The 57,671-nt window shown below is 35.8% G+C and carries 50 protein-coding genes and 2 tRNA genes (2 of these 52 cut by a window edge); 24 read left to right on the top strand and 28 right to left on the bottom strand.

Translation table 11 applies throughout. The annotated features are described in order from the left end of the window. The 5 genes from WCQ00_02415 to WCQ00_02395 all read left to right on the top strand — a co-directional run. On the top strand, positions 1 to 3,944 hold the 3' portion of the coding sequence (locus WCQ00_02415) for a hypothetical protein (protein MEI6042398.1). 88 nt of this gene lie to the left of the window's left edge; the window shows 3,944 of its 4,032 coding nt (coding positions 89-4,032); the start codon falls outside the window, past its left edge; it ends in the stop codon at positions 3,942 to 3,944. Between the two features lie 110 nt (positions 3,945 to 4,054). Then, on the top strand, positions 4,055 to 5,119 hold the full coding sequence (locus WCQ00_02410; protein ID MEI6042397.1) for an ATP-grasp domain-containing protein: 1,065 nt from the start codon (positions 4,055 to 4,057) through the stop codon (positions 5,117 to 5,119). A gap of 28 nt (positions 5,120 to 5,147) precedes the next feature. Then, a tRNA-Ala gene (locus tag WCQ00_02405) sits at positions 5,148 to 5,223 on the top strand. 97 nt (positions 5,224 to 5,320) lie between these two features. After that, complete coding sequence (locus tag WCQ00_02400; protein MEI6042396.1) at positions 5,321 to 6,115, top strand: hypothetical protein; 795 nt, start codon at positions 5,321 to 5,323, stop codon at positions 6,113 to 6,115. A 250-nt stretch (positions 6,116 to 6,365) separates the two neighbouring features. After that, entirely contained in the window at positions 6,366 to 9,536 is a 3,171-nt protein-coding gene (locus WCQ00_02395) for a tetratricopeptide repeat protein (protein MEI6042395.1), read from the top strand. Between the two features lie 103 nt (positions 9,537 to 9,639). On the opposite strand, the gene WCQ00_02390 is transcribed toward WCQ00_02395, so the two are convergent. Further along, positions 9,640 to 10,185, bottom strand: a complete 546-nt coding sequence (locus WCQ00_02390) for a hypothetical protein (GenBank protein MEI6042394.1) — start codon at positions 10,183 to 10,185, stop codon at positions 9,640 to 9,642. 204 nt (positions 10,186 to 10,389) lie between these two features. Between WCQ00_02390 and WCQ00_02385 the strand changes: the two genes are divergently transcribed. Then, the gene (locus WCQ00_02385) at positions 10,390 to 10,542 is read left to right on the top strand and encodes a hypothetical protein (GenBank protein ID MEI6042393.1); all 153 of its coding nucleotides are present in this window, start codon (positions 10,390 to 10,392) and stop codon (positions 10,540 to 10,542) included. 152 nt (positions 10,543 to 10,694) lie between these two features. Next, on the top strand, positions 10,695 to 11,114 hold the full coding sequence (locus tag WCQ00_02380; protein ID MEI6042392.1) for a hypothetical protein: 420 nt from the start codon (positions 10,695 to 10,697) through the stop codon (positions 11,112 to 11,114). A gap of 187 nt (positions 11,115 to 11,301) precedes the next feature. Here WCQ00_02380 and WCQ00_02375 read toward each other — a convergent pair whose 3' ends face one another. Both WCQ00_02375 and WCQ00_02370 read right to left on the bottom strand, forming a co-directional pair. Further along, positions 11,302 to 12,153, bottom strand: coding sequence for a TPM domain-containing protein (locus tag WCQ00_02375; GenBank protein MEI6042391.1), 852 nt, complete (start codon positions 12,151 to 12,153; stop codon positions 11,302 to 11,304). A gap of 65 nt (positions 12,154 to 12,218) precedes the next feature. Continuing rightward, complete coding sequence (locus tag WCQ00_02370; GenBank protein MEI6042390.1) at positions 12,219 to 12,824, bottom strand: LemA family protein; 606 nt, start codon at positions 12,822 to 12,824, stop codon at positions 12,219 to 12,221. Between the two features lie 402 nt (positions 12,825 to 13,226). On the opposite strand from WCQ00_02370, the gene WCQ00_02365 reads away from it, so the two are divergent. From WCQ00_02365 to WCQ00_02340, 6 genes are all read left to right on the top strand, one after another. Then, positions 13,227 to 14,342, top strand: coding sequence for a hypothetical protein (locus WCQ00_02365; protein ID MEI6042389.1), 1,116 nt, complete (start codon positions 13,227 to 13,229; stop codon positions 14,340 to 14,342). A 241-nt stretch (positions 14,343 to 14,583) separates the two neighbouring features. Further along, positions 14,584 to 14,907, top strand: a complete 324-nt coding sequence (locus WCQ00_02360) for a hypothetical protein (GenBank protein ID MEI6042388.1) — start codon at positions 14,584 to 14,586, stop codon at positions 14,905 to 14,907. Between the two features lie 66 nt (positions 14,908 to 14,973). Next, complete coding sequence (locus WCQ00_02355; GenBank protein MEI6042387.1) at positions 14,974 to 15,306, top strand: hypothetical protein; 333 nt, start codon at positions 14,974 to 14,976, stop codon at positions 15,304 to 15,306. An 89-nt stretch (positions 15,307 to 15,395) separates the two neighbouring features. Beyond that, positions 15,396 to 16,913 carry an AAA family ATPase gene (locus tag WCQ00_02350; GenBank protein MEI6042386.1) on the top strand — a complete coding sequence of 506 codons (1,518 nt, stop codon included), beginning with the start codon at positions 15,396 to 15,398 and terminating at the stop codon, positions 16,911 to 16,913. A gap of 151 nt (positions 16,914 to 17,064) precedes the next feature. Beyond that, complete coding sequence (locus tag WCQ00_02345) at positions 17,065 to 17,562, top strand: hypothetical protein (GenBank protein ID MEI6042385.1); 498 nt, start codon at positions 17,065 to 17,067, stop codon at positions 17,560 to 17,562. Positions 17,563 to 17,725: 163 nt separating this feature from the next. Continuing rightward, a complete protein-coding gene (locus WCQ00_02340) occupies positions 17,726 to 18,205 on the top strand; it encodes a hypothetical protein (GenBank protein ID MEI6042384.1) in 480 nt (159 codons plus the stop codon). A gap of 89 nt (positions 18,206 to 18,294) precedes the next feature. Here WCQ00_02340 and WCQ00_02335 read toward each other — a convergent pair whose 3' ends face one another. Then, positions 18,295 to 18,891: a transposase gene (locus tag WCQ00_02335; GenBank protein ID MEI6042383.1), complete on the bottom strand. Its 597-nt coding sequence runs from the start codon at positions 18,889 to 18,891 to the stop codon at positions 18,295 to 18,297. 117 nt (positions 18,892 to 19,008) lie between these two features. Here WCQ00_02335 and WCQ00_02330 point away from each other — a divergent pair, with 117 nt between their 5' ends. Continuing rightward, positions 19,009 to 19,356, top strand: a complete 348-nt coding sequence (locus WCQ00_02330) for a hypothetical protein (protein MEI6042382.1) — start codon at positions 19,009 to 19,011, stop codon at positions 19,354 to 19,356. 46 nt (positions 19,357 to 19,402) lie between these two features. On the opposite strand, the gene WCQ00_02325 is transcribed toward WCQ00_02330, so the two are convergent. Continuing rightward, the gene (locus WCQ00_02325; protein MEI6042381.1) at positions 19,403 to 20,257 is read right to left on the bottom strand and encodes an N-acetylmuramoyl-L-alanine amidase; all 855 of its coding nucleotides are present in this window, start codon (positions 20,255 to 20,257) and stop codon (positions 19,403 to 19,405) included. A gap of 61 nt (positions 20,258 to 20,318) precedes the next feature. Here WCQ00_02325 and WCQ00_02320 point away from each other — a divergent pair, with 61 nt between their 5' ends. The 3 genes from WCQ00_02320 (at position 20,319) to WCQ00_02310 (ending at position 25,491) form a co-directional block, all read left to right on the top strand. Beyond that, on the top strand, positions 20,319 to 23,891 hold the full coding sequence (locus tag WCQ00_02320) for a hypothetical protein (GenBank protein MEI6042380.1): 3,573 nt from the start codon (positions 20,319 to 20,321) through the stop codon (positions 23,889 to 23,891). 186 nt (positions 23,892 to 24,077) lie between these two features. Then, the gene (locus WCQ00_02315; protein ID MEI6042379.1) at positions 24,078 to 24,776 is read left to right on the top strand and encodes a hypothetical protein; all 699 of its coding nucleotides are present in this window, start codon (positions 24,078 to 24,080) and stop codon (positions 24,774 to 24,776) included. A gap of 298 nt (positions 24,777 to 25,074) precedes the next feature. Beyond that, positions 25,075 to 25,491 (top strand): hypothetical protein, encoded by a 417-nt coding sequence (locus tag WCQ00_02310; protein MEI6042378.1) that lies wholly within the window; start codon positions 25,075 to 25,077, stop codon positions 25,489 to 25,491. A gap of 260 nt (positions 25,492 to 25,751) precedes the next feature. On the opposite strand, the gene WCQ00_02305 is transcribed toward WCQ00_02310, so the two are convergent. Continuing rightward, a complete protein-coding gene (locus WCQ00_02305; protein MEI6042377.1) occupies positions 25,752 to 26,963 on the bottom strand; it encodes a diadenylate cyclase in 1,212 nt (403 codons plus the stop codon). Positions 26,964 to 27,304: 341 nt separating this feature from the next. Between WCQ00_02305 and WCQ00_02300 the strand changes: the two genes are divergently transcribed. The 3 genes from WCQ00_02300 (at position 27,305) to WCQ00_02290 (ending at position 29,443) form a co-directional block, all read left to right on the top strand. Further along, the gene (locus WCQ00_02300) at positions 27,305 to 28,135 is read left to right on the top strand and encodes a KilA-N domain-containing protein (GenBank protein MEI6042376.1); all 831 of its coding nucleotides are present in this window, start codon (positions 27,305 to 27,307) and stop codon (positions 28,133 to 28,135) included. A gap of 126 nt (positions 28,136 to 28,261) precedes the next feature. After that, a complete protein-coding gene (locus WCQ00_02295) occupies positions 28,262 to 29,026 on the top strand; it encodes a slipin family protein (GenBank protein MEI6042375.1) in 765 nt (254 codons plus the stop codon). A gap of 213 nt (positions 29,027 to 29,239) precedes the next feature. Continuing rightward, positions 29,240 to 29,443 (top strand): hypothetical protein, encoded by a 204-nt coding sequence (locus WCQ00_02290; GenBank protein ID MEI6042374.1) that lies wholly within the window; start codon positions 29,240 to 29,242, stop codon positions 29,441 to 29,443. Between the two features lie 137 nt (positions 29,444 to 29,580). Here WCQ00_02290 and rpmA read toward each other — a convergent pair whose 3' ends face one another. Further along, positions 29,581 to 29,907 carry a 50S ribosomal protein L27 gene (gene rpmA, locus WCQ00_02285; GenBank protein ID MEI6042373.1) on the bottom strand — a complete coding sequence of 109 codons (327 nt, stop codon included), beginning with the start codon at positions 29,905 to 29,907 and terminating at the stop codon, positions 29,581 to 29,583. A 757-nt stretch (positions 29,908 to 30,664) separates the two neighbouring features. Here rpmA and WCQ00_02280 point away from each other — a divergent pair. After that, positions 30,665 to 31,282 (top strand): hypothetical protein, encoded by a 618-nt coding sequence (locus WCQ00_02280; GenBank protein ID MEI6042372.1) that lies wholly within the window; start codon positions 30,665 to 30,667, stop codon positions 31,280 to 31,282. A gap of 274 nt (positions 31,283 to 31,556) precedes the next feature. Here WCQ00_02280 and WCQ00_02275 read toward each other — a convergent pair whose 3' ends face one another. Together WCQ00_02275 and WCQ00_02270 are read right to left on the bottom strand one after the other, a co-directional pair. After that, positions 31,557 to 31,748, bottom strand: coding sequence for a hypothetical protein (locus WCQ00_02275; protein MEI6042371.1), 192 nt, complete (start codon positions 31,746 to 31,748; stop codon positions 31,557 to 31,559). A gap of 224 nt (positions 31,749 to 31,972) precedes the next feature. Further along, entirely contained in the window at positions 31,973 to 32,644 is a 672-nt protein-coding gene (locus WCQ00_02270) for a L,D-transpeptidase (protein MEI6042370.1), read from the bottom strand. A gap of 634 nt (positions 32,645 to 33,278) precedes the next feature. Here WCQ00_02270 and WCQ00_02265 point away from each other — a divergent pair. Next, entirely contained in the window at positions 33,279 to 33,596 is a 318-nt protein-coding gene (locus WCQ00_02265) for a hypothetical protein (protein MEI6042369.1), read from the top strand. 86 nt (positions 33,597 to 33,682) lie between these two features. Here WCQ00_02265 and WCQ00_02260 read toward each other — a convergent pair whose 3' ends face one another. From WCQ00_02260 to trpS, 14 genes are all read right to left on the bottom strand, one after another. Beyond that, positions 33,683 to 33,922: a hypothetical protein gene (locus tag WCQ00_02260; protein ID MEI6042368.1), complete on the bottom strand. Its 240-nt coding sequence runs from the start codon at positions 33,920 to 33,922 to the stop codon at positions 33,683 to 33,685. 7 nt (positions 33,923 to 33,929) lie between these two features. Next, the gene (gene asnB, locus WCQ00_02255) at positions 33,930 to 35,867 is read right to left on the bottom strand and encodes an asparagine synthase (glutamine-hydrolyzing) (protein ID MEI6042367.1); all 1,938 of its coding nucleotides are present in this window, start codon (positions 35,865 to 35,867) and stop codon (positions 33,930 to 33,932) included. 37 nt (positions 35,868 to 35,904) lie between these two features. Next, the gene (locus WCQ00_02250) at positions 35,905 to 37,227 is read right to left on the bottom strand and encodes a peptidoglycan DD-metalloendopeptidase family protein (protein ID MEI6042366.1); all 1,323 of its coding nucleotides are present in this window, start codon (positions 37,225 to 37,227) and stop codon (positions 35,905 to 35,907) included. Positions 37,228 to 37,284: 57 nt separating this feature from the next. Further along, positions 37,285 to 38,715 carry a glutamate--tRNA ligase family protein gene (locus WCQ00_02245; protein ID MEI6042365.1) on the bottom strand — a complete coding sequence of 477 codons (1,431 nt, stop codon included), beginning with the start codon at positions 38,713 to 38,715 and terminating at the stop codon, positions 37,285 to 37,287. Between the two features lie 78 nt (positions 38,716 to 38,793). Continuing rightward, on the bottom strand, positions 38,794 to 39,936 hold the full coding sequence (locus WCQ00_02240; protein MEI6042364.1) for a UDP-N-acetylglucosamine--N-acetylmuramyl-(pentapeptide) pyrophosphoryl-undecaprenol N-acetylglucosamine transferase: 1,143 nt from the start codon (positions 39,934 to 39,936) through the stop codon (positions 38,794 to 38,796). Positions 39,937 to 40,011: 75 nt separating this feature from the next. Continuing rightward, entirely contained in the window at positions 40,012 to 41,478 is a 1,467-nt protein-coding gene (lysS, locus tag WCQ00_02235) for a lysine--tRNA ligase (protein MEI6042363.1), read from the bottom strand. 100 nt (positions 41,479 to 41,578) lie between these two features. Continuing rightward, on the bottom strand, positions 41,579 to 42,697 hold the full coding sequence (locus tag WCQ00_02230) for an FtsW/RodA/SpoVE family cell cycle protein (protein MEI6042362.1): 1,119 nt from the start codon (positions 42,695 to 42,697) through the stop codon (positions 41,579 to 41,581). Between the two features lie 28 nt (positions 42,698 to 42,725). Next, complete coding sequence (locus WCQ00_02225; GenBank protein ID MEI6042361.1) at positions 42,726 to 43,781, bottom strand: hypothetical protein; 1,056 nt, start codon at positions 43,779 to 43,781, stop codon at positions 42,726 to 42,728. 20 nt (positions 43,782 to 43,801) lie between these two features. Then, on the bottom strand, positions 43,802 to 44,923 hold the full coding sequence (locus tag WCQ00_02220) for a serine hydrolase (protein ID MEI6042360.1): 1,122 nt from the start codon (positions 44,921 to 44,923) through the stop codon (positions 43,802 to 43,804). Then, the gene (locus tag WCQ00_02215) at positions 44,886 to 45,536 is read right to left on the bottom strand and encodes an SMC-Scp complex subunit ScpB (GenBank protein ID MEI6042359.1); all 651 of its coding nucleotides are present in this window, start codon (positions 45,534 to 45,536) and stop codon (positions 44,886 to 44,888) included. The genes WCQ00_02220 and WCQ00_02215 overlap by 38 nt, the downstream gene beginning before the upstream one ends. Before the next feature lie 32 nt (positions 45,537 to 45,568). Then, complete coding sequence (locus WCQ00_02210; GenBank protein ID MEI6042358.1) at positions 45,569 to 46,315, bottom strand: ScpA family protein; 747 nt, start codon at positions 46,313 to 46,315, stop codon at positions 45,569 to 45,571. Positions 46,316 to 46,396: 81 nt separating this feature from the next. Beyond that, positions 46,397 to 47,803 (bottom strand): aspartate--tRNA ligase, encoded by a 1,407-nt coding sequence (gene aspS, locus WCQ00_02205; GenBank protein MEI6042357.1) that lies wholly within the window; start codon positions 47,801 to 47,803, stop codon positions 46,397 to 46,399. A 352-nt stretch (positions 47,804 to 48,155) separates the two neighbouring features. Beyond that, positions 48,156 to 48,764 carry a hypothetical protein gene (locus tag WCQ00_02200; GenBank protein MEI6042356.1) on the bottom strand — a complete coding sequence of 203 codons (609 nt, stop codon included), beginning with the start codon at positions 48,762 to 48,764 and terminating at the stop codon, positions 48,156 to 48,158. A 143-nt stretch (positions 48,765 to 48,907) separates the two neighbouring features. Further along, positions 48,908 to 49,867, bottom strand: coding sequence for a tryptophan--tRNA ligase (trpS, locus tag WCQ00_02195; GenBank protein ID MEI6042355.1), 960 nt, complete (start codon positions 49,865 to 49,867; stop codon positions 48,908 to 48,910). Positions 49,868 to 49,965: 98 nt separating this feature from the next. Between trpS and hisS the strand changes: the two genes are divergently transcribed. Together hisS and WCQ00_02185 are read left to right on the top strand one after the other, a co-directional pair. Beyond that, entirely contained in the window at positions 49,966 to 51,315 is a 1,350-nt protein-coding gene (gene hisS / locus WCQ00_02190) for a histidine--tRNA ligase (GenBank protein ID MEI6042354.1), read from the top strand. A gap of 28 nt (positions 51,316 to 51,343) precedes the next feature. Beyond that, a tRNA-His gene (locus WCQ00_02185) sits at positions 51,344 to 51,417 on the top strand. A 105-nt stretch (positions 51,418 to 51,522) separates the two neighbouring features. On the opposite strand, the gene WCQ00_02180 is transcribed toward WCQ00_02185, so the two are convergent. From WCQ00_02180 to WCQ00_02160, 5 genes are all read right to left on the bottom strand, one after another. After that, a complete protein-coding gene (locus WCQ00_02180; GenBank protein ID MEI6042353.1) occupies positions 51,523 to 52,809 on the bottom strand; it encodes an ATP-binding protein in 1,287 nt (428 codons plus the stop codon). A 259-nt stretch (positions 52,810 to 53,068) separates the two neighbouring features. Then, on the bottom strand, positions 53,069 to 54,457 hold the full coding sequence (locus WCQ00_02175) for an HAD-IB family hydrolase (GenBank protein MEI6042352.1): 1,389 nt from the start codon (positions 54,455 to 54,457) through the stop codon (positions 53,069 to 53,071). Between the two features lie 38 nt (positions 54,458 to 54,495). Then, on the bottom strand, positions 54,496 to 55,116 hold the full coding sequence (locus tag WCQ00_02170; protein ID MEI6042351.1) for a lysophospholipid acyltransferase family protein: 621 nt from the start codon (positions 55,114 to 55,116) through the stop codon (positions 54,496 to 54,498). 196 nt (positions 55,117 to 55,312) lie between these two features. Beyond that, entirely contained in the window at positions 55,313 to 56,593 is a 1,281-nt protein-coding gene (locus WCQ00_02165; GenBank protein MEI6042350.1) for a pitrilysin family protein, read from the bottom strand. A gap of 23 nt (positions 56,594 to 56,616) precedes the next feature. Next, positions 56,617 to 57,671 carry the 3' portion of an ABC-F family ATP-binding cassette domain-containing protein gene (locus WCQ00_02160; protein ID MEI6042349.1) on the bottom strand. Its footprint extends 568 nt past the window's final position, so the window shows 1,055 of its 1,623 coding nt (coding positions 569-1,623); its start codon lies off the right edge, out of view; it ends in the stop codon at positions 56,617 to 56,619.

Raw genomic sequence — 57,671 nt, 5'->3', positions numbered from 1 at the left:
TTATTGTCGCCCTTGGTACAAACTCAACTCATGCGCAATCTTCGCCAGTTAACCCTGCGTCAGTTAAAACTGAAAATATTGCAGCTGCACAGTTGTATGTTTTTCCAATTAACTTAACTGAAAAAGAGTTTTACGTTGGCAAGAATGTATCTGGTACTTTTACACTTTCAAACATTGGTAATACAGATGTTTCAGATACATTTTATTCAATTAATATTGTAGATAAGCTTGGAAAAGATATTGATGTAGATGCTGCTAAAAAGCCATTGTCTTACATTAAAGCAAATTCAAAGCGAGATGTTTCCTTCAATTATTCACTACCTAATACAATATACGGGGATAGATATTTATCAGTTAAAATTTACTTAAAGGATGGTACATTAATTGCAAGCGCTGTTCAAAAAATATATATACAAGGAGAGCCTGTAGCTGGAATAATTGAACCATCGGATGTTGCTGTGTCTAAAAATGGCGTATCTTACATCAAAGATTATGGGCTTGTAATTGGAGCTAGTGATAAATTAGTTGTTTCATTTGTTTTACCAATGGATTTAAAGACAAATATAATGCTAGATATTTCATCTAATAATGTTGGAAGCCCTATTTCAAAATCTTTTGATCTCAGTCAATTAAAAAATGAAAACGGAAAATACACTGTAGAAATTCCAACTGCAGATTTCAGTCCTGCGGAATATATTGCAAAAATATCTTTTTCCTCGCAGTCTTCAGAAGGTACCCAACAAACTCAAGTTGCGAATTCAATTAAGGTTGATTACAGAATTGATGGATTATTGATTAATTTAAAATCTGTAAATTCTGACGTTTTGTCTCCATCAAAAAATAGTAAATTCAATTTAGTTTTCGATTATGAAATTTTTGAACCAGAAAGTGGTGCTGATATATCTTCTGAACTGAAATCGTCAACAGTACACGTTATTGTTACAGATGAAAGTGACGCTGTTGTTGCCGATGAATCATTGCCTATAGATTTGAGTAATGAAATTGGTAATTTTAATTTACCATTGGTTGCTAAAATAGACGCAGAAAATTTATATATTAGTACAGAAATAAAAGGTGCTTCAGGAAAAATACTAGGTACGTACTCAAATAATTTACCATCAGAAAAAGAGGTCAATGAAATGTATCCAGTTAAGCAGTCATATCCTATGATATATATAATAGGAGAGATTATCGCTCTTATACTACTAATTTTGGGTATTACTCTATTAAAGAAAAGAAAATTCATGGATAAAAAAATAGCGGTAGTTATAGCTTTGATGATGTTTTCTGCTTTATCATATGGTGATACTAAGGCCTACAGTGTTGAGACAGTTGCTTCTGCTGGTGCACAAGTGACTACTACTTCAGCTGGATTTATGTCTCGTAGTAGAACAACCCAGTATATTGTTGATCCCAAGTTGTCATCATTTTTGGGTTTAGATATTATTACAAGTATGTCATCTCCATTACCTGGTGATATTGCAATTTATAGTCCAGGTGGATCCTTCCCTGTAAATTTTAATGCAGATCCAATGACATATATAACCAAAGGGGGATTTGCAATGAACAAAAAGGAGAGCGCTGGAGATCTATATTATTTATTACCACCAGCTGGTGATAATTGGAATAACTGGTCCTTAGCTGATATTTCAATTGGTAAAATGACATTTAGTGCTTCGAAGCAAATTTCTGCTTCCACTATGTATACAGCTCCAACTACGCCAGGCGTGTATAATTTTACATTTTATGTAGCCTTAAAAAATGGTGCAATTGATACATATGTTATTAAAAAAGTAACTCAGCCAATTGTGGTTGCTGTGCCTTGGAATCAGATAGCGGGGGCAGTGATTCCCGTGAGTGATTCTACAGATATTATTCCATCGTGTGATACTTCATTTACAGAGGGAAAAACACAATGTGATAAGGGTAATTTAGGTACTTGGAGTTGTAAGAAAACTCTTGGTGGTTGTACGTTTGATTCAACTCCAGTTAGTGGAGGATCTATAACGTCAATCGGAAAGGCTGTTACAACATCCACATCCAATGCGGGAGGCAGTGTTGCATTAAATATAAAAAATGAAATACCTGACATTGTCAGAGGCGATGCTTTTTATATAGTAACCGACCTTATGAATTCAAATTGGACTGATAAGGAATACGCTTACACTGAATTTGTTTATGGCAGAAAAGATCAGGCTTCATACATTCCATATTCATATAAAACAAATAAGCATGTTGTTACATATGATGGTGGAGATACCATTACTGCGACAAGTCAGTTTTCTGGTCATGATTCAAAATTCACAACTGCTCAAGTAAAAATACAAGAGGTTGGTTACAAGTTAAAGACAAAGGCTGGTGTAACTTCTTGTAGAAATATACCATTGAGTGAAGTTGATGTTATGTTTAAAACTCCAACCGTATTAAGTAGCCTAGTAATGTGTGCAAATCCAAAGCATACGTCTTTTTCAAATAGTGTATCTACATATACAAACGCCGCTTCTGTTGGGTCAAGTGGTAATAATAAAAAAAGTGGAGGTACTGTAAGTCTTTCTGTTAACGTTTGTGAGAAGTCCCCGGATATTCAAGCTGCAAATGCAACAGCTCCTTTTTATGTGGTTGTAGATGCAAATGGTACTGCATGGATAAATACAAGATATAAGCTATTTGATTTTAGAAAGGGTCAAGCAAAACAAAAAATGATTTCAAACTATGGAAGAAAAGCAAATTACATAAATGGTTCATATGATGGTGCTTGTACAGTAACAATTTCAAGTTGGTATAGTGGTAAAAAAACTGACTATTCTGGATCATCAGTAGACATAACTGAACTTGGTCTCATGGACTCAAATCTTTGTTATTATCAGGGGGTAAATTATCCTGGAGATTTTAATGAAAATCAGGTATCTCCTGCAATACCAGCTTGTGCAAGCAACAAGACTACTTGTGCAGCAGCTCAATCAAAATGGACATTTGAACAATTGGGTGATGGTCAAGAAAAATGTACAGATCTATTGAGTTGCGCATTCAAAAATAGCACAGGTGGTGCAATTAGTAATATTCCAGTAAACCAACCTCTTGAGTATGAAGCATCCTATGCAACTTCTGGTGACCCGTCACTTTTGAGTTACTTCTGGGATTTTGGAGATGCATCTGCAGATCCAGTTGTTTCAGATAAAAAATCAGGAACATTAAAATACACAGCCCAGGGAGACAAGGTGGCGACACTACAGGTGCTATTAAATAATGTAATTATTGATGAAGCTAAATGCGATACAATTAGCGTTAACTGTCCAGGCGGCAGCTGCCCAGCTGGTTGTCTTAGACCTGTTATTGGTGAAGGTGGATCACTTGATCAATCTAAGAGCAATCTTCTTTGTCCAGAGGGACAGAATCTTGTTGCTGGATCTTTTGCTATTAATCCAGTAAGTGCTACAAATTCATCAGCAAAACAATGGGGATGGTCATGTTCTGGAGCGTCAAGTACTGTAGCGACCTGTTCAGTTGGATGTGGAGTTGGGCTTAAGTACTGTTCAGACAAAAAGATTTGTGCTAGGTCATGTGATGGTGAAGTAAGCTTGGATAAATGTCCTCATATTGACGGTATACAGCTAGCAGATGACCCATTATTCACAGTTGCTGCATGTAATCCACCAGAGTTGACTATGACTGCTAAGCTATTGAATCCTTATGCAAACGAGGTTACATCAAAATGTTCTGTAGATTTAGTAATCAATTCAAATGCTCCAAAGTACACTGTTTGTACAATGGATAATAAGACAATTCCATCTGTGACTAGTAAAATTAGCGCAATTGTTGGCCAGCACAAGATTACTTGTCAGGCTATAATCAAAGGTAATGGTACTCCTCCAAAAGTTCTTAGATCAGAACCTATAACAAAGTCATTTAGGTGTTCTAGAGTGCCCGTGACAATAGAGAATTAATATTTAAATAGTAGGGAAATATAAAAACAGCGCGCGCATTTAAATGCACGCGCTGTTTTTTTGTGGATAAGGCCACATTCCACTCGCTTTCATCGTGCTATACTTCATATATGACAATTGGATTTAAATCTGGAAAGAAAACTACCGTTGGAGTACTGAGAGGTGGACCTTCACAGGAATATGATATATCTCTAACTACAGGTAAGCATATTTTGAATTTGCTAAAAAAAGAGCCTTTGTGTGAGGAATATAATGCTGTTGATATTTTTGTCGATAGAGATGGGGTATGGCATATTTCAGGAGCTCCTGTGTCGCCTGAGGAGGCAGTTAGCAGGGTAGATGTACTATTTAATGCAATGCATGGAGCGTATGGTGGAGACGGAAGATTGCAAAGTGTTTTGGATTCTTTTGCAAAACCATATACTGGAACAAAAGGTTTGGGGTCTGCAATGGCTTTAAATAAGGCACTCGCAAAAGAGAATTTTAAGAATCTTGGAATTAAATCTCCATTTTATAAAGAGGTAAATATAAAATTAGATGAAGACGTTGAACCAGTTGCTCATGACTTATTCAAAAGTTTTCCAATGCCTGTAATTATTAAACCTAGAAGTTCTGGATCATCTTTGGGGATTTCTATCGCGCATAATTTTACAGAATTAATGAAAGCCCTTGAGCACACAAGAGGCTTTAGTGAGGAAATTGTGGTTGAAGAGTATTTAACTGGAAAAGAAATTATTTCAGGATTCATTGAAGACTTTAGAGGACAAGATTTGTACAATACAGTACCTGTTCAGGTTAGACATGAAAAAACTTCAACATCAGGTGTTTTAAATAATGATGGGGAGTTATCAAATATAGGTACAGGAACTGGGCACTTTGATTGGGCTTCAAAAACTTCAGGAATTTACAATTATGAGGCTCCTGCTATGATAACAGAGGAAGAAAAGGGAATTATTGAGAATGCTATGAGAAGCGTTAAGGAGTCATTTAACCTAAGACATTATGGAACTTTCGATTTTCTAATTCATCCAAAAAGAGGTGTCTATTTGCTCGAGGTTAATACCCAGCCATCACTTCAAGAAGAAGCTACATTATTCAAGTCTCTTGGCTCAGTTGGGGTCAAGGCGCATGAGTTTCTTGGCCATGTTTTGAAGCTTGCAATGGGAAAGAAATAAAGCTATAATACTTTCAACCAAATATTACGGGCCCGTAGCTCATCTGGTAGAGCACCTCACTTGCACTGAGGGGGTGGCAGGTTCGAGTCCTGTCGGGTCCACCAAAGGAGACTTCGTCGATGAGACGAGGTCTTTTACTTTGAAGGTACAAGCTATTCTACGGTTCCAATTATTTTGATATTCCTGCTATACTTTAGTTATATGAACAAACATCAAAAAGGATCTATCGCAATGGCTTTAATTGGAATAGTGATTTTGCTTTTAGTGGTTGGAGGTGCTACCTATTATTACTTACAAAATAGTAAGACAAACAATGTTTCATCAACTGATTATAAAAACAGTCTGTTGGGATATGAATTAACTGTTCCTTTAGGATGGCATGTGTCTGAAGGAATGAGTAAGAGACTTGATGCAGATTTGTTTATGCTGAATTCGTACGCCTCCATAGGGTGTGACACAAATATGTTTATCGAAAAGTACAATGATGAAAAGATTGCTCTTCAAAAACTTCAGGAATGTTTAAAGAAAAGTCCAGATTTAATGAAGTCCGATTCAAAGTATAAGGATTTTGAGAAAAATTGGACAATAGAAAATTCTCAAAATATTTATATTACAAAATTATCATTAACAGAACAACAAAGACTAAGTCTTGTAGACCTTCAATTACCTCAATCTAATTTACCTAAGGGAAGCTTCGTACTAATAAGACCTGCCGATGTAGTTCTTTCATTTGAAAAAGCAACAACTTCCACAAACGGTAAATCAAAGAGAGATTTCTATTATTTAGGAGATAAAACTAAAACATACCTGACCGACTTTAGAAATTCTAAAGTACTTAACGATTTATTTATATCCATACCAATAAGCTCAAAGTTAAGCATGTTGTATAATGGTGGAAAAATACAAAGCTTAACAATCATAAGTACGGCTGATATAAATAGTCAAGAAGAAAAGGACTTCTTCAAAATTATGGATTCACTTAAGTTAACAAATTAATCTATCAAGAATTATTTAAAAAAATTGTATTAATATCAAAAACCTCTAAGCGGAATTCATTACTATGTGCCAATTTTGTAAATCAATAACTATTTCATCCCAATACATTCCGATGAGGTCCACTGAAGATGACAAAGACGCTGAAAAGGCGTCTTTTGTCTTGTATATACAAGCTACTTTGGCGGTTCGGAATAAATAAATTCTGAGTGTAATAAGTTTAATAAAATAAATTCTATGATATAATTTACCGGTGAAAAAGAAAATTATAATATTCAGTCTAATTTTATTATTGCTAGTTTTGGTAGGAGGAGGTGTATATTTTTACAATAAAAATAAAGTACGAACAACCGCTTTTAATGTGATTTCTTTGGATGTTGATACTGCCTTCAAAAATGGCGATCTAGGTAAGGCTATAGATTTGTTAGATCAGTCCTTGAAGAAAAATCCAAATGACACATCTACACTATTAGCTCTTTCTATTTCTTGGGCTCAAAGAGGAAGTCTTGAGTATAAAGAAAATGAGTATGGTCAAAAGGCACTTGATTATGCAAAACAGGTTTTGAAAATGGATTCAAATAATATAAAGGGTTATATTGCTCTTGGGTATGCTGATGAAATCATGGGTGATTTTAAAGGTGCAATAGAATCGTATAATAGAGCTCTCGCCTTAGATGGAAATAATGTAGATGCAATACGTCATAGAGGTCATGCCTATGATCTGTCTGGAGACCTTGCAAAAGCGGAGATAGATTATATTAAGGCTGATAGTTTGGATTCAACAAACTTAGACGTAAAAATGAATCTTGGAAGACTATATATTAGACAGGCAAAAATAAATGATGCTAAAATAAATTTCCTTACAGTGGCTAATTCTGTCGATAACGCAAGGGTAAAAGCAGAAGCATATTATAACCTAAGTCTTATTGAAATCGGTTCAACATCTACGAGTTCTTTAAAAATGGCTTTTGATTATGCATCTAGTTCAATATCTGCAGACCCCACTTATCCCCAAGCCTATGCTGTCATGGGAAATGTGTATATAAAGAAGGGGGATAATACAAAAGCATTAGAATTTTTAGATAAGGCAATTAGTATTTATCCAAATCTTTCATATGCATTAGGATTAATTGCTGATGTTTATGCAAAAGAAGGAAATATAGAAAAAACTATTCAAGCTTATGAGGTTCAGAAAAAGGCAGCTCTAGTTGACATTGGTTTGATGCAAGGAGTTAGGAGTTTGATAATTAGTCATGCAGATTTGAAGGAGGCTATTTTCTATACTAAGAATAATAAAAAGGAGGAAGCTGTGACTAGCTTAAAAATTGCAATGGATGTAAGTAAGGATCCAGTGAATGATTTGAATATATTATTTCTTACTCTTGATAAAAATGCGGGTGGTAAATTTAATAATTTACTAAATTATCAGCCATACAAAGATTTAGTAGAACAGTTTAAAGAAAAAATAAAAGCAGGATTTCTTAAGCCTAGAAATGAAGTTTCTCATACGCCACCGCTGCTTATGCAGAAATTATTAAGTATTTTTAATATTAAAAAGGCAATAGCGTATAAAAATGTTGCTGGAATGTGTGGTAGTGTAGGTGATAAATTTTTCTACGATAATGAGGGGAACTATGACGGTTTTGAATTCACTAGAATTGCTTGTGATATTTTTATTGCTTATTATTCAGGCAATACTTCGTTTAATTATAGTAGTGCGTTTGGGACATTATATTCATATACTGCTAGTTGGGACAATTACTTAGTCGTTAATTATGCTTCTTACATAGGGTGCTCAAATGGTTGGGGTATTGCGGTGGCTATAGCTCCACCAAAACCTGAGTTATATAGTGGAAGTTGTTCAACTAATACTGGTGGGTCTACCGCTAACTTTAGTTGGAAAAACGCAACTGGCTATGACACTGTATATTTTCGAGCGGTTGATATGACCCTTGACCCGACTGGAACAAACCAAAGTTTATATAAGGAATCAATAAAGGGATCATCCTACTCATTTACTGCGGTACTTGGTCATTCCTACAAATGGTGGATTCACACCAGGGAGTACGGTACTGATTTTTGGAGCCCTGCGGTTGGTAGTAGCTTTGTATGTCCCCCTCATCCCGCACCACCAACAAACGCTACCTCCTCCTGTTCAGCAAATGGTGGAACAGCTAATTTTTCTTGGACAAATGCATCTGATTATAGAAATATATATTTCAGAGCTGTTGATACAACCTTACATCCCGGTGCAGTTTACGGAACAAATATTCCAGACTTATTTAATGAATCTGTGCCTGGGTCTAGTTATTCATTTAATACTGTACCCGGACATTCATATGTTTGGTGGATCAATACCAGGTCTTCTACTGATGATAGGAGTACCGAGATTGTAAGTGGTAATTTTAAATGTACACTTACTCCACCAACTCCCTCAGCTCCAACCATCACCGGCCCTACTGATGTAACCCTTGGAGTACCTGCAATATACACAGCTGTATCACATTTAAATCCTGTTGCAAAAAAAGAAAATACTTCATTTCTTGCATCAATAATTTTTTCTTTCAAAAAAGTTTTTGCTCAGGCTGCTGTAGAAACTAAATTAATATATACATTTGACTGGAATAATGATGGTGCCAAAGTGTCTACAAGCACAGCTGTACTTCCGGGTGTTTCAGTTCAGGCATCAAACACATGGAGTACAAAAGGAACTACCACCTTTAGAGTCAAAACTACGGAATCTGCTGGTGGAGCCTCATCAGCTTGGGTACCTGTTACTATAAATGTCTCAGATAAACCTAAGGTCCAAGCATTGTTCTATTGTGTATCTCCAAACCTATCTTGGAATGCTGTTCCAAATGCTATAAGTTATGATTTTGAAGTTAAAAATAAAACTGATTTAACGTCAGTACATAAAACTATAACAGGTACAACTGTAGATATTTCTCAGTATCTAAATAATACAAATATCTCGTTTGGTGTTAGAGCAATATATTCTGGAAATCTTAAGGGAGATCAAACCTGGGTAAATAATATTACGCCAACTTGTCCTAAGTTGGGTGATAGTTTGAACATAAAGAGCGGTATGATATTTGGATCAAATCCGCCATGGGCAAATGAAACAACTAAAAAATGTGCATATTTTGGACAAATAGATCCTACTATTGTTATGTCAGATGAAAAAACCTACACAGGAATTGTTGTAAAAGCATGCTCAATTGATGGAATAAGTGTGTCTTTGTCTAATACAGTAAATGGGGGAAAGGGGTTTGAAGATCTTCCAAAAAATATTGGTACTCATACTTTGTCTTGTAGTGTGGACTTTGATAATGGTGTAGATTCTAATGGTGTAGTAAAAAAATCTAACGCTACCGCCATTCTAACTTCTAAGTGTTCTAGCTTAGGGGATACTCAGGAGAGATAAAAGAATATATGTAATTTATGAATAATTGAAAAACGGCCCGCTCGTAGAGCGGGCCGTTTGAATGATACTGTAATAGGCGAATTATCGAGAGAAGCCGGTCGTCTTACAGGATGACGGAAGATCTTGACGAAAAGGAAGAACCGGCTGGCGAAGGACTTTCTTCTTTGCTCGCTGCCAGCTTCTTTGCATTCATCTTGGGGATTTTCTTCCCGCTACATTGCCGGAGGTCAAAGTCCAGCTTCTTCACGGGCATTTTTGTTTTCTGAAGAATGCCTTTTGGCTGGATATAAACATGGAAGCATCCGTTCACGTGACGGATGAACCCAACAGCCATGCCGGTAAAACCACTAGGCTTGTCGGTGACCAGTGTGCCGAGAATTTCGATGGGCACATCGACTTCCTCGAACATATCGTCAGTGACTACCAAACGTTCAACCTCCATTTTGATGTAAGACAGAGGTTCACCTTCATCATTGAGACCTTTCGGTTGGAAGATGTAGTCAATTCGACGGCCCATGTCACAGAGCCAATGGGTGATTGTCCCTTCCAATTGGGTAGCGCTATCACGACAAACAGTTCCGGGTTTCAGTGTTCTAATTATCATATTTTCTAGGTGATGAGAACCTTGTTCTGGCTTTGAATTAGCCATTGAGTATTGTTGTGGAGAACAAGGAAAAAATTCAATCCAGTGATATATTCACACAATATTATAATACTGTCAATAGCTGTAGGTAATATACATACAAGTACTACTCTTCGGTAATGTTTCTATTAATTAGTGTCCTTGATTTCTATCTATTCGACAAAATTAATTGTGATATAATAGATACATAGTAATTTTAATCAAAATTAAATGTATCCAAACAACAATCAAGGACAAACAGATTCAGCTTTAGCAAACTTTCTAATAAATAAAGGTATAGTAAAGAATAGATCTGGAGCTGACATAATAATGATATTCTTCGTCATTGCCTGCGCTGTTGGATCATATTTCATACTTAGATAATTTGACCAAGGATATATTGTGTGTTAGTCTAAAAATGGTTAAGAACAAAATTCGCTCCGGTGAGCGAAGTGAAATTATAGCTAAACAATAGAAAACACATAGACATGAAACTGGTTAAAGATGGCAGATTTAACATGATGATTGCATCACGTTTGGGCAGGAAGGTTGAGGTAATTAATCTTCTTTACGTCACTGACAAGGAACAAGAAGGGGATTCAAAGGTTGTTGTAGATCCATTCGAGGCGCTCGGCTTGGAAGAAATTCCAATCACTCATGATGAAATCGTGGAAACTCTTAGGGATTCAGGTTATCGCCTGGCATCTCGGGTTGAAGCAGGTCTTATCGTTGGCTTGCTGCGTGAGCGAGGTGAGAAAAGAAAGCTCATTTGCAATGATGAGGATGAAGACAAGTGGTTTGTATTCCATTCCTACGGTTTTGCTCATAACCAATTTGAAGATAAGGAAGATGAACGTCTAATCCGATTTTTCTTTTTTGAGGAACGCACAGCGATGCCTGAGGATGACTACGTACTCATTTGCATCAGGGTTGGTAATCATCAGCCTTACGGCTAAGACTTAATGTCCGGTTTCAGTAACGCATAACTGAAGATAGACCACCTGACTCAGGCATTGTCCTGAGAGGTGGTTTTTTTGTAGTAGCATAATGTGGTGTCTAGCCTAAATGTTCAATAGTAAAATCCCCGGCAGCTCGCGCTGCCGGGGACGTTTGTCACATTGTACATGATGAGAAAGAAGGGGATTAATAGTCTCCACCACCACCTCCACCACCGGAGTCTCCTCCTCCACCACTGAAGGATGAATCACTACCACTTGAGTCTCCAAAGCTGGAACCTCCGCCTCCACCGTAGTATCCACCAGACGAACCATTGGACATTCCTGTTAGAATTGCATTTGATGCAGATCCTGCTAGAAATCCAATGATACCAAGTGCTACAATCCACGTACCTAAAAAGTATGCGATCAAAACAGCTCCAAGAGCTCCAACAATTCCACCAAGTAACCAATGGAATTCTCCGAGAAAAGCTGTAATCAAAAACAAAATGACCGCAAAGAATACACATGTCATAAGCATTCCACCTTTTTTAGAATCCTCGGCTGACTCAATGTCAGATTTATATTCACCCTTGGTGGCACTAATGATGTTTGTTGTTGCTAAATCATAGGCTGTAAAGAAGTCCTGCTTCTTCAAGTTTGGAGACATATCGTTTCTGAAAATACTCAGGCATGTTGCATCAGGTAGGGCTCCTTCGAGACCGTAGCCGACTTCAATACGCGCTTTCTTTTCATCGGTCGCATTCAGGAGTAGAACTCCGTTATTGCGATTTTTTTCGCCAAGCTTCCAAAACTTGAAGACTTTATTTGCATAGCCTTCCTTTGTGTCGCCATTCAAACTTTTGACAGTGAGTATGACGATCTGATTGCCGGTTTCTTTTTCAAAAGCTACAAGCTTTGCTTCCAGCTTTTCTTTTTCCTCCGGCTTCAGTACACCGCTGTAATCATTCACGTGAGAGACTAGCGCGGGGTATTCCTCAGCCAGACTAACAAAAGTGGAGAATAACAGGGTTAGAAAAATCTTATAAATTATTTTCATCAGCTAACCTTTCTATTTTGAATTTTTATTTTCGATTTAGAATTCTGCTTGCTTCCGAGTTGGTATCAGAAGTTGACCTTGGGTGCCACCTTGGCACCAGCATCAGCTTCAAAATATTTGACTGGCTGGAATTTGCTTCCGGCAACCATTGAAGAGAAGAACCCTTTGACGAGTACATTGTATTCATTGGTTGCTTTCTGCGCATTTCCACGTTCAACCGCAATGCGATTCTCGGAACCTTCGATCTGCCCCTGCAGTGTAAGGAAACCTTGATCCGCCTTGAGAGTCGGATAGTTTTCACTCACTGCGAGCAGTTTTGTCAGTGCTCCAGAGAGCTCTTTTTGAGCGGCTAAGAATTTCTGAAGCTGCTCAGGATTGTTGGCCATTTCACCGGCGTCCAATCTGATTGAACCCGCTTTTGCACGGGCTTCAGCAACATTTTCAAAGACGCCCTTTTCATGCGCTGCGTAACCCTTGACTGTAGCAACGAGATTGGGGATGAGATCAGCTCTTCGCTGACACACCACCTCCACTTGTCCCCAGCTTTTACTGAGTGCCTCCTGTTTTGCCACTAGACCGTTGTAGGTTGTAATGAAATAGATGCCTGTGATACCAAGAATCACAAGGACGATTGCTGTTAGTGTAGCGAATACGATACCGAATGCTTTCATAATGCTATATTTGCTTGATGTAGTTTGATTGGTAAGGAACAGATTGGCCCGTGTGGTCAATATACATACCAGTAATGAAATTAATACAAAGGAGCGTTTTTGTCAACAAAGGGTACTGGGTAACCATTGACAAAAAGGGATTTACTGCTATAATTTGTATTGAAAGTTTTTTGAAAAAAGTGTTGTACGAGCACAGCTTCCTGTATATTTTTAACTTGGCAGAATACTCAAGTGTTAGGTGGTGAATGAAAATATCTAGAAAGCTGTGCTCGAATGAGTGCAGTAAGTCAGTCTGTTGGCTTCCTTTTTAGGAAACTGAACGTTCGTACCAACTAAAATGGGGTACTCGTTATTTAAACAGACGGTTTAGTTGTACTCCGAAAAAGTGCACACCAAGTTAGTATGAAAAACAAGAAAACTGTTAGACTTATCAATCCATCGTCAATTCTGATGGCATCATGCAATTGCATTTATGAATCAGGATTTATTCCAACAGATAGCGTAGAAGGCGAGTTTGGATATTTCTGGATAATAATTCCCTTTGACGAAGATTTTATGAAGGATGTTTACATCACAGAACCTATTGACGGCATCCGTCATGGACGCAGTCGTCTGTCGGAAGAAATTTTGGAAATGCGTCACGCTAAAGGGCTTCCTGGCAATGCACCTGAATGGGCTCATACCTTGGAGTCTAGGCGCATTGATATTGATGGTGTTCATCTTCTGGGTGAAGGTATTGATGTGATTGTGCAAGGTGACTTCAAAGTTATCAAACTAATATGTGCAAGGAGTGATGGACCCAATGGGTTATCTCGCTGGCATGAGAAGGAGTTGTTTGCAACCGTCGATGGTGAAAATGATAACACGAAGGAGTATCGCCGGATTCGTTTTGAAAGAGAAATGCAGCTTGAAGCGGAGCATCTCGAAGCCTTTGGATTAGAGTGTCGTGAAGTGGTTCGATTCCAAGAAATCCCCAAGAAGGATTGGCAAATCGGACAGAAGGATGCAATTCTTAGGTATCAAAACGATTTTCGGAATATGACCTCGCAAAATGTGCTGGATTTAGCTACAGCTGTCAGTGCTACAAAGCAGAATCATATTCTTGAAAAAGCTGTACTCATCGATACGCTCTCCCTTATGTCGTGTCCTCAAGTTCAACAGTTGGCTCAAAAGGCCTTGTATGTTTTCTTCGGAAAGAATATTTGCGATTTTGTCCAAAAGGCTGAAAAGCCCAAGGATGATGTTGTAACACCTACGCAGGAACAGGGAACTGATACTGTGACAGGCGGAGATTCTAACGAAGTTGAGAAGAATGACGTTGCACTAAGCAGGTTTGTCCATACTGAGCCACGCAAGGTTCAGTTTGCTGTAAGGGCACCAAAATGTCTAAAGGTGTTACCTGAAGGAAAACCTGTAGAAAAAACCAATCCGGGATCCAAAGTGAAGGCTAATGCTTCATTGTTGGGTGGGGGCGGACGCGGAAAGGAACCTGTCTTGCTCAGGCATTTGATAGTTTGACTTGATTTGATGGACAATTTTGTTGGCTCAGGCTAGCTTGTTGTCCGCCCCGCCGCTCCTTAGGGAGTCGGCGGGGCATTTTTTTTTATTTTCATATTTATTGACACCATCCATTTTAGTCAATATAGTAAGCGAGTTCTTATTCGTTATGGATAAGCCGTTCCTGACGCCGTATGGTGGGGAATAAGATGGTTGTTAGGGTTCCATATCTAACCCTTTGTACAAATAGAAAACAGCCGTTATGGCACAAGAAAAAAATATTGGATTAAATGTTACAGGTGGCCCAAGTGCGGGGCAGATGTGGGATTCTCTTCACAGACCTCACGCTGGCTCTTTTGGGGGAAACATGAGTCAAGAGACGGCCGTGTATTTCACCACCACCGACACTCGGCCTGGCAAAGCATCTTTTTATGCCACTATTGATGGAATGACCCGTGAAGATGGGTCAGGTGAACATTGGAATATTGAAGGTCGGGTGTTTCGTACATCTCCAAATGGTACTGTTCCTTACAAGGCGTATTACTGTAGTCGAGATCGTAGTGGAGTTATCTGTGTCGAGGGTTAAAATACTTGATTCAGTATAATAAATTTTGTTTCTAAACAGCATCAACCAAAAAGTAGAACAAACAAAATGAACAGACAACAGGCAATGACATTCTTGAGTGACAAGAGCCCAACTGGTGCATCAGCTCTAGTTGCGGACAAAGTTGGTTCTTTTCAGGCCGGTAATTATTCTTTGATCGTTGGAAGATATGAAGATCCTGGAGGGGGACAAAGTTCCGCTGGAAAAGACGAGGATGACCTTTGGGTAGTCCTTGCGATTCACTGCGTTGCTGGAGTCTCACTTTACAGGGCATCACTTCTGCCAAAGTCAAAAATCACCAGAATTGTCAGACCTGATTCTGTTGGTCAAGATGGTGATGCATATCTCCATACCGACGGTATTTGGTATGTCAGTTTCTAGGTTAGGCAAGTCTGAGTGTTCACATTTTGTGGCATTCAGCATGGCGCGGGGCGAAAGCCCCGCGCCATTTTTATGATATAATCAAACCCATGCCATTTTCCACATTCTCTTCATATTCCAAATTCAACAAGAAATCCAAAGCCAGCAAAACTGGCCCATCTAAGACAGAAATTTTTAAAAAAACCCTTGCAAAAGTTGCAGCTGAAAAATCGGAAAAACAAAATCCAGGATCTGGAGATAAAGCTCTAGCGGAAAAACTTTCCAAAGAATTTGCAAATATGGAATTGAATGATGAGACGCTCGTTGCACTTAACAAAATGGAAAGTACTTCAACAAATATTTTTCTTACTGGAAAAGCGGGAACTGGAAAAACAACTCTTGTTAGGTATTTCAAAGCTACAACAAAAAAGAAAATTGTCATACTCGCACCAACTGGGGTTTCCGCAGTAAACATTAGTGGACAAACTATTCACTCGTTCTTTAAATTTGGAATAAATGTAAGTCCTATGTCCATAAAGAAAGCAACAGGAAGCACTGCGATTTATAAAAACATAGATACAATAATTATTGATGAAATTTCTATGGTTCGCGCTGATCTTTTTGATTGTGTAGACACGTTTATGCGATTAAATGGAAAAGATAAAAATACTCCATTTGGCGGTACTCAAATAATTGTAGTAGGGGATATGTTTCAGCTTCCACCAGTTGTAACTAGCTATGAGGAAGAAATGTTTTCATCGTACTATAAGAGTCCATACTTTTTTGATTCAAAAGTATTTCTGAAAGCAGATTTTGAACTTATAGAGCTAAGTAAAATCTACAGACAGGACGATGATAAATTCATAGATATACTAGAAGGTGTGAGGTCTGGAAATCTTAAAGATTCACATTTAACACTTTTAAATAAGAGATATCTAAATCCAATGGAGGATAATATTGACCCAATGCAATATAGTGATTATATTTTTCTTGTCACAACAAATGCGATGGCTGATGCACTTAATCTTGGGAAGCTGAATGAACTCGAAACAAATAAAATAATATTTAAGGGTAAAAAATCTGGATCATTTGAAAGAAATTTTCCAACCAATGAATGTCTTGCATTAAAAGAAGGCGCAAGGATTATGATGTTGAATAATGACAAGGAAGCAAGATGGGTAAATGGTGACCTTGGAACCATAACAAGTATAAATGAAAACAAGCAGGAAATTTTTGTTCGATTAGAAAACGGTGAAAATTATTTGGTACCAAAGTACACTTGGGAAATGGTGAAATTTTCTTATGATAAAGATTTTGACTCAGTAGACACCGACGTAGTTGGAACATTTACTCAGTTTCCAATTAGACTCGCTTGGGCAATTACAATTCACAAAGGACAGGGAAAAACTTATAGTAATGTTGTTGTAGACTTTGGTAGAGGAACATTTACCCATGGACAAGCTTATGTTGCTTTAAGTAGGTGTAGAAGTTTAGATGGAATGATTCTAAAAACTCCATTAGTTAGACGTCATATTATGATTGATGAAAGAATTACAAACTTCATGAAAAGAATGTCGGATGATAGTGGAACCATATTCATGGGGGATGAGGATCATCTAGCTTTCTAATATTTGGGGTCAGGCACACGATTCAGGTCTGCGACCAGAATCGCCTGACCCCAAATTGACTGTACAAAGAATAAAATAGATGTAATATTACAATCGGAAGTAGGCGCTCTTGTCTACTCGTTCTATCAAAACAATTCAAATATTCAATAATATGAACAGTTACAGTGGTAGGTTTACACGTGATGGTTATGCTGTGATGCGGCATGCACATTATTTTGAAGGACAAAGTGGAATTGAGCTTTGCCGTAATTCAGTCAAAATCGGCAGAAGAAATATTCAGGTTCTTGTAACTCATGAACTTGAGGACTTCACCGATAATCCCAATGTTGTGGTCAGTATTTTTTACTCTCCGTTGAGGCGGGCTGAGCTCACCGCCCAGATGGTTAGGTCTGAGTTTGCTTGTCATAACATTCCCGTTTCTAATATTCAGCCAGTTCAATGGTTGGGTTGCGAAGACGGAAAAGAGGGGAGTATTAATGCAAATATGAACACAGTTTGTTCAGAGGGAGATCTTCATTTTTCATTCTTTATTACTCATATGCCAAATATGTGCAATTTTATCGGTTCTGCTGCTTGGGAGCCGTGCAGTTGTTCGATTATCACAAGACAACATGTCATCGTGAATGGCAGATTGCTGACTGATTTTTAAATTGCCTTGCACACCATGCAGTTTTAAAAAGGGTTAGGCTTTCATAGCCTGACCCTTTTCTTATATTTACAAGGTTAAAAATCTATGGTAGTGTTTGGCCAGAGCTTTGATAGAAAAGCCGCTCATTTCAAGAAAGAGAATAGAACCCCAACCCCAATAAAACATGAGAAGTAGTAAGAGTTACGTGAATCGTTTTTTGAATTCCAGATACGCTGTTATGCGCCATGCTGCTCAATACGTCACAGCGGACGGCGCTAGGCTTAAGTGGAATTCTGTGGAGATCTGCCAAAGGAACGTTCAGGTCCTTGGTAATCTGATCAAACCGCACAAGAATGACATTAGGATTTTTCATTCGCCAACCCCAAGGGCTTTGATGACGGCTGGAGTTGTCTATGATTCATTATTTAATTTACTTAGGGTCAGACCTAAGGAGCTTGAAGAAGTTGATTGGCTGGATTGTAGTAAGCATAGTTTGAATAATAATAATGTGACTACGTTAATTACACCAGCACCTACCGCATTCTTTATATTCATCAGTCACATGTTGGAGATTGAACAATTTCTTGGCGACAAACATGAGCCAAAGAACTGTGATATTATTTCAAAACATTTTTCAATTTCAGGGGGTCGACAGACTCGTTAGACTGTAAAATGTATTACACCCCTTCCGCAACCGCGGAGGGGTTTTTGATTGTTTTTTAGGGTCAGGCACCACGGTGCCTGACCCTAAAATTACTCCATTTCTGACTCAAGAGCTTTCTCTATTTCCTTATTTGTGTATGGTTCAATAAGATTTTTCAAATAATCTATTGATTCATTATAGGGCCAATCAGCTAATTTTATTTGCATTTGAGTCTGTGCTATAGAATTCACTTTATTTGAAACATATCTCTGATATAAACTTGAGTATTTCCAGTCTAGTATATTCTTGACAATATTTGCCGTTAAAGGGTTTCTTTCAACATATCTGATGACGGTTTCCAGATGTCTCTGATCTAAAATTATAAATGACTTGTATCTGCCTTGATATAGATGTCCGGTTCCGGCTGTCTTGTTTATAAAATGCCATCTTTTAGTATGAACAAAGGTAAACCATTTCATGAATTGAGACATTTGTTTATCTTGATTTGTTTTTATGACTAAATGAAAGTGATTATTCATTATAGCAAATGCTAATATATCAATATTAAATTTTTTTTGTGCTTCAAAAAGCACTTTTATTATTAATCTAAAATCATCATCATTAAAATTAATCTTTAATCTAGCGCTTGCACGATTAATGCAGTGATAATAATTATTAGCAATATCAACTCTTGGTTGTCTTGGCATGAGTAAATCATAAGAATTGAAATAAAAGAAAAGCCAAAGATTTTATACTATGGTTGTGGATAACTTTTGGGGTCAGGCACCATGGTGCCTGACCCCAAATAAGGTATAATATAAAATATGCCAAATGGAATACCAAATTTTGATAATAGGGAAACTTTTGATCCAGAAATGCGTCACATCGCAGAATCAATAGATCCACTAATTGCAGCTGCGCCAGAGGAGGAATTGAGTCCAAATATTTACGTAACATATCCTGATGGAACTCATATATTTATTCCAAAAAAAGATTTGAAAGGGGGAGTTGGCGAGTTTTATGTTGAGTACAACGATATAGATGGTAAAACTGTTAGAGAGTATGTTACAGAGGCTGATGGTAAATTTGATATATTATCACACCCAGAACATCATGATCATGAAAGACATTCTCATGGGTATGATCCTCGACAGAAAGAGTTAGGTCTATAGATGAATTTGGGGTCAGGCACCATGGTGTCTGACCCCAAATTCAAAGCTATTTAAAATATTTATTTATCGCAAGCACTGTTGATGATGCTGCTTTATTAATGTAGGCATCTCTTGTTTTCTTTTTCTGCATAAATTTCTCGTATATATATGCATATTCAACAATGACCGACGGTTCATTAGCGGTATTATTAACTCCTAATGCAATTAGCTCTTGATCCTCGATAATACCATCGCTTTCTTCCTTCATGGAACTAATTCTGTTTATTTTCAACATTTCATCAAGTAGACCCCATGCAAACTTCTTACTAGGTGCAAAATTTGAATATTGTCTTTCTGGTATATAAATTGAGAATCCTTCAAAATTTGGCTTGCCTTTATACTTTAAATTATCATTAAAGTGAATATTGATTGCCATATCAACCTTTGTATCGTTGGCCCATTTGTTTATTCCAAATAGATAAAGCGAAGATGTTGCATTTGCTGTTACATGACCCATTTTGGAATTTATAACAGAGGCCCCACCTATTGCCGTTAAAAAATTCCTTACGTGTTTTTTGTCTGCAGACCATGACAAGATTGTTTCTTTGTTGTCTGTGACATATGACTGTAGTTCAGGATTCCAGCCTTTATCATCTCTTGAAACCACAACATCATATCTTGGGTTTTTCTCAAGATTCTTTACGATTTTCTCAGCCAGCTGCAAATTCAATTCTCTCTCCTTCAATGTCTTATAAATTGCACCACCGTAATCTGGTTCATGACCCGCTACGATTAGTATTTTAATTTTTGGAGCAACGCTTGCTTCTGCATACGTAGGGGAGAGTTTGATGCCAATTATGCCATATAAAAAAACTACAAATATTGGAATCAGTGATATTAAAACTTTTGTAATTAGTTTCATCTAACTATTATACACTATATAATAGTTAAATTATTTATTTGTTTATGATATAATTTTCACCATGAAAAAGATTTTTTTGCTGCTATTTGCATTGATTTTGTTAAGTGTATCTACCTCTGTTTTTGCTCAAACTAAACTTGATCCAAAAATCTATGACAAGAATGGGTTCAGGTTAGATCAAAAAAATGCTCATACATATAATTTTGCAACAACTACTCGTCCTATTTTATACTTACCAGACAGGGCTTTAGTCTCATCATCTACTTACAAGCAATTGCTTCTAAATGCAAGCTCTTCATTTATTTTTAGAAATCAAAAGGCGACTACAACGGTAGATTTAACAGCATACAAGCAAGGTCAACCAGCTCAGTGTACCGATTACTCAACTTTTGGTAGTGTTGATGTAGATCTTACTAATGATATGAACACATACAATCCTGGAGATGTTATGATTATTCGTGGTGTAATAAAAAATAATAATAAATATCCAATCACAAATCTAACCGTTAGAGCTAGGCTGGTAAAGGATATTCCAAATCCAGAATATTTAAGATCAGAAATTATTACGTTGGAAGATTTTAATATAGTAGAAAATATAACGTTAGGTGCTGGTAAAAGTCTTGCAGTTAATTACTCTCATGTACTGCCATTAAATTCGCCAAAGGGTAATTATAAGATATTATTTTATGTATATAATGACGATAGATTTAATCAATCTGGACTATCTTTTACAAATAATGCAACAGCTTCAAACCTAGGTTTTAGAGTTGAAGGAGATAATACTCAACAAATTTATTTGGATCAAACTAAAATCACGCTGAATAATAAACCTTATGACACGTCGTCTTTTGCGTCTAATCAGGACAATAGTAAAAAAGTAGATGTTTCTATATTATTAGTTAACCCTTCAAATACTGCTGAAAAAATGACAGTGGTATATTCTCTATATAAATGGGATGGATTATTGGAAAAAAATAAAGTGGATACAAAAACAGAGGAGGTAATAGTTCCAGAAAATAGTAAGGTTAATTTGGTATATACGACAAAGAAGATAGACGCGCCGGTTTATTTTTTGAATATAAAAGCTGATAATACTAATTTGAAAAATGATAGAAGCATCTATAGTGTTAAAACGGAATCTAATATAAGGTTCACTGTTTCTGGTTTTGATTATCCAAGAATAAATAATTTTGGCGTGAATACGTACCCAATTAAAGTCGGCCAAGAAGCAGTACTGTTTACTTGTTTTCAAAATGGATCAAATCAAAACGCATTAAACCCTGTAAATATCGATACTGTTTTATTTGATGATCAAAATAATGTTATTTCAGAAACGCAATACAACGGAAAAATTGGTAGAATCATAGAGACTATTGCTGGCAAGTTTACACCTAAGAAAGATTTAGTGAACTTTAAAACTATCACAACCATAACAGACAGCAATGGTAATGTGATAGACAAGATCGAGGATAATTATAAATGTAAGGATATTGATCCTAAATTATGCCCAGTTTACAAAGTCGATTATTGGACGTGGATTTTGTATGCCTTGGGTGGAATAATTGTATTAGTATTTTTTGGAGTGATAGTGTGGATGAGTATTAAAAATAAAATAAATGTAAAGGGGAATAAGAGAAGTTTGGGTGGTGTAGTAATGTTGATGTTTGTTTTGTTTTCCATTTCGTTTTACGCACCTACGTTTTCTCATAAGACGGAGGCAGCAACAAGGACCGCAGATTTTAGTGTTGACCTGCCTCAAGGGGGATCTTGGACTGGATATAATGCACCTGCTGACCCGTGGAGTTTTTCTTTGGGTGGAAAAATATCTAAGTATTTTAACTTAATTAAATCTGGGGTTAATCTAGATGACGCAACTACAAGTTTACTAACAGTAGGAGAAGTAATTAATGCCACATCGTTACCATCACAGGGATATTGGTATCTTTATGATCCGTCGTATGGAGGAGTTTCTCCGATGGATGGGAATAATTATTATAAGAGTGATTATCAAACGTGGGAGATGACTTTTGAAAGTGGGTGGTATTCACATCTTGAGTATGGAAGTTTTAATGTGGGAGTTCCCTTAGAATCAGGTACTACCACTTTAACGTCGAATGATTCAAATGTTGTATCTTGTGAGTCAAATAAATGTACAGCAGTCGGCCCTGGTAGTGCTAATATTACGGTTTCTTTTTCAGATGTACAACATGAGACAAGTAATACTATCAATACTTGTGATATGTTTCATTGGACATTTGTTTGGTATAAGCATTTTGATCCTTGGGCAGGACAAAATATAGGGTGTATTCCTGGTAGATTTGCAAAAACTAACATCGCTGCTTACAATTTTGCATATAATATGTTTTCCTGGATTACTCCATATGGTTATGTGTCAGAAGCTACGTACTTGTATACTTTGTATCAAGATTATTTTGGAGGTCATAGTAATGGTTTCGGTGTAGTCAATGTTAATGTTATCACTACCGTATGTGATTACTATGATATATGCGAATCTCAGCTCAGCAGAGACCAAAGTACGATAGCAGGCTATGCTTTCTCCTTCGCTCCAATCACCTACGCCATTACTGTTCCTCCCACAGCAGCGTTATCTATCTCACCTCCAACTGTCACCGGCCCAACAGCTGTTTCACTCGGATTATCAACAACATATACAGCTGTGTCTCATTTGAATCCTGTCGCAAAAAAAGAAAATACTTCATTTCTTGCATCAATAATTTTTGCTTTCAAAAAAGTTTTTGCACAGGCTGATACAGGGCCTAAATTCGTATATACATTTGATTGGAATAATGATGGTACTAAAGTATCTACAAGCACGCCCGTACTACCTGGTGTAGAGGTTTCATCATCCAATACATGGAACGCAAAAGGAAATTTTACTTTTAGAGTCAAAGCTACGGAAACTGTTAGCGGTATTTCATCGGCTTGGAAATCTTTTGCTATAACTGTCTCTGATAAACCTAAAGTCCAAGCATTATTCTATTGTGTATCCCCAAACCTATCTTGGAATACTGTTCCAGATGCTACAAGCTATGATTTTGAAGTTAAAAATAAAACTGATTTAACCTCCGTACACAAAATTATAACAGGTACAACTGTAGATATTTCTCAATATCTAAATAATACAAATGTCTCATTTGGTATTAGGGCAATATACTCTGGGAAGCCAATGGGGGACCAGACTTGGGTAGATAATATTACCCCAGCATGTCCTAAGTTGGGTGAAGATGGTGCTACTGGCACTGGCACAAGTGCTGGTCTAACTATAGAGAGTGGAATGAGTTTTAAAGCAAATCCACCATGGGCAAATCAGACAACAAAAAAATGCGCATATCTTGGTCAAATAGATCCTACTATTGTTATGTCAGATGGTAAAACTTATAGAGGTATTAATGTAATAGCGTGTTCAATTGATGGGGTAAGTGTAAGTCTTCTACCTAGCTCAACCGGTGGAAAAATGTTTAAGGATGTTCAAAAAAATGTAGGTAAACATACGTTATCATGTAGTGTGGATTACAATAGTGGTACATCTTCTACCGGAGCAATTATTAAGTCTAATGCAACCGCTGTTCTAGAGTCTAAGTGCACAAGTTTGGCAAATACTGTAGAGAAATAAAGTGAACATGTTTTTTTGGATTAGTATATGATCTAGGTTTTATTAAAATCAGTAAACAACTAATGTCAAAGAGTGCGGGCTTGTAAAACATCAATAAATGATGCACTATGTCCGATGTACTGCTCTTTGACTCGGCTGATTCCCAGCCAGTGATTTGAGCTATTTCAACTCCAACTAAATAAAATCATGTACTATCCAGTATTTGTTATGCTCGCATGCATTGTGTATTTTGCTGTGCTTTGGCTTCTCTATACCTACCTTTGGAAAACAAAGGTGCAGCAAGATTTATATATTCCAAAGTATCTTTTTGTTTCTGTGGCGATAGTTTTTATTTCCCCTTTTATTTATGAATTCAATTCTATTCCTTATCTGAGTAGTCCTCAGTATAGGATTGTTAGGAATAGTAGTGGGAAGATTACCAATCTGGTGAAAAATGGAACAGGATTCCATTGGCCACTTTGCTCAGGTAGTAGGTTTGTTTGCATTCCGAATGATATCCCTTCTTATGGTAACGTCATCACATACAGGACTTCGGGCGTTGATTGGAGTAATGTGACGATTAAATATAAGATCAAGTGCAAGGATTATCCAACAGCGTACATTTTATCTAATGGCGTGTTTTCTTACGGGGTAATGAGTTGGATATTCAGTGATCCTTTTAGTGGTATTAAAGAATCAGTTCAAAATGACTTCTATTCATGTTTAAAAGTTGGTATTAATAATTCTGGGCCTAAAAAGTTTCCGAAGAATGAAACTCCAACTGAAATTTATAAATTTGTTGTGCAGAAAGCAAGTGGGTGGGGCGCAACAAATCCTTACGGGTTTAGCATTGAAATTGAATCACCAGAGGGGATTGCTGTGGGGCAACCTTTCGCGATTCGATAATGTGCCGCCGTAGCCAATCAATCTGAAATGAAGTGAATGATAACAAGTTTCCCCCGCGGCGCCATGGCGCCGCGGGGGATTTTTCTTGCATTAATTTGGGGTTAGGTACTCATGATTCAGGTCTTCGACCAGAATGGCCCAGTAGGCGATCCTGCTGAATGGCCCAGTAGGCGATCCTCTTTGATGTTTTGTGGCATGTGTATAGTCATTAATATTAATACTATCAAAGGGGCCATATATGTGTACACATTGCCAAAAGGTATTGAAAAATATAGTAAATTATGGTATTTTTTTTGATGTGATTTTAAACCAAATTGAACACTGTGAACTATTAAGTACAGCAACTAAAATTTCCTATACGTCTATAGGAAAAGTTTTTTGTCCTATACTAAATAAAGATGTTGTTTTCAATGCAAAAGGTTTTCACCATCTCCATTACAAACCTGATGGAACTCCTAGAAAAGTTGCGGAGAAAATACACAAACTAACCCTTGTACCATTGGCTGTACCTGTAATTAAAAACTCTATCGGAATTCACGAAGAAAGAAATATAATCATGCCACAAAATAGTAAAAAGAATGCTAAAAAAGTCAAAGCCAAACAATATGCGCTAGTTGCAACTATTGGAAGAAAAACACCGGTAGAAGTCAGGGTGATTATCCTTGAGGTGGAGAATAGTCAAAATCCAATCTTTTGGAGTATTATGAAGCATTAAAAAAACACCTCTTGCGAGGTGCTTTTTTAATCGTGTCTGTCTTCGACTTAGGAAATCCTTTTGCCGAACAAGGCTTACGCCCACAGACACATCTATACCCTACACCATATTATACGAAATGTCAATCTGTCTTACAATACCGATGTGGATAAGTTTAGGGTGAGGCACACGATTCAGATCTTAGACCAAACTCGCCCAGTAGGCGATCCTGCTGAATGGCCCAGTAGGCGATTCTGCTGAATCGCCTGACCCCAACTACTCTACTTCGTCTTAATATTCAAATTCTTTGGAGTAAATGAATCCAATTGAATATAGCTCGGCATTTTAATATCAGTTTCTTTTAGAGTAACCTCATTAGTACCAATCTTAAAATCTTTTGCATCAACAATAGCGTGAATATCTTCTGGTTTTAAACTCGCAACATCTTTGTTGCTTCCAGTTACTGTAATTTTTATAGTACTCAATGAGTCCGCAGTAATTGCCATATCACTTTTTAAATATTTAAATTCAACAGGTACAGAATATGTGCTCTTTACAACACCAGCAGTATAAACAACAAAGAACCAGAAGATGACAGCAAGAGCAATCGCAAATATTTTACTGTAACTATTCTTAACCAAGAAGTAGTGAGCAAGACCCTTATCTATTTCTGATGCATTACTTCCTACTTTAGTGAATCCCTGAATAATATTTGCCAATTCTTCAGGGGTTGCAACCTTTTTCAATTTACCACCTTGAGAAACAGAAACCTCACCTCGCTCTTCAGAAACAACAATAGCAAGTGCGTCTGTATTTTCAGTGATTCCAGCCGTTGCTCTGTGTCTTGTTCCAACTCTACTATACTCATCAAACTCACGAGCAAGAGGAAGGTGTAGGCCAAACATTTTAACTCGAGAGCCTTCAATTAAAATTGCACCATCATGTCCTGGGGAAGTAGGATCAAAAATACTTAAAATAAGTGGCTTAGAAATCTGACCATCCAGTGGAAAGCCGCCTTCAATTAAATCGTCTAATGGATATTGTCCAGGAAGCACAATAATTGCACCAATCCTTTTCTTTGCCATATCAAAAACCGAGTTAACAATTGTCTGTGCATTTTCCTCAGGAAGAGAAAGCGCTTTAGCAAAGGTTGTCTTTCTTCCGGAACTGAACCATTTGAAAAATTTTCTGATTTCAGGCTGAAAGACCACAACGAAGATTGCGATAAAGAATGTTAGAAGGGGTGCAAAAATTGTTCTAGTGAGTGCAAGATCAAATTCCTGAGAAATGAAGTTAATCCCAAAAAGTATAACAATGGCACTGAAAATGAAGTTTGAACGAGTTTGTCTAATGAAGATCAGAACGAGGTATATACAGATTGCGACAATGGCAATATCAAAAAGATCCTTCGCAGATATTGAAAGAAGTGCCGTAGTAACCTGATTTGGCAAGGCCCATAGCCCTGCAGTCATGCTTGGTAAGTTGTTGAACATATACTTTTTTATAACATATGTAGTGGGGTGGGGTCAAGGGGTTCGCGCAGGTGAACTGTATACACTGTGGTGCCTGACCCCACAAATAGCCCTTATTCCACCGGAAAATCGGAAATTCCGATTTTCCGGTTGCTAATTTTGCCAGAATTAGCACCAAATTAGCAGAATCTAAAACGAGCCTTATTATAAAGCCTGAGTATGGAATATCTTTAAATAAGATAAATAATATGATTAACAGCAAACTAAAATTTGTCTGTGGTCAGGTCCCAGCATCTAACTCCTCAATTAAAATATTGCAAAATATTTATAGAAAACTCATATTGTTTTGCTAGATTGTGGGGATGGTAAAAATACAAATAAAGAACCAAGAAATTACAATTAACTTATCTAGTAAAGGTGATGATTATATATCGTTGACGGACATGGCCAAGTTTAAAGACCCTCAATTAACAGGTATCATTATTGCAAACTGGCTAAGAACCGGGTATACAGTTGATTTTATGGGTTTTTGGGAGCAAATGTATAACCCAAATTTTAATGTTATCGAATTCGATAACATTAAAAAACAGGTGGGTTCTAATGGATTTATACTTTCTTCAAAGAGATGGATAGAAAAGACTGCTGCAATTGGCATAAAATCCTCCCCTGGACGGTATGGTGGCGGTACTTTTGCTCACAAGGACATTGCTTTTGAATTTGCCACATGGCTTTCGCCAGAGTTTAAACTTTACTTAATCAAGGAGTTTCAAAGACTTAAGTCAAATGAACAAGAAAAACTTTCCTCAGATTGGAATGTCAAAAGATTACTAACTAAGATAAACTATAAAATACACACTGATTCAATAAAAGAAAATATCATATTACCCCAAAAGTTATCAAGTAAGGATTCTGTGTTAGTTTATGCTAATGAAGCTGATGTCTTGAATATGGCACTGTTTGGTATGACGGCAAAAGAGTGGGGAAACAAAAATCCAAAGCTTGAAGGTAATATTAGAGATTACGCAGATGTTTCTCAATTAGTTTGTTTAGTTAATCTTGAGAATTTAAATTCTGAATATATAAAATCAGGATTACTTCAAAAAGACAGGCTTCTTAAATTGAATGAAGTTGCTATATGGCAAATGACAGCACTTTTAGGTAATTCAAGTGTGAAGCAATTGAGTGGTGATTAATGCTGTACTCTAATGTTACGGAATTACGTAACATTAGAAAGCATACTTGGGGTCAGGCACCATAGTGCCTGACCCCAAACAACAAGTATGCTAAACTTACAGTATTAGCAAATTTAATTAATATTTATGGAATTGATAACATTCGGGATAGTCCTTCTTGTTGTATTGTTGTTTCTGTCACTGAAGGTGGTCAAGGAATATGACAGAGGTGTCATATTTTTCCTTGGAAAGTGTACCGGCGTTCGTGGTCCTGGGCTTATTATACTCGTTCCAATTTTAGAGCAAATGACAAAGGTTTCTCTAAGAACGATAACAATGAGTATTCCATCGCAAAAGATTATTACAAAAGATAACGTTTCAATTGATATCGCAGCTGTTGCGTACTATCATATTTTAGACCCTCAAAAGTCTGTTGTTGCAATTGAAGATGTTTATAATGCTGTAAACCAAATTAGTCAGACTACAGTTAGAAATATTGTTGGTCAATTTGAATTGGATCAACTATTATCCAAAACTAGTCAGATTAATATTCAAATTAAAGAAGTTATCGATGTTCATACAGAACCATGGGGAATTCAAGTTACTGCTGTTGAGATCAAGGACATTACACTTCCTGATAACATGCAACGTGCTATGGCAAAAGAAGCTGAGGCTGAAAGAGAGAGACGTGCAAAGATTGTTGCGGCAGAAGGAGAGTTCCAGGCTGCTGTTAAATTATGTGAGGCGGCAGATCTTATCTCTGCTCACCCTGTAGCATTACAATTACGTACGCTTCAAACTATGGCTGAGATTTCAGTAGAAAAGAACTCTACAATAATCTTCCCAGCTCAGTTTATGACAACTGTAAATGAGGCTGTTTCTATGATTCGTGCTGATAAGGCAGTTAAGTAGGGAAATGAATAGGTGAGAGATACGGATGATTAAAAGGGCGCCGGCAGAATGCCGGCGCCCTTTTTGATTACAAAAATACCAACCTTTACTTTTTCTTTACTAAATTAAAAACATTAAAAACGACAAAGTAGAACATACATATTTGAATATAGAAGAAATTGACGCGTATTTGAACAAGATATATACTTACGATGAATTAAATCAAGTAATAACATGATTAAAAGACTATTACAAAAAGTAGGATTAATGAAAACAAAACCAAATATAAGAGACAGCTTCTCTGGTTTTTTTAGGAATGCTTCAAAAAAGGAACTTATGGACTTTTATAAGGAAGTTATAAGAGGTTCAAATGCAGATCAAAGAAAAGTAATAGAGGAAGCAGACAGAATCCTAGCGGAAAGAGCGAGGAATGCGTAGGGATGCTAAACTTTAGCCTTTCTAAAGTCGAGATCGATGTATTATAACTTCACAAATAAAAACACCCACTTTTTACAGCGGGTGTTTTTATTTGTTTTTGGGGTCAGGCACCATGGTGTCTGACCCCAAACTACTCATTAAGCAGCAACAACCTTAGTTGCAGCTTTCTTGCTTGCAACCTTAGCAACTTCTCCAACAACATTAGCAACCTTTCTCTTGCTAACCTTATTATCAAAATCAACTTTTCTCTTTTCTGTGTATGCAACAACACCAGGAGCAGTAGCGTAAAGTGTATGGTCTTTACCAACACCAACGTTCTTACCAGCCATGATCTTTGTTCCTCTTTGTCTTACGATGATTGATCCAGTTTGAGCACGCTCACCTGCGTATAGTTTTATACCTAGGTATTGTGGATTTGAATCAGTTAGGTTTTTCGCTGAACCTCCAGCTTTTTTTGTTGCCATATTGTTATCTTAATTATTTTATGTATTATTCGGGACTTTTAAATATTCCTTTTGAAACTTTATTAAGTCTCCTTGGAATCTTTAACAAATCTTTATGACTTCTTTGGGGTGACCATGAGATGATAATCCCACTGAAGCCGTATCAGAAGTGGCATCAGTATAACCTATGATGAGTAAAATATCAATACATTTCTGGTTGTTTATAACAGCTATCGTGCTTGGGGTGGTAAACCTGTACTTTTTGCTGTACCTACTGAATGCCTATAAAGAGCCTGCGCCTATAACTCTAAACTGTGATCAGAATACCTTAAATAAGGCTTCTGAGACGTTTAAGAGGGAACTACAGGCTCAAAACGATATCTTATTGCAAAGCAAGAAGAAGCCTGTTAAGAAAGCTAAATAGAGGGTAGGTTTAGGGTCAGGCTCTATGGTAACTGACTCCAGATTTAAGACCACATTTATCAGCTTTTAGCTAGCTTCATGTCATGGGTATGGGGCAAAAAAAAGCAAGGGGTTTGGGCAGGGAAGTGTGAATAAATCAAAAATGTCTATTTTGGCCATTTTGCCATTATAGGGCTATAAATATAGTTCTAAGCTATAACACAAAGATTGACACATAGTCAACTATGTTATATCAATTATACCTTTATTATTAGCCTTAGAATGGTGTTTTTACAGGGTAAATATACCCCTAAAATGGTTGACTTATCCTTGCTGGCATGCTAGTATATTGGCATAGCACATAAGGATGTGCTTTTTGATTTCCGTGCAAGCGTATAGACTATTCAGACTTAGACATACGCATTACAAACATAATAGATTCTTTATTTTACAACTTACAATCGGCTTAGCAATGCTTGTTTCAGGAATAGTAGGAACAGACACAACAGCAGTTATTCAAACACAAGACGCGCTAGCCACAACATCAACTTCAATCAGTTTAGTTAAGGTAGCAGATGCTGCATCAATAGATACAACAAATGATACTCCAGTTAAGACAAAGAAGGTTGATATTAATTCAGAAGTAGAGAGTAAGGTTAGATTATACTTCGCGGATACGCCTATAATGGCAGAAATCGTTAAGTGTGAGTCACGTTTTAGACAATTTAATGCTGATGGTAGCGCATTCAGAGGAATAGCTAACAATCAGGATGTGGGAATTGCTCAGGTTAATGAGTATTACCACGCAAAGCGTGCTAAAAAGCTAGGTTATGATATTTACTCCGTTGAGGGTAACATGGCATATGCCAAGTTACTTTATCAAGAGGAAGGTACTGCACCTTGGATATCGTCAGCTCCTTGTTGGAAAAAGTCAGAGGTTGCAAAAGCCATGGCTGTTTCTAAGAAGATCTTAGCGGACAATATAATAAAGTAATATCAGTTTGAACATGAGATAGTGGGGAAGCCCAGCTCATTGCACAAAATCAAAAACCTATATAACAAAACACCACCCAAGTAATTGCGGTGGTGTTTTGTTATTTGGGGTCGTTATTTGTCCAATATTTAAAACAGGAAAAAAGCCCACCGAAGTGGGCTATATTAGAAGCTAGATCATGTTAGGATCTGCTGGATGTAACACCTTGTGAGATGTTATGAACGGGTGATGTTAGCCTGGGATATGTAGGCTGATGATCCTCAATTATTACGTTTTACCACCATCCACTCTTTTGCTTGCGGACGTTGTCGGCTCCTTTTTCGTACGCATCCAATTCTTCTTGGTCATAGCGTACGTGTTTATCGATCGCCTCAGCTATAATCTTTAATGGGTCATAGGTGTTTGACGCTTCGAATTTTTCTCCATCATCATGAGCCTCTTGTATTCTGTCGGATTCGTCACTCATATGTATATGCGGTTGCAAACGAGCATTGTGCTAGTCCTGATGTAATGTTATAACTAATATTTAATTTGTCAATATTTTTTTAATTGAGTTTTTGTTACTATTATTTATAGTGCATTCGAGTTCATTATAGTATTGTCTTTAATATAAGTTATTCGGAAAGCCATGTCTTGGGGTTAGGTACAGTGTTCAGCAGACAACTCAAAAAAAGTACCTAGGTCTAAAGTTTATCTGGTTACAATCACCAAATCCTTACTATGTTCAGCCAGATTATATATTTTTTTAGCATCATCATCACCAACCCTTATACAACCATGAGAAGCAGGGAAGCCAGGCAGAGATCCTTTATGTACATACAATCCACGTTCGGCATCAATAGCAACTGAGTATGGCATATCGATACCTTCGCGATTAACATGGATAAGTTCTCTCTTTCCAGATTCATGACTTCCAGTTGGAGTCTCCATATGAGCTCTTCCACTTGAAATTTCAGCGTCTTTAATTAGAATATTACCATCCTTGTCGTATGCGGATAATGATTGCTTATCAGGGCTTACGTCCACTATGACAATTGCTTTGTAAGCACCCTCAAAGTACTTCTTTAGATATTCTGGCTTAATCTGGCTTCTCTCTAGACCGATTTTTTGAAGTAGCTTATTTTCCGCTTCTTGGCTCTTTACCTCAGGTACCCCAGCTAGTGATTCTGAAGAAAAGCCTCCGGTAGCAAGTGCAGCTCCAGCTCCAAATATGCCGGCCAGGAAACTTCTCCTTGATGTATTTTTTTCTTTAGGTGTCTCCGTATGTGCCTCAGACTCCAGGCCTAGATTCTGGATGGGGAATTGTGATTCTGCCTGAATGGGCATTTTTTCTTCTTTTGGTATATCTGTGAAATTTTCCATAAATTTAAAATAAAATTGATTATGTTAATTTTAGCACAAATCTAGGATAATCTGGAAATTCAAAATTTTCAAAAAAAATAAAAAATAAATAAAATTCCGCGCGCTAAAGATTAGGTAGCCTGCGGAATTTTGTTGTAGAGAAGGAGAGGACTGCGCAAATTGAATCGCAATTGTATCTGCTGACGTTAAGGCCTTATTGGTTGCTGAGGGGAGCCATAATACAAAGTATATAGGTGTCGCACAATATATCTTTTGCGACATACATATAAACCCCTTCTGAATAAGGCTATTTTAACCGCCGGCTTATTGTATGGGTTTTAATTGCCTTTTACATAATAATTTGAGAGGTATGTTTGCTCGTCTTATTTTATTCGCTGGCCTGTAGCGTCAACCTGTGCCCTCATAATTTTGGCATTTTTGCTAATTTTGCCAGATATGTCATTTGGCCTAAAAATGCCCCCTTCTCCCCTATTGTTGACAAAAAAAGCTTTTGTGGTTTACTTATAAAAAAGCACAAATATTTATTTTTATTTTGTTAAATAATTTTAAGTAAAATGATGAATTATAAAAATTTAAATACTGATATTCATTAAGAGAAGTATAAACACATAAAAATAGATTGGAGAACACGTATATGATATTTTCCACATTTGACAAATTCTGGGATTCTTTGAATCCAATACAATTGACAATTATCTCAACACTTTACCAAGCTGGACTACCACAACGCCTTGGGGGCTTCTGTGAAGCTCGAGTTGATGACGCTCTTAGATTTATTGAGTACATAACCAATGAATCACCGAAGAATGAATCTGAGACTAGAGGATTACTGGATTTTAGAAAATGCATCAGGGATCTATACCACGACCATACAGGGAGCGAAAAGAAGCAAGGTGATTTTGAAAGAGTCTGTTGTATTCTAAGAGTCCGTCTTGGCTACCTTAGGATATGAACTAAAAACCCCCGCAAGTAGATTTTCAAATCTTGGCGGGGGCTTTAAATTAGTTTATTTTATTGAAACGTAATCAGTAGATCTTTCTAGTTTACCGTTGGATAGCTAGATGGAGCTACATTTGAATTTTTAATAGCATCAACAAGCATCTTCAAGTCATTCCAAACTAATACAATCAAGTCCTTTGCATATGTTATAAATTGTTTTACGGAGTCTTTTGCAAGCACTGCCTTAAGATCAATACCAAGTACATTTAGTAGAACGAGTGCAATAATTAGTACAACAATTATCTCAATAAAACCTTTTTGATTTGATATTTTTTTCATAAATAAATTATTCTTTTATAAATTCATTATACCACAAGGCGAGCATTAATAATGCATAAATCTTTCTTGATATATCTACTTTTCCAATCATCTTACCGTTTACATGTTTTTCTACTAAATCCTTTATAAAGTCCATATTCATATACTCCTTGATGTATTCATTATTAAGAATTATGTTCATAACTTCATCTGGACTATTTTTAAGCCAAGCTCCAAAAGGGGTTGGAAAACCTAATTTTCTGCGTTCTGCTGTCGTCCTAGGAAGTATATCTTCAAAGGCCTTTCTTAAAATATATTTAGTTTTCTTATCCTTATATTTAAACTTATCAGGAATAGTTTCTGAGAACTCAGCTACATTTTTATCGAGGAAGGGAACTCGAAGCTCTAATGAATTTGCCATAGTCATCTTGTCTGCCTTTGCTAATATGTCCCCTTGCAGCCAAGTATTAATATCTACGTATTGCATTTTTCTAGAGTCATTCTCCCCTCTCATCTCTACATATAATTTACTAAGAATATCTTTTGGTAAAAACTTTGGTAAATATTTTTCTTTTTTCCAAATTAAATCACGGTCTTTTTTATTGAAAATATTTGCATTACCAATATACCTATCCTCCAATTTTGTTACTCCCCTTCTTATAAAATTTTTACCTAAGAAATTAAATGGCAAAAGAAGAAAAGGTCTTAAGAAAAAATATTTTATCCATTCTGGCAATGATTCAATAATTTTTATATCTAGGGGTTCTCTGTAAATATTATATCCACCAAAAAACTCATCAGCTCCTTCTCCTGAGAGCACTACCTTCACTTTCTTTCTAGCTTCTCTCGCAAGGAAAAATAATGAAACCGCTGACGGGTCAGCTACTGGTTCGTCAAAATACCAAACAATTTTAGGTAGCTCTTTTAAATATTCCTCAAATGTAATTAGGATTTCATTATGCTCTGATCCAATTCTGTCTGCTACTTCCTTAGCTGCTGCCTGTTCGCTAACTTCTTTAAAGCCGATGGTAAAGGTGGATACAGGCCCCATATTAGCTTTATTTCTCTCTTCCTGAACTAGTGTTGCAATTATACCGCTATCAATTCCTCCTGATAGAAACGTACCAACAGGCACATCACTTATCATATGATGTGCAACAGAATCTGTTACAATTTCTCTTGTCTTGTCAGCTAATTGTTTCTCAATTAAGGCTTCAGATATATTAGATTTCTTTGTGTTTTTTGCCCCATCAAATTCATAATTCCAATATTTTTCTATTACAAAAGGCGATTCATTTTCCTTACTCAAATCTATTGTTAGATGATGTCCAGGAGTTAACTTGAATATTCTTTTAAATAGAGTTTCAGATAAAGGATTATATTGAAAAGATAAATATTGATAAACCCCCTCATGGTTTATTTCTTTTTTGATTCGAGGATCCAGTAGTATGCTTTTTATTTCTGATCCAAATGAAAGTAGATTACCTCCGTTTGGATTATTATCGATTGTAGAATCCTTATCAGTTGAAAAGTATAATGGCTTAATTCCAAAATGATCACGTGCAATAAAAATCTGATTCTTATTAGAATCGTAAATTGCAAAAGCAAACATACCTCTTAAATATTTAACCATATCCTTACCATACTCCTCATACAGGTGAACCAAACCCTCGGTATCACTTTCTGTTTTAAATGTGTGGCCAAGCGCAAGCAGGCTGGGTCTTAGTTCTTTGTAATTATAAATTTCACCGTTGAATACAACAGTAATACTTCCATCCTCATTAGACATTGGTTGATGTCCTCCTTCTAGGTCTATGATAGACAATCTTCTCATTCCAAAAGAGAATTTATCATCATTCAAAATACCTCTGTCATCTGGGCCTCTATGACTAATAATATCAACCATCTTGTCAATTGATGTAGATGATATTTCTTTATTTCCAATTATTCCTGCTATTCCACACATATTATATTTCTATTTATTTTAATTTATTTGTAAATTTTTATTTCTTTGGAAAATAAACCATTGGATCAAGGTACGCTGCAATCGGCGCGATTGGCATTCTGTAAATTTTACCTCCACATGACACACTTGGTCTATTTTCAACATGCACAGCGTTGCCATCGTAGACACTAATATGAAGGTGTGGACCTGTACTATATCCTGTATTTCCAGTGTAACCTATAATGTCTCCTACTGCCACTTTTTGTCCTTCTTTAACCCCAATGACTGACAAGTGACCATAAATTGTTGCTAGGCCATTATCATGTTTTATAAGCACCCATCGTCCAAAGGATGCACCTTTACATGTTAAGTCAGTATCTCCAGCGCCAATAATAACACCTGACGCTGTTGCTTTGGCTGGAGTTCCAAGTTTTGCACCAAAGTCTACACCATTATGTGTCCCGGAAACATAAAGTCTCGCTGACGCCGATGTCTTTCCAAAAAGCTGAGTAATAGTTACTTTATCAAGTGGCCAACTCAGCATTGCTGCAAGTGATGGCTTTGGTATTAATGCGGGATTAAGTGTGTACTTAAGTGTTGATTCATAATCAAAAAGTTCCTTCTCCAAGGCTAGTTTTTGAGCTTGTCTCTGTTTTACTAAATCTTGATATATTTTTTCTTGACTCTTTGTTTCCTTTAATATTTGAGATTGCTCCTGAGTGTTTGCTTCCACAACTTTCTTTTTACCCGTCAATTCAATTTGAAGAGTTGTAAGTTCTTTTTTTGTCTCCTCCTTCTGTGTTTTGTTTTGAACCAAGACCTTCTTTTCAGTTCCAAGCGTGTCTATCTGTTTCTTAAGTTCTTCGTTTAGTGTTCTAAGATTGTCGATTTCCATCAGTACATCAGATATATTTCTCTGACTTAATAGATTAACAATTAATGATGAGTCTTCGCTGTATTGAATATTTTTAAGCTCCTCAGATATTATCGATTGATAATGCGATACTTTATCAGTTGAAGCTTGTATATTTATACCCAGCTTTTTGATTGCCAGATTGGCAACATCTATTTGAGTCTTGGTTTTCTTGATATCTGCATCAAGCATTTTTCCATTTTGAGTTAATGACTTTATTTTCTTCTGTAAAGTGACTCCTTCTGCGGATGTCTTATCTGATAGATTTGAATACAATTCTATTTCCTTATTTAATGCATCGATGTTTCTACTTTTCTCATCTATCATTGCCTGTAGCTCAGCAACAGTGCTTGCTGCAAATGTGGTTTTTGTTGGAGTAAATAATATAGAAAATATAAACAAAAGAGTTATGGTAAAAAATATAGTAAGTACTGAATATTTGTTTGTTTTATAATTTTTAATGTTCATTTAGTCTAGTTTTTTGTTTATTTCCACATCATTTCTGTGCACCCTTTTTTAATACTATTACACCATCTTCTCTTTCAGGAAACCTTCTGCTTTTTGAATCCTAGCTAATGTCTCGTCTTTTCCAATTGTTTCTGCCATTATGAACGGATCTGGTGATTTCTCTTTACCTGACAAGGCCACACGTACTGCCCATAGTACTATTCCTCGTCCTTCTAGTTCTGCTATAGGCCATAATACTTCTTTTACTGTCTCTTTATTCCAGCCACCTTCGCCCTGTTCCTTTGATAATTTCTCCAGTTCTTGTTTACAGGTTTTTAGTATTTTGGCGAGACTGTCGTGTGTAACTTCTTTGCCTTTTCTCATTTTTTCTGCACAAATAAGTATGTCTGCATCATAAAGTGGATCGATAAAGAAATACTCCAAATCTCCATCCTCATAAACTTCCTGAATTTGTTTGAAGTATTCTAATCTGTCTCGCATTATGTCACTTACAGAATCTATTCTTGATGCAAAAGTTGTAAGTGTTGATAGGTGTTCAGGAATAAATTCTACTAACTTTTTTGTATAATCATCGTGTGATAATTTTAACATGTGTTCCTTATTAACCCATCGTAGTTTTACTTCATCAAAAATAGCTCCACCTTTTTGTACCTTTGTAATATCAAAAAGATCAATTATTTCCTCCTTTGTAAATATTTCTTTCTCTCCTCCTGGGTTCCAGCCAATCATTGCCATGTAATTAATCATTGTATCAGGTAGAAAACCCCTATCTCTGTAGTCAGTTAAAGGAAGAGCCCCTTTTCTCTTTGAAAGTTTTGTTCTATCAGGAGCAAGTACAATTGGTAAGTGGGCGAACCTAGGAATTGGTGCCCCAATCGCTTCCATTATTAATATATGTCTTGGTGTATTTGGAATATGATCCTCCCCTCTTATTATATAATTTACACCCATCTCAAAATCATCAACAACAACTGCTAAATGAAATACCGGTTCATCGATACTTTTTGCTATAACAAAATCACCAAGGTCTGTTGTATCTACTGAGATTTCTCCACGTACAGAATCAGTAAAAGTAACAACTTTATTAGGATTTCTAAATCTAATAACTTCCTCCCTATCCCCTTCTTTTACTGGAGTTTCTTTTGAGATATAAGCTTTGTCTTCCTTGATTAATTTCTCTAAGTACATTTTATGATTTGATACTCTGTCGGATTGTCTCTCTAGTCCATCATAATCAAGCCCTAACCATTCCAATGTTTCAAAGATATTTTCCTCATATTCTTTTTTACTTCTTTCTCTGTCTGTGTCCTCTATTCGAAGTAGAAACTTACCTTTATTTTTCTTTGCAACAAAATATGCAAAAAGAGCTGTTCTATAATTACCAGCATGCAATAGTCCAGTTGGCGATGGTGCAAATCTTGTCACTATCTCACCTTCATTAATTTTTTCTAACTCTGACTTTATTTTGTTGTTGTCTGTATTATTCATATTTTTTATTGTAATTCTTGTTTTATGCACCTTCACAAAACTGTTAATTTTGATGCGATTTCTACGTTTAAAAATCGGCTATTCTACCTCGTGCTTAAGAGCTATCTTTAAAATTTCTATTGCTATCAATTCCGCTGCATCTGGCCTAGCAAAGTTCTTCAATCCTTTTTTCATATTTTCTTTAATGTGCTCATTTCCAATAATTCTCTCAACTTCATTTAAAATAATTCCAGTATTTAGATTAGCTTCTTCAATGACAACGCAACCGCCACTTCTTGCAAAATTATATGCGTTTTGCCTTTGATGATCACCGTTTGAATCTGTAATTGGAATTATAATACTTGGAACACCCCACAGGGCTATTTCAAAAATTGTTGAGCCCCCTCTTGAGATTATAAGACTAGATGCACCAGCTGACATTCGCATTGAAAGCGAGTTTAAGTAATCAAAAGGAGTGTATCTACCCTTGTGTGGATTATTTTCTAGAATTACATTAGCCGTTCTACTTACTTCTTCAAAATTAGCCTTTCCAGTTTGGTGAATTACTTGGTATTTTTCTACAAGCCTAGGTAGAGATTCCAAAATAATATTATTAATAATTTTAGCACCAAGTGATCCTCCCATCACAAAAATTACAGGAATACCTTCTTCAAGCCCTAGGTATTCTGTTGCTCCCGTTGTAAGGATTTGGCTAATATCTTTTCTAACTGGATTGCCAGTATATGCAACTTTTGTTTCATCAAAAAACTCGGAAGCTTCCTTATAAGAAACGGCGACTTTTTCTGCAAAACCTCCTGCCCATTTACTTACTCTTCCTGGGACGCTATCTGATTCATGTATGATAATTGGAATTCTAAAAAATCTACCAGCAACTAGAGCTGGGTAACTAACATACCCCCCTTTTGCAAAAATTACATCTGGCATTAAAAAGAACATTTTAATAATGGCAGAAAATACCCCAAAACCCATTTTGAATAGATCGATAAAATTTAGTAACTTTGAAATACCCTCAGGGTTAATTCGTCTTTTTCCCGCTGTGACGTGAATGAATTCTATCTCTTGATCAAAAAGTACCTTTGAGTTATATGGCGTATTTGCCATATAATAAATTTTTGGAGCTAGAATTTTTTCCTTACGAGTTAACTCTCGAATTTCTTCTGCAACGGCAATAAGAGGATAAAAATGGCCTCCTGTACCACCTCCTGTAAGCAATATCTTCATATGTACCAATTATAGCATCTATGGAATTATTCAGAAAGTCCAATATTGTATATAAAATTGTATAAAAAAATGAGACTACTCCCTCTTCTTCATCAATGGAAAAGCCTGACATTCTCTAAGAGTTTTACCTTCTAGAAAACTGAATAGTCTTTCTGATACTCCAAAACCAAATGCTGGGGGCATTCCGTATTCCATTGCCTCAACATAATCCTCGTCTGCCATTTGAGCCTCTTCATCACCTGCATCCCTCAGTGCTTGTTGTGCCTTAAATCTAGCTTCTTGATCAAGTGGATCATTAAGTTCACTGAAACCTTTTCCTAATTCACTTCCAGCAAGAATGATTTGGAATCTCTCAACTACTCTGTTGTCAACTCTAGATTTTTTAGCCAATGTCTCAAGATAAACTGGTATACCAACTAGAAAACCAGGACCAGAAAGATCCTTCCTTATTGATTTCCAAAGTAAGTCTATTCCACGCTCACTACTAATTGTTTTTTTATCAAAATCAATTTTATTTTTAACGAGTTCTCTCTCTACTTCTTCTGTACTATTATTATGAACATCAATATTAAATTTTTCTTTAATTATTTTAGAGAAATCATAAATTGCCCATTCACTAGCTAGATCAAAAGTGTGACCTTTGTTTTCAAAAACAGTCTTTCCATAAACTTTTTCTGCAATTTGAACATACAATTCTTTAACCATTTTCATTCCTTTATCAAAGTCACTGTAGGCTTCATAGAATTCAATTTGAGTATAATCTTGGCCGTGTTCTGGTGACATTCCTTCATTTCTAAAAATCCTTCCAATTTCAAAAGTCTTTGGTAATCCTGCAACAAGTAGCCTTTTTTGCCATAGTTCACCAGCTGATATTCTAAGGTAAACATCAATGTCCAGTGCGTTGTGGTGTGTAACAAAAGGCTTTGCATCAGCTCCCCCTGTTGTATTTTCAAGTACTGGAGTTTCAACCTCAATATAATCTCTTTCAATAAGAAAATTTCTCATAACATTCCAGAAAGCGCTTCTTCTTTTCATCATGTCTCTTAGTTCTGGATTTAATACCATATCCACGTATCGCTTTCTATATCTTTCATCCTCATCAGTTAAACCAAACCATGAGTCAGGCATAGGTCTTAAACTTTTCGCAAGAAGTCTCCATTCCTTTACAAGTAGAGCCTCAGTACCTCTTTTTGTAATATATGCAACACCTTTAAATTCTATGAAGTCGCTAGTGTCAATTAATGCAAAGAAATCACCAAGTGATTCCTCGCTAAGATTATCTATAGAAAGAAAACATTGAACCTTATCTGATGTTCCGTCCATGATGTCTGCAAAACCTACTTTTCCCTGTCCTCTCACAGACAAAATACGTCCACCTAATGTGACTTCTTTTTGTGATTCAAGTAGTTCCTTAAAATCTTCTGTGAACTGCTTATTAGTTTGATCAATATATGAAACTACAGGGAAAGCTTCAATTCCCTTTTCTTGCAGGTCTTTAATTTTTTGTATGCGTTGTTCGCGTATTTCTTCAATTGATGTCATAGGTAGATATTACCATGAATTAGAATTATAGAAAACGTCGATTTTTTGTATTTTTCCTTGTTCTTGATTAATAGATTTTGTATAGAAGTGCGTTTTATTTTTAACGCTTCTGATACCTAGATATATTCAAAATAATACCAGCTGAAGCCATGGTAAAGAATAGGGCTGTTCCCCCGTGTGAAATAAACAATAGAGGTGTTCCAGAGAGTGGAACGATGGCAAGCATAGCAGCAATATTCATAAAGGACTGCAAGACAATCAAAACTATAATACCAACTATGACATATGCGCCAAATGGGTCAGGTACTCTTGTTGCAATTCTAAGTGCTTGAAAAGCAAACATTATATAAAGAAGAATAATTGCAACTGATCCAACAAAACCAAACTCCTCAGATGCTACAGCAAAAATAGAGTCTCCAATTGGTTCTGGTAAGAAGGCAAACTTTTGGGTGCTTTGTCCAAAACCTCTTCCAGTTAAACCACCTGAACCAATCGCAATTAATGATTGTTGAATTTGATAACCACTCCCTGTTGCATCCTTTGATGGATCCATAAAAGTACTAATTCTTTGCTGTAAATATGGTCTTTGCGATACTAAGACTGCTAATCCTATTGCGCCAACGCCCGCAATAAGAAATAGATGTTTCCATTGCCCTCCTGATACTAAATAAATTGCAACAGCTGATGCTGCAACAACTAAGAATGTTTCTGTATCTGGTTGCATTAAAATAAGACCAGCTGATAATGCAATCAATATAATTAGTGGAATTGTACCAAACTTTAGTGTGGAGGCCTTCTGTTTTACAGAAGCAAACCATGCTGCTGTATAGAGAACAAATCCAATTTTATAAAATTCTGCTGGTTGCATAGATGCTCCCCCAAAGCCAATCCACCTTCTTGCTCCTCCATGAAAGATTCCAACATGTGGTACAAAAACAAGAAGCATTAATACCACTGATCCTCCAAAAAATAGAAAACCCCATTTTCTCCAAAAAGTATATGGAATGAAGGCGGTGATAGTTGCTGCTATTCCCCCTCCTAAAATACCAAAAACAATCTGATTAAATGTAACTGACATGAATTTGACAGTTCCTCCAGCAAGAAGTCCGAGTGATGCAGAATAAAAAATAAAGAAACCAACAATAACTAATATAATAGTTAGGAATAGAAATATCTTATCTACTCCACCACTTTTTTTAGCTATTGATTTTGATGACATTATATTTTAAAACTACTTCTAGTTAACATTAACCGATAAGTGCGATTACAGTACCAATTATGGCGCAGATAATAGAAATAATCCAATATCTCATTGTTACCTTATAAGGTGGCCAACCCAATGCCTCAAAATGATGATGAAGGGGGGCAATTTTGAAAAGTTTCTTACCAAAGTATTTCTTTGAAAACATTTGTAAGCTAGATGACAAAGAGGTAACAATCAAAGGCAGAGCAATAATAGGAAGTACTACAACTTGATTTGTTAAGAACGCAACAACAGCAAGCGTAATCGTTAGTCCCATTATCCCAGTTTCTCCTAAATAGAATCTAGCTGGTGGAATATTGAACCACAAAAAAGCAAGAAGTCCTCCAATTATAGCTGCACAAAAGGCTGCTATATCAACTTGATGTTGTGCAATAGCGATTATTGTATAAGCACCAAATGCAGCAGATAGTACACCTCCAGCAAGACCATCGATTCCATCTATAACAGAACCACTAAAAATTACAAAAACAACAGCTATAAAGAATGGTATAAACAAAAGTCCTATCCACATATCTCCGTAAAAAGGAATATGAACGGATAAATTTTGAAGTTTAAAATAAAACCAAGCTGCACCAACTGCACCAATCATTAGTACTGTCAGGACCCTGACCTTTCTTGATATCCCCTCAGATAAATTTAAGCCTTTCCCGTAAATTTGAAGTAAGTCATCCGCAAGTCCAAAAATAGAGGCGAACAAGAACATCCCTAGGGGCAATAGCGTTTGATTTCTACTTAAAAAGTTTAATTTTGCCGATACATCTCCTAGTACAAAGAATGAAATAATATATAAAATCACAATTACGGCCAAAACTGAAATCCAAATAATGACGCCACCTACTCTTGGTGTACCGGTCTCCCCTTTTTCATTATGGATTTTTTTAAATGTATCAGACATAGCATCAACATTCTCTTGGCTCCTTGATTTTTTACGCCACATTTTATGTTTATACATAAAACCAGATAAGTATGGTGTTATGGCGATTCCAATCATAAAAGAAACAACGGCGGAAAACAATACCTTAATTAAATCAGTTGTCATATTATTAGATTATGACATTTCTACTTTAATGCCGCAAATGCCTCTGTGGACGAGGCTAATTTCAATGTATCAGAGTACCTATCTTCAATTGTTGATCCAAGAATAACTATTACATATTTCTTCTTATTTGCTTCTATGATTATGATCAAGTTTCCACCAGCTTCATCTGTTGTACCAGTTTTACCTGCAATAATATTAGGAATTTGAGAAAGTGAGGCATTAACATTTTTTGTGTCATGCGTATTTCCAGACCAGTTTAGAAACGTCGCTTCAGGTATGATACTTGCTGATCCAAGAAATGGATAATTTAAAAAAAGTGTATTATAAAGTACAGCAATTTCTTTTGCATTTCCAAAACTAGAAGATATTAGCTTGGATGAACTTGCATCCTTGGCGTCATAATCAGGATTAGCGATTGGTAAACCGCTGCTATTTTTGAAACTAAAACTTTTATACCCTAAATCCTTCACTGTCTTATTCATTAATAGAGAGAAAGAAAATTCATCATCAACGATACTGCTTGCCAATGATTCAGCTGCAATATTTGAAGATGTGATCAGCATATATTTAATAAGATTATCCGATCTCCAAACCTCTTTATTTATTAGACTTCTATCTCCAGCATTATAACCAATATTTTTTTTGATTATACTTATATTACCAATAGAATTACCCTGCTTTTCTCTTAGCTTGTTAATATCTAGAAATACTGTCGCTGTTAAAATTTTTACAAGAGATGCCATCGGCAAAGACTCCTCTGCGTCTTTTGAGTATATGAATTCTTTATCTGAAATATCATATACTGCTGCACCTTTTGCGACAATTTCTGGAGCTTTTATTTTGTTTATATTTAATAAATCCAAAATAGTGGATGTTCCTAAATGAGCGATGGAAGATGTTGCTGTTTGCGGAATCGCCAATAAATTGAAAGTGTTTGTCGATGTTGCTGTTAATTGTGAAAAAACTGGTATTGCTGTATTAGTAAAAACTTGAGCCTCCATTTTACTAGTACCACCTAATGAAATCATGCACAGCAAAGCTGTTAAAAAAAGCACACCGGGGTTAGTAAATGTTTCTGTGTAAAAAAAAGTCTTACGTCTTCTTTTATTCTGCTGATTCTTGTTTTGTGTTGAAATCTTCATCGAATTTATTTAATTCATTTATTACTTCTTTATAATTTGGCAAGTTCTCAATATTTGTCACACCAAGATATGATAGTAGCTCAAATGATGGCTTGTAAATATTAGTTCTAGAGTTCTTTGGATCAACATCTTTATCGATAAGTCCTCTAATCATTAGGTTTCTAAGGATATATGAAGAATTTACACCTCTAATATTATCAATATCGCTTCTTCTGATTGGACCTCTGTAGATAATAAGCGATAGTGTTTCTGTTGTTGCTTTTCCTAGGTCTTTATTTAGCTCTTCTATTTGAAGCTTTTCAATTAAACCAGCGATTGACGGTGAAGTTCTAAGTGCGTAGCTGTCATCAATTTGAAGCAGACAAACACCTCGTCCACTCATTTCTTTTTTTAATTTCTCAATAGAAATATCAAAAGCTATCTCTTTGTCAGAGTTTACTTTAGACAATAACTCTTTTGACTCTTCATCCATTTCTATAAACTTAAGAATATCTTTTTTACTCAAAGACTCGCCTTTCCAAAATAAAATAGCCTCAATTCTTTTTGAAATTTCTAATTCGGGATCTAAGCTTAAGTCTGCCATTGTATTAATTTGTTGATCTTCTTCTTGCATATTTTGTTTGGTTATCGGTACTTGTCCATTATCTACATATATTTTGGAACCCCAATTTTATCGCTCTCCATCTCTATGTCCTCAAACAAGTTCTCTTGCTTTGCATTTATTATACCTTGCTTTACCAATTCAAGCATTGCCAAAAAACTGACAATAACATCAACTCTTTGAGCCCTATCCATTTTGCCCTTTGTTCCACTAAACTCTCTGAACGTCATTCTGATTGCAGATTGAATTCTCGTAGTTAGCTTGTCAATCATCTCTTCAATGCTAATTATTTTTTTAACGATTATCTTAGGCGCTGCAGCTTGTTTTTTTGGCAATGAATTCAAAAGCCTTAAAATTGCATTACCAATTTCTCCTTGCTCAACTTCTTTACTTGGAACAAAAACTTTTATCTCCTGCTTAAGATCCCCTCTTTCATAAAGAATATTCTTTCCAAATATTTTACCAAGCTCAGCGGACGCTTTTCTAATTATCTCCAGTTGCTTTAATCTACTCTCGAGATCATCTATATCCCCCTTTTCTTCTTCAGTTAAACTAATTGTTGGCAAAAGAGATTTTGCTTTGATTAGAATAAGAGTTGAGGCAATAGTAATAAAATCTGCCCTGTTATTTAGCGAGTAATCCCCTAGTCTATTTACGTGACTAATATAATCATCGGTAACTTGCGCTAGAGAGACATCATTAACAAATAACTTACGTTTTTCAACCAATGACAATAGAAGATCCAGTGGACCTTCAAATGCCGATGTTTTAATCGTAAATACTTCTGTCATTTAGACTTTATTATAGCATACAGTTTGGGGTCAGGCACCACGGTGCCTGACCCCAAATATAGTGTGACTCAACAGTCAAATTTACTGCTTGATAATCAAATTCAATTCTCTAAGTTGCTCAGCAGAAACTCCAGATGGTGATTGCATCATTGGGTCTCGTCCTTCTCCTGTCTTTGGGAAAGCCATAACTTCTCTGATGTTTGGTTCGTTTTCAAGAAGCATCAAAAGTCTATCTAGTCCCCAGGCAATACCACCGTGTGGGGGTGTTCCTGATTTAAGAGCTTTAATCATATGCTCAAAGTCACTTTCCACCTTTTCCTTTTCATAGCCAAGAATTTCAAACACCTTAAATAGTGCTTCTGCCTTGTGATTTCTGATACTACCCCCGCCTATTTCTGAACCGTTCAGTACAATATCGTATTGAGCAGCAAGAATTGTCTCAAGTCCAGTGTCACTTCTTTTTGCATTCATCAATTGCTCTGCAAATTCCTTCTTTGGAGCTGAAAATGGGTTGTGGGTAAAAGTCCATCCACCTTTAGTATCGCGCTCAAAGAATGGGAAATCAACAATCCAACAGAATGCTAAAAGATTTGCATCTTCTTTGTCTGTTCTAATATCAGGTCTATCTACTCCATATTTCTCCATCGCAACAGCATATGGAATTCTTGGGAAAGGAATTTCTTGAATTCTTTTTTCAGGATAAAGTTTTGTAACAATATCAATTAACATTTTTTCATTTAATGACATTATATCTTCTTCAGTAACGAAGCTTGCCTCTACGTCCATTTGAGTAAATTCAGGCTGGCGATCCCCACGACTGTCCTCATCGCGCATACATTTTGCAATTTGGAAATAGTTTTCAACCCCTCCTGCCATTAATAACTGCTTGTATTGTTGGGGACTTTGTGGAAGAGCATAAAAAGCACCCTTTTCTAGTCTTGAAGGGACAAGGAAGTCTCTTGCACCCTCTGGAGTAGACTTTGTAAGAAGTGGAGTCTCAACTTCTATATAACCTTGTTCATCAAAAATATCTCTGATTAACTTTGCCATCTTATGTCTATTTCTGATATTTTTCTGAAGACGATCAGTTCTAAGGTCTAAATATCTATACTTTAATCTTATTTCCTCACTTACATCAATTGTGTCTTTTGTTAATTCAAAAGCGGGAGTTTCTGCTTCATTCAAAACTGTGATTCCTAAAATTTCCAATTCAATATCACCATTCTGCTTATCAGCCTGAACATTTTTTTCTGGACGATTATTAACTTTTCCAAAAACTTCAACTACCCATTCTGTTCTCAAAGTTTCTCCAACAGCTTTTGCAGCGTCTGCACCTGGTAAGATTACTCCTTGTACCTTTCCAGTTTTATCTCTAAAATCTAGAAAAATTAATTTTCCTTGATCTCTTCTAACATCTATCCACCCTGCGATAGTTACTTCCTCTCCAGCGTGCTCCTTTAGGTCTTTTATATATATTCTATTTTTCATGTTTTTTAATTATTGCAAGAGTTATTTTTTGAAATTTTCCAACAAAATAACCCCTACAAACTCATTACGTTTAATAATAAATTTGCAGGGGCGATTTTATCGCGGTGCCACCCTGTTTTTTATCTCATTATGCTTGCGTAGCATGGAACGGAGGATTCTACTGGTTTGCTCAAATCCTGCCTATTTCTAGGTGTAATTTAGCAAATTTTCTTTCCTCGCCTCATCGGTGTTAATCGATTCAACGGCTTATTCAAAGTATAGCAAACAATGATAAAGAATCAAATTGAGTAAATCAAAACATTGCATCAATACTAATATATCGTATATGCTTGTTATTGCCGTATGTTGTGTTTTAATTAATCCCTTTTTCTGTAAAACACTCCATGACAACCATTCTTATGTCTGATACAAGTTTTGTAAATAGGTAATCTTTTACCGCAGCCATATCCTCTTTTAGTACCGCTACATCATTCTTCAATATAACTACATCATTCTTCAATATAACTACATCATTCTTCAATATAACTACATCATTCTGTAATGTCTCCATATCAGATTGTAATACGGTTATATTGCACTTTAATGTACCAACATCAGATGTAATACCATCAAATCTTTTATCAAATCTAGCTATTAATTCATTTCTAACCTCTATAAGTTCTCTGTGAGATTCTTCTCTAGAGACCCTTATCTCATCTTTTACACTCAAAAATTCTTTTGTGAATTTTTCATCAAGTTTACCGATGTCATTTTTTACAGCCACAAACTCAAGTCTAAATTCATTGTCGGAATTTTGCATGTCGTCTTTTATACCATAATATACGGAGACAAGTTCTTTGTGAGTAACAAAACTGTCGCTATTACTGTAACTTTGTTCAGATGAAAAAACATTGGCGTCATTATTGCTGTTATTCTGATCACCTGATATTGATTTCTTAAATACTTTTACCATATTGTTCATTTACTTTATGTTTATATACTAACTTAATAATAAAGATATTGTATATAAGAGACATGAGTTTTTCATAAAGAAAATATAGAGAAAAACAAAAGATATTCTGAGTTATCCACAGATGATATTTTTCTATCTTTGATTGTTGTCGATTACAGAACCAATCCAGCTGCTTCCTTCACTCTATCCATAATTGCATCAATCTCTATTTTAAGCTTTTTTGCGTTGTTTCTAAGCATTTCGCGTACAATCTCAGGGTCTTTAGCAATCTCCTCTCTACGAGCTCTAAGTGGCGAAATAAAGGCAATTAAATCCTCAATTAAAGCTTCTTTTAATGCTTTGTACTTGCCCTCATTCTCTTTATATAACTTGGACAAATATTCCTCATCTCTGAATAGTTTGTGAATATTGTAGACATTAACAGGGATTCCTCCATTTGAATCTGTAACAATGGCCATTACCAATTTTTTAATCTCCTCATCAGTTGAAAAAAGCGGAATGTGATTATTGTAACTCTTACTCATCTTTTGCCCATCGATTCCAGGAACTGTCTCTACTTCTTTTAGAATAAGGTGATCTGGGATTTTGAAAATGTCTGTTTCAAAAACTCTATTGAATTTTTGCGCTGTGTCTCTTGTGATTTCAACATGCTGTTGCTGATCCTTTCCTACAGGAACAATGTCTGCATTGTGAATTAGAATGTCAGCCGCCATAAGTATCGGATAATCGAAAAGTCCAACATTAATTTCTTTGTTCTTTGCCTCAGCGTCCTTAAAAGCATGTGCACGCATTAAATATGGGACAGTTGTAATACAATTAAAAATCCAAGCAAGCTCAGTTACTTGTGGTAGGTCAGATTGTTTGTAAATTACAACCTTCTTTGGATCAAGACCGATAGCAAGATAGTCTATGGCAAGATCAAGTGTATTTTGAGATAGCTCTGCTTTATTTTGAACCGTAGTTAGAGAGTGAAGGTCTGCAATAAAAATACGAGAATCATATTGATCCTGAAGGTCAACATATTGTTTCATTGCGCCAAAATAGTTAGCAATATGAGGTCTACCTGTTGATTTGATACCAGATAATAATACTTTTTTAGATGTTTCAGTCATGATGGTAGTTTATCAGAGATTAGATTGAAAATCCATGTGGGTGTGTTAATATGATGAGGTCTAACTGATTTAAAATTCAGTTGCTACAAACAATATAAATGAAAATATCTAAACCAATTTCTCCAGATCTAGCCGGTGGATTCAAGGACTATCTTCCAGAAGACATGATTCCTAGACAAAAAATGTTCGATTCTATCAGAAGTACATTTGAGCTTTTTGGTTTCTTGCCATTGGATACTCCTGGAATTGAAAAAGAGGAAATTCTAACAGGTGGTGATGCTAATTTTAAAATGATGATGTTTAAAGCCGGACTTCGCAATGATGATGAAGGCCTTGCTCTAAGATTTGATTTAACAGTTCCTCTAGCACGTGTCATGGCATTTTACAGTGATAAAATTGAAAAACCTTTTAAGAGATATCAAACTGGTAAAGTTTGGAGAGGAGAAAAACCACAAGCTGGTAGATTCCGAGAATTCGTTCAATTTGATGCAGACATTGTTGGTACTGAAAGAATGAGTGCCGACGCTGAGGTTGTTGCCTTAATGTATGAGACACTTTCTGCATTAAAGATTGAAAGATTTCTTATAAAAATCAATAACAGAAAAGTATTAAATGGACTACCCTCTTTTGCTGGTTATGACGCGAAGATGAATGTGGATGTATTAAAATCGATTGATAAATTAGATAAAATTGAATGGGCAGGAGTTTCCAAAGAATTGACAGGTAAAGGATTAACTGAGTCTCAAATATCTCAATTAAATAAATTTATTACACTTGATGGAAATTCTGCTGAGGAAATTTTAACAAATCTTTCAGTTCTAATGTCAGACTCACCTGAAGCACTTGAAGGTATTGCTGAGCTTAAGGAAATTGTAGACAATCTTGCATCACTTCAAGTCCCATCAGAATTCTGGAAAATTGATCTTTCAGTCGCAAGAGGTCTTGGATATTATACAGGACCTGTATTTGAGACAACGCTTTTGGATTTACCAAGTATAGGTAGTGTATTCTCGGGTGGAAGATATGATGATTTGGTATCAAGATTCAGTGCGCAGAAACTTCCTGCTGTTGGTGCATCTATTGGTGTGGATCGTCTGTTTGCAGCCCTTGAGAAACTTTCATTACTTAAAAAAGAGAAAACAACAGTTAAGGCTTTGATTCTAAACTTTGACAAACAAGCTGAAGGATATTGCCAAGAAATCACCACATCTTTAAGAAAAATAGGTATTCCAACTGAAATTTATTTGGGTAAAGAAGACTTCCTTAAAGAGCAACTTACCTATGCTTTGAAGCAAGAAATTCAGATTGTTGTAATTGCTGGAAGTAATGAGATGAGCAAAAAGGTGGCTCAAATTAAGAACTTATCAGCAAGAACACAACAAGAGGTTGCTTTTGAACAGATTCCAGAGGTAATAAAAGCAATTATTGACAGTAGTACTGTCGCGTGATAATCTTTGTTCTGTAACTCACAATCTTGGGTATGTAGCTCAGTTGGTTAGAGCGCTGGTTTGTGGAACCAGAGGTCATGGGTTCGAGCCCCATCTTACCCACAATAAAAAACAACACGCAAGTGTTGTTTTTTTGTTGGTAAGAGGAAGTGCTTTTGAGCACTTCCATATAGTGCAAGAAAAGCCTTGTGGTGTATTAGAAACAGATTAGTTGAGACCCTCCAACTCAATAAAGAAGCTTGACCCTTTATTATCTCCCGCAGATTCCACCCAGATTCTACCTTTGTGTACCTCGATCATCTTTTTGGCAATATATAGACCAAGTCCAGTTCCAATAATATTTGTCTTTGAAGCATCAGGTGCTCTTGAGAATTTATTAAAGAGAATAGGTAATACTTCTGATTTTATACCAACACCAGTATCTGAAATTGTAATTAATATTTTACTATTTGCCTTTCTGGTTAACCAAACATGAATACCTCCATGTGGTGTATATTTTATTGAGTTATCAATAATATTTCCAATCACCTGTTTAATTTTTCCCTTATCAGCATCAACGGTATAATTTGCATCTTTATCGATATCAAATGCCATAGACAAATGAGCTTTTTCTATTGTTGGTATTAGTTCATTTATAACCGTTCTAACCTCTTCAGCAAGATCAAAGCGCTCAAAATTATATTGCATTCTTCCCTGCTCGATTCTTGAAACATCTAAATAGTCTCCAACCAGAATTACTAGGTCACTTGTTGATTGAAGTATTTTATTATTTGCACCCCTCACGATATCTGTAATAGGACCAAAGTCACCCTCTAGAATCATGGAAGCATAACCTTTGATTGCAGTTAGCGGACCTCTTAATTGATGTGATGTTAGGGAAATGAATTCAGATTTCTGCTGGTCGAGCTCCTTTAATTTAACATTTGCGTCTTCAAGTTCTTTGGCTAGCTTTTCTATTTTCTCTCTCGCCTCTATTTCCTTATTTACACTTTTTAGCAGGAAGATACCGAAAACAATGAAAGCTATAAAAATGATAACATTTATTGCTATATCGTTAGTGTCCTGTGATCTTACTATGTTAAATATGAATATTATTAAAAGAGCAACAGAAAATATTTGAGCTGATACAACTTTTTTAGAAACAAGTTTATATCGAATAACTCCATAGGCCATAAATACAACAAAGAAAATTACAAGATAATTACCAAAAGGGTACACATTGAAAAGTTGGGGAAAAAAGTTTGTAAAACCTCCCACAAAACCAAATATGCAGCTTATTAACGTATTTCTAATTTGCCCTCTTAATACTGCGTTTTCTCTGTTTTTAACATAAGAACTGATCAGATTATAAGTAGCAGTACTAACCACAATAAAGAACATTACAGGGAAAACGAAGTACAATGGACCTGGGTTTATCCAATAGAATCCATAACGCATAATCATTCCATCCTTAAAGTACGGTGTTAAACTGAGTAGACCAGTAAGGAATGACATCGTATAAAAAATATATCTTGTACGATAATTTTTCAACAATAAGAGTTCTGAGGTAAAGCCAAAATAAAGAGTAGGTAAAATTATAGCTGAAATATCTAGAATAAATTGCCAAAAGAATGCCACATTCATCGATAAAGTTTTTGTAACTTCATATAAACTAAATGACCAAATCGAAAAAATTATAGATGTATATAACCAATATTGTGCAATTTTACTGTTCTTATCACTTCTGTATATGATAAGACCAAAACACAAACTACTAATTGATAATATTAGACTTGATATACTGAAAAAGTTCATTGTTGTTTAAGTATAACACAGGAATATTATTTTTCTTAGAATATTTAAATAATTTTTTATTAGGATTAGCTGATATAGCGTACTCTGCATACCTTAGTAAAGGTAAATCAGAGTGATGGTCGCTTATAGCGATAATTTTCTTAGGATTTATTTTATGTTTGTCAAAATATTTATGTAAAGCGTAAACTTTATTAATTCCATGATGACTTTCACCTTTTATTTCTCCTGTTAATATTCCGTTGTTTACCTCGAGCTCTGTAGAAATATAATCATCAAAACCAAGTTCCTTTGCAAACTTCTTAACAATTGGTTGCACAGCTGCTGATGTAAGTATTGTGTAATAAGATTCATTTCTTAGCTTATTTACCAAGTCAAATGATTGCTCGTATATATTGTTTTTTAATGATATTTCGTAGAAATCATCAACAACCTTATCTATAACAGATACTTCCTCCCCAATAAATTTCTTTAATACAAAACCAAGAGCTTTCTTTGGATTACTAACAAGGCCTGCTTTGTATAAAATGAACCATAGATAAATAAGAAATGAGTCTTTTTTGCTTATATAACCCTTCTCCATTAAATATTTTACAAAAAGTCCTTGAGTTTGATCCTTTGTTAAAGTTCCATCAAGGTCAATTAATGCAACATTCTTATCTGTAAATTCATTATGCATTGGAGATTCATAATGAGGATATTTCTTTTGAGATAATTTCTCTATTTCCATCATCACTCTTTCTGTTACGTAAGTACATATTTCTTTGTCTTCTTGCATTCCGTAGTACTTTTCAAAATGCATAGGGATTCCAACATGAATTTCTAATACTTTTTTAATCTTTGGCTTTTTGTCAGCTTTGGACATTATTTCATGTGTTCCAATAATACCTACCGGTACAATCGGTACTTTATTTTCAAGCGCAAATTTAGCAATTCCAGTATAGGCCTTGAGCATCTCATCTTTTAAATGAGATCTGGTACCTTCTGGAAAAATACCAACCAGAGTTTTTGCCTTAAGGTGTTTGTGTACACCCTCTAACGCCTTTGTCTTATCTTCAGCCTTTCTGTCAACTCTAATTTGTCCAGTTGCTATCATTAGTATCCTCCAGTATTTATTTAAAAAGAATTTTTCGGCTGCCAGAAAGTGAACATTTCTTGGTGCAAGAGCGGCAACAGATAGAAAGTCAAAAAAGCTTTGATGATTCATTGCTATAATTGCCCCACCTTCTTTTGGAATATTTTCAAACCCTGAAGTTTCCTTCAAAAGGAATGATTTCATAAAAAGGGCTACTATTCTTCTGAGTAGCCCGTAAGATAATTTTACGTAAACTGAATGCGTTTCTATTTTCATATTTGGTATTTTCTATTATAAACTAAAATGCTGATATCTTAAAATTTAATTGCATTAAACAAATCAACAACCACATCTCTCATAAGCTCTGTGTTCTCAGTTGGGCCCTTTGTCTTATCGATATTAAAAGGTTTACCTACATTGATTATTACTCTTTTACCATGCTTTCTAATTGCAAATGGCATTAGTGGAACATCAGCTTCTTCAGCTAAAATTGCTGCACCCCATTTAAATGGACCAACGGTATCATCGTAATACATTCTACCTTCTGGAAACATTGCAATTACAGCTCCACCTTTTAATGCTTTTTTGGCACCTTCTAGGTTTTTACTTGTACCTTGTCCTGTTACAACAACAACAACTCCCATAAGCGCATATATGAGTGGAATAAGACCTACGGTATACATAAAATTCATTATTGGGTTATGAAATTTCTTAACCCCCATAAATCTTATTGGTGCAAGTGGTGAAAAAAGACCAACTGCTATTCTGTATAAGAAGCTATCATAGAATCTAATGTGATTTGATATTAAAATTGCTGGTGGCCTGACTCCAATTAAATTATGTTTGTTTTTTATTTCAATTTTGAAAAATGGCTTTGTAAGCCCTATGATTATAAACCAAGCGATGAATTGTGTAATTTTTGAAAAAGTGTTCATTTTTCTATATTTTGTATTGTATGATGTATTTGTGGCAATAAAAAATGCGACATATAATTGTCGCAAATTTTAAATAATTAAATTGTCCGTGAACGGCTGTTTTATTGGCTGATTTAATTGTTTTAAACTATCTTTATCCACAATGATTAAATATTAACACACATTATTAAAAGGCGCAAGTTTGGCTAAAATAGTGCTAGAAATCATATTTTTGCTCCTCATTAGAACAAACAGCAAGGATGTTTAGATTCTGTGATAGCCATTTTGCAGCTTCTATTACCTCTTCTTTTGTGACGGCTAAGATTTTTTGTAAAAATTCATTTTGATTCGTAACATTAGTAAATAATAATCTAAGATTTGCATATGCAAATGATTCATCTTGAATGGACTGATTGTAAAATATTTCTGAAGCTTCTGACTTCTTTTTTGTCTGACTCAATTCAATATCAGTTATTTTACCATCAGAAACCTCCTTTATCTCATGCTTAATAATATCCAGGCATTGTTGTATGTTTGAAGGCTGGACATTTAAACTAAAATATACATAACCAAATAGTTGATTTGTGTAAAAAATACTGGATATATTATACAGTAAGCTATTTTCTTCTCGTAATCTTATGTTTAAAATTGAATTAGATGAATTTGTTAAAAAATCTAGCAATATCTTTAAAGCAAAATATCTAGGATCATCCCGTCCTTTGGTAATAGTTCCAAAACTAACAACAGCTTGTTTTTCAGGTACTGATACATAACCCTGTTTTTTTAGAGTTATTGGAGGTATTTTTTTTGTATCCAAATTTTCAATATGGGTTAGAGAATTTAGAGCTGTGCTTTCTCTTATATTAATAAAGTATTTATTGGACAACTCCTTACATTTTTCAATAGTAATATCGCCACTTATAGATAGTATGCAGTTTTGCGCTACAAATCTCTCATTATAAAATCTTTGTAAATCCTCTAGAGTGATTTCCTTGAGCGATTCTTCCGTTCCTAAAGTGTGAAATTTAAAATCCGTTTCAGCGAGTGCTAACTCATTAAATAAATTAGAGACTTTTGTTCCAGATTTTTTGAAAGATGCTAATAATTCTTCCGTAATAATTTTCCTATGCTTATCAACTGCCACCTGGTCAAATTTTGAATGAAATACTACCTGTGATATATAATCGCAGGCGCTCTCTGCAAATTCCTCTAACACTGTGGCGTAAAATGACATTCTCTCTATTGAGCTTGTTGCTGCATTTCTAACTCCCCCGTAATCAGTCAGAATTGATGTTAAGTCCTTTTTATTTTGATACTTCTCTGTTTTTTCATGAACAACATGTTCAAGAAAATGCGCTACACCTGGCTTGTATCCATAATAGTTATTATAAAAATTACCCGCACCCAGAATTATTTTAACATCTACCATTTTAGAACCTTCTTTTTCTTGGTGTATTACACGAAGTCCATTATCGAGTGTGTATTCTGTTGTTTTCATGTTGTAGCTTATCTTATCATATTCTACAGATTCTCCACATAACTTTTATAATCTGGAATTCTTGTCAGTTTTCCATCTGACAAAAGATATGTAGTATCAAGCGCTGCTTGTTCCAGAAAATATCTATCGTGAGATACTATTAAAACTGAACCTTTGTAGGTTTTAAGTGTTTCTTCTAATGCCTCAACAGCCTCAATATCAAGGTGGTTAGTTGGCTCGTCTAATACCAACAGGTTTACTGACTGTGCAGAAAAAAGTGATAGAAGTAATCTTGCTCGTCCACCAGGACTCAGCGCATTAATTGGTTTTCTCATCTGTTTTTCATTAAAACCAAACTTGGCAAGCTGTACATATGAATCCTGTTCATCTGTGTAGGCTCTCTCTGTCAGAAATTCTAGAAGAGTTTTATCTTTTGGAAGAGTTTCGTGCTCCTGCATCATGTTTCCAATTTTTAGGCCAGATCCAAATTCCACTTTTCCTTCCAGTGGTTTAAGTTGCCCCGTAATTGTTTTTAGTAATGTAGACTTTCCTGTTCCATTTAAACCCATAATTGCAACCCTTTGGCCATAATTTAGTTCAAAGGAAATAGGTCCGATTTTGAAATTTGCATTATTACCATCTACATCAACGTTTACATTCAAACCTAAATCGCTCAAATTTTTACTATTTGAATATCCAGCGATAACGTCCAGTAGTCTAATATCCATCGTACCAGGATTCTTCTCTGCATTAAGAGATATTTCAAATGAGCTTCTTTCTATTGGTTTTTCAATTTTATCTATCTGGTCAACCCTTTTATCGATAACCTTTCCTTTACGTCCCGCTTTGCCAGCCATATCTCTATTGTACCCTTGAACATACTTATCATTATCAGACCCAACCCACTTTGACCCCCTTGCTGATTCCATTTTCATTTCATGAGCACGTTTAGATAGTCTATCTATTTCTTCTTGCTGATTGGAATATTCCTCTTTTTGACGATGTAATCTCTTCTTCAAAGTTTCTAAATAATCACTATATGTTCCATTTGTAATATTTAAATTGTGAGTTAGCCAATCTATCTCAAAAATTTTATTGA

Source organism: bacterium (assembly GCA_037127815.1).
GTDB lineage: Bacteria > Patescibacteriota > Minisyncoccia > Phycocordibacterales > CAIZLB01 > CAIJKW01.
Note: the sequence above shows the minus strand (reverse complement) of the source record. Positions and strands in the feature narration are given on the sequence as shown.

Bases quoted from the DNA above. Each gene is read 5' to 3' on its own strand.
- WCQ00_02265 (MEI6042369.1), top strand. From the start codon at position 33,279: ATGATATTTTCCACATTTGACAAATTCTGGGATTCTTTGAATCCAATA.
- trpS (MEI6042355.1), bottom strand. From the start codon at position 49,867: ATGACTGAAACATCTAAAAAAGTATTATTATCTGGTATCAAATCAACA.
- WCQ00_02245 (MEI6042365.1), bottom strand. From the start codon at position 38,715: ATGAATAATACAGACAACAACAAAATAAAGTCAGAGTTAGAAAAAATT.
- WCQ00_02365 (MEI6042389.1), top strand. From the start codon at position 13,227: ATGAAAAACAAGAAAACTGTTAGACTTATCAATCCATCGTCAATTCTG.
- WCQ00_02240 (MEI6042364.1), bottom strand. From the start codon at position 39,936: ATGAAGATATTGCTTACAGGAGGTGGTACAGGAGGCCATTTTTATCCT.
- WCQ00_02360 (MEI6042388.1), top strand. From the start codon at position 14,584: ATGGCACAAGAAAAAAATATTGGATTAAATGTTACAGGTGGCCCAAGT.
- WCQ00_02355 (MEI6042387.1), top strand. From the start codon at position 14,974: ATGAACAGACAACAGGCAATGACATTCTTGAGTGACAAGAGCCCAACT.
- WCQ00_02345 (MEI6042385.1), top strand. From the start codon at position 17,065: ATGAACAGTTACAGTGGTAGGTTTACACGTGATGGTTATGCTGTGATG.
- WCQ00_02180 (MEI6042353.1), bottom strand. From the start codon at position 52,809: ATGTCATTCCTTACTGGTCTACTCAGTTTAACACCGTACTTTAAGGAT.
- WCQ00_02165 (MEI6042350.1), bottom strand. From the start codon at position 56,593: ATGAAAACAACAGAATACACACTCGATAATGGACTTCGTGTAATACAC.
- WCQ00_02290 (MEI6042374.1), top strand. From the start codon at position 29,240: ATGATTAAAAGACTATTACAAAAAGTAGGATTAATGAAAACAAAACCA.
- hisS (MEI6042354.1), top strand. From the start codon at position 49,966: ATGAAAATATCTAAACCAATTTCTCCAGATCTAGCCGGTGGATTCAAG.
- rpmA (MEI6042373.1), bottom strand. From the start codon at position 29,907: ATGGCAACAAAAAAAGCTGGAGGTTCAGCGAAAAACCTAACTGATTCA.
- WCQ00_02275 (MEI6042371.1), bottom strand. From the start codon at position 31,748: ATGAGTGACGAATCCGACAGAATACAAGAGGCTCATGATGATGGAGAA.
- WCQ00_02340 (MEI6042384.1), top strand. From the start codon at position 17,726: ATGAGAAGTAGTAAGAGTTACGTGAATCGTTTTTTGAATTCCAGATAC.
- aspS (MEI6042357.1), bottom strand. From the start codon at position 47,803: ATGAAAAATAGAATATATATAAAAGACCTAAAGGAGCACGCTGGAGAG.
- WCQ00_02370 (MEI6042390.1), bottom strand. From the start codon at position 12,824: ATGAAAGCATTCGGTATCGTATTCGCTACACTAACAGCAATCGTCCTT.
- WCQ00_02200 (MEI6042356.1), bottom strand. From the start codon at position 48,764: ATGAACAATATGGTAAAAGTATTTAAGAAATCAATATCAGGTGATCAG.
- WCQ00_02305 (MEI6042377.1), bottom strand. From the start codon at position 26,963: ATGTTCAACAACTTACCAAGCATGACTGCAGGGCTATGGGCCTTGCCA.
- WCQ00_02300 (MEI6042376.1), top strand. From the start codon at position 27,305: ATGGTAAAAATACAAATAAAGAACCAAGAAATTACAATTAACTTATCT.
- WCQ00_02170 (MEI6042351.1), bottom strand. From the start codon at position 55,116: ATGAACACTTTTTCAAAAATTACACAATTCATCGCTTGGTTTATAATC.
- lysS (MEI6042363.1), bottom strand. From the start codon at position 41,478: ATGACATCAATTGAAGAAATACGCGAACAACGCATACAAAAAATTAAA.
- WCQ00_02320 (MEI6042380.1), top strand. From the start codon at position 20,319: ATGAAAAAGATTTTTTTGCTGCTATTTGCATTGATTTTGTTAAGTGTA.
- asnB (MEI6042367.1), bottom strand. From the start codon at position 35,867: ATGTGTGGAATAGCAGGAATAATTGGAAATAAAGAAATATCATCTACA.
- WCQ00_02385 (MEI6042393.1), top strand. From the start codon at position 10,390: ATGTATCCAAACAACAATCAAGGACAAACAGATTCAGCTTTAGCAAAC.
- WCQ00_02210 (MEI6042358.1), bottom strand. From the start codon at position 46,315: ATGACAGAAGTATTTACGATTAAAACATCGGCATTTGAAGGTCCACTG.
- WCQ00_02350 (MEI6042386.1), top strand. From the start codon at position 15,396: ATGCCATTTTCCACATTCTCTTCATATTCCAAATTCAACAAGAAATCC.
- WCQ00_02250 (MEI6042366.1), bottom strand. From the start codon at position 37,227: ATGAACATTAAAAATTATAAAACAAACAAATATTCAGTACTTACTATA.
- WCQ00_02260 (MEI6042368.1), bottom strand. From the start codon at position 33,922: ATGAAAAAAATATCAAATCAAAAAGGTTTTATTGAGATAATTGTTGTA.
- WCQ00_02325 (MEI6042381.1), bottom strand. From the start codon at position 20,257: ATGAAACTAATTACAAAAGTTTTAATATCACTGATTCCAATATTTGTA.
- WCQ00_02270 (MEI6042370.1), bottom strand. From the start codon at position 32,644: ATGGAAAATTTCACAGATATACCAAAAGAAGAAAAAATGCCCATTCAG.
- WCQ00_02335 (MEI6042383.1), bottom strand. From the start codon at position 18,891: ATGCCAAGACAACCAAGAGTTGATATTGCTAATAATTATTATCACTGC.
- WCQ00_02220 (MEI6042360.1), bottom strand. From the start codon at position 44,923: ATGAAGATTTCAACACAAAACAAGAATCAGCAGAATAAAAGAAGACGT.
- WCQ00_02215 (MEI6042359.1), bottom strand. From the start codon at position 45,536: ATGCAAGAAGAAGATCAACAAATTAATACAATGGCAGACTTAAGCTTA.
- WCQ00_02175 (MEI6042352.1), bottom strand. From the start codon at position 54,457: ATGAAAATAGAAACGCATTCAGTTTACGTAAAATTATCTTACGGGCTA.
- WCQ00_02375 (MEI6042391.1), bottom strand. From the start codon at position 12,153: ATGAAAATAATTTATAAGATTTTTCTAACCCTGTTATTCTCCACTTTT.
- WCQ00_02225 (MEI6042361.1), bottom strand. From the start codon at position 43,781: ATGACAACTGATTTAATTAAGGTATTGTTTTCCGCCGTTGTTTCTTTT.
- WCQ00_02410 (MEI6042397.1), top strand. From the start codon at position 4,055: ATGACAATTGGATTTAAATCTGGAAAGAAAACTACCGTTGGAGTACTG.
- WCQ00_02315 (MEI6042379.1), top strand. From the start codon at position 24,078: ATGTACTATCCAGTATTTGTTATGCTCGCATGCATTGTGTATTTTGCT.
- WCQ00_02330 (MEI6042382.1), top strand. From the start codon at position 19,009: ATGCCAAATGGAATACCAAATTTTGATAATAGGGAAACTTTTGATCCA.
- WCQ00_02295 (MEI6042375.1), top strand. From the start codon at position 28,262: ATGGAATTGATAACATTCGGGATAGTCCTTCTTGTTGTATTGTTGTTT.
- WCQ00_02400 (MEI6042396.1), top strand. From the start codon at position 5,321: ATGAACAAACATCAAAAAGGATCTATCGCAATGGCTTTAATTGGAATA.
- WCQ00_02390 (MEI6042394.1), bottom strand. From the start codon at position 10,185: ATGGCTAATTCAAAGCCAGAACAAGGTTCTCATCACCTAGAAAATATG.
- WCQ00_02230 (MEI6042362.1), bottom strand. From the start codon at position 42,697: ATGTCATCAAAATCAATAGCTAAAAAAAGTGGTGGAGTAGATAAGATA.